The 57,671-nt window shown below is 50.6% G+C and carries 35 protein-coding genes, 2 tRNA genes and 4 pseudogenes (2 of these 41 running past the window's edge); 23 read left to right on the forward strand and 18 right to left on the reverse strand.

Going from position 1 to position 57,671, the window contains the following annotated elements; all coding sequences use genetic code 11:
• Positions 1-41 carry the 3' end of an NAD(P)-dependent oxidoreductase gene (locus LDN30_RS13410; protein ID WP_223929811.1) on the forward strand. 1,315 nt of this gene lie to the left of the window's left edge, so only the last 41 of its 1,356 coding nucleotides appear in the window; its start codon lies off the left edge, out of view; the stop codon is at positions 39-41.
• Positions 42-753: 712 nt separating this feature from the next.
• Here the strand turns inward: LDN30_RS13410 and LDN30_RS13415 are convergent.
• The gene (locus LDN30_RS13415) at positions 754-4,839 is read right to left on the reverse strand and encodes an ATP-binding protein (protein WP_223929813.1); all 4,086 of its coding nucleotides are present in this window, start codon (positions 4,837-4,839) and stop codon (positions 754-756) included.
• A gap of 362 nt (positions 4,840-5,201) precedes the next feature.
• Between LDN30_RS13415 and LDN30_RS13420 the strand changes: the two genes are divergently transcribed.
• The 4 genes and pseudogenes from LDN30_RS13420 (at position 5,202) to LDN30_RS13430 (ending at position 10,934) form a co-directional block, all read left to right on the forward strand.
• Positions 5,202-6,479: a DUF2264 domain-containing protein gene (locus LDN30_RS13420; RefSeq protein WP_223929815.1), complete on the forward strand. Its 1,278-nt coding sequence runs from the start codon at positions 5,202-5,204 to the stop codon at positions 6,477-6,479.
• Between the two features lie 163 nt (positions 6,480-6,642).
• Positions 6,643-7,755 (forward strand): annotated as a pseudogene (locus LDN30_RS16470) (glycoside hydrolase family 88/105 protein); the annotation flags it as partial.
• Positions 7,756-7,803: 48 nt separating this feature from the next.
• A pseudogene (locus tag LDN30_RS16475) lies at positions 7,804-8,985 on the forward strand (BT3233 family polysaccharide utilization protein); the annotation flags it as partial.
• A 32-nt stretch (positions 8,986-9,017) separates the two neighbouring features.
• Positions 9,018-10,934: a hypothetical protein gene (locus LDN30_RS13430; protein WP_223929818.1), complete on the forward strand. Its 1,917-nt coding sequence runs from the start codon at positions 9,018-9,020 to the stop codon at positions 10,932-10,934.
• Between the two features lie 979 nt (positions 10,935-11,913).
• Here LDN30_RS13430 and LDN30_RS13435 read toward each other — a convergent pair.
• Both LDN30_RS13435 and LDN30_RS13440 read right to left on the reverse strand, forming a co-directional pair.
• Positions 11,914-12,288, reverse strand: a complete 375-nt coding sequence (locus tag LDN30_RS13435) for a hypothetical protein (RefSeq protein WP_223929820.1) — start codon at positions 12,286-12,288, stop codon at positions 11,914-11,916.
• On the reverse strand, positions 12,272-12,529 hold the full coding sequence (locus LDN30_RS13440) for a prevent-host-death family protein (protein WP_223927325.1): 258 nt from the start codon (positions 12,527-12,529) through the stop codon (positions 12,272-12,274). The genes LDN30_RS13435 and LDN30_RS13440 overlap by 17 nt, the downstream gene beginning before the upstream one ends.
• Positions 12,530-13,589: 1,060 nt before the next feature.
• On the opposite strand from LDN30_RS13440, the gene LDN30_RS13445 reads away from it, so the two are divergent.
• From LDN30_RS13445 to LDN30_RS13455, 3 genes are all read left to right on the forward strand, one after another.
• Entirely contained in the window at positions 13,590-15,179 is a 1,590-nt protein-coding gene (locus LDN30_RS13445) for a PD-(D/E)XK nuclease domain-containing ATP-binding protein (RefSeq protein ID WP_223929821.1), read from the forward strand.
• Between the two features lie 365 nt (positions 15,180-15,544).
• The gene (locus LDN30_RS13450) at positions 15,545-17,134 is read left to right on the forward strand and encodes a PD-(D/E)XK nuclease domain-containing ATP-binding protein (RefSeq protein WP_223929823.1); all 1,590 of its coding nucleotides are present in this window, start codon (positions 15,545-15,547) and stop codon (positions 17,132-17,134) included.
• A gap of 559 nt (positions 17,135-17,693) precedes the next feature.
• Positions 17,694-19,280: a PD-(D/E)XK nuclease domain-containing ATP-binding protein gene (locus LDN30_RS13455; protein WP_223929825.1), complete on the forward strand. Its 1,587-nt coding sequence runs from the start codon at positions 17,694-17,696 to the stop codon at positions 19,278-19,280.
• A gap of 76 nt (positions 19,281-19,356) precedes the next feature.
• Here the strand turns inward: LDN30_RS13455 and LDN30_RS13460 are convergent, their stop codons facing one another.
• The 3 genes from LDN30_RS13460 to rfbC all read right to left on the reverse strand — a co-directional run bounded on the left by LDN30_RS13460 (position 19,357) and on the right by rfbC (position 22,933).
• Positions 19,357-21,102 (reverse strand): glycoside hydrolase family 43 protein, encoded by a 1,746-nt coding sequence (locus LDN30_RS13460; protein ID WP_223929827.1) that lies wholly within the window; start codon positions 21,100-21,102, stop codon positions 19,357-19,359.
• A gap of 444 nt (positions 21,103-21,546) precedes the next feature.
• Positions 21,547-22,341: a DUF4738 domain-containing protein gene (locus LDN30_RS13465; protein ID WP_223929828.1), complete on the reverse strand. Its 795-nt coding sequence runs from the start codon at positions 22,339-22,341 to the stop codon at positions 21,547-21,549.
• 37 nt (positions 22,342-22,378) lie between these two features.
• The gene (gene rfbC / locus LDN30_RS13470) at positions 22,379-22,933 is read right to left on the reverse strand and encodes a dTDP-4-dehydrorhamnose 3,5-epimerase (RefSeq protein WP_223927321.1); all 555 of its coding nucleotides are present in this window, start codon (positions 22,931-22,933) and stop codon (positions 22,379-22,381) included.
• 299 nt (positions 22,934-23,232) lie between these two features.
• Between rfbC and LDN30_RS13475 the strand changes: the two genes are divergently transcribed.
• The 4 genes from LDN30_RS13475 to LDN30_RS13490 all read left to right on the forward strand — a co-directional run bounded on the left by LDN30_RS13475 (position 23,233) and on the right by LDN30_RS13490 (position 27,231).
• Positions 23,233-24,330: an HU domain-containing protein gene (locus tag LDN30_RS13475; protein WP_223929830.1), complete on the forward strand. Its 1,098-nt coding sequence runs from the start codon at positions 23,233-23,235 to the stop codon at positions 24,328-24,330.
• A complete protein-coding gene (locus LDN30_RS13480; protein WP_223927323.1) occupies positions 24,327-24,854 on the forward strand; it encodes an FHA domain-containing protein in 528 nt (175 codons plus the stop codon). The genes LDN30_RS13475 and LDN30_RS13480 overlap by 4 nt, the downstream gene beginning before the upstream one ends.
• Positions 24,855-24,911: 57 nt before the next feature.
• Complete coding sequence (locus tag LDN30_RS13485) at positions 24,912-25,382, forward strand: hypothetical protein (RefSeq protein ID WP_223929833.1); 471 nt, start codon at positions 24,912-24,914, stop codon at positions 25,380-25,382.
• A gap of 634 nt (positions 25,383-26,016) precedes the next feature.
• Positions 26,017-27,231, forward strand: a complete 1,215-nt coding sequence (locus tag LDN30_RS13490) for an ISL3 family transposase (RefSeq protein WP_223926253.1) — start codon at positions 26,017-26,019, stop codon at positions 27,229-27,231.
• Positions 27,232-27,382: 151 nt separating this feature from the next.
• Here the strand turns inward: LDN30_RS13490 and LDN30_RS13495 are convergent, their stop codons facing one another.
• From LDN30_RS13495 to LDN30_RS13505, 3 genes are all read right to left on the reverse strand, one after another.
• Positions 27,383-28,471 (reverse strand): transposase, encoded by a 1,089-nt coding sequence (locus tag LDN30_RS13495; protein ID WP_223927145.1) that lies wholly within the window; start codon positions 28,469-28,471, stop codon positions 27,383-27,385.
• Entirely contained in the window at positions 28,461-28,859 is a 399-nt protein-coding gene (locus LDN30_RS13500; RefSeq protein ID WP_223926852.1) for an ISAon1 family transposase N-terminal region protein, read from the reverse strand. Before LDN30_RS13500 ends, LDN30_RS13495 begins: the two co-directional genes overlap by 11 nt.
• Before the next feature lie 226 nt (positions 28,860-29,085).
• Positions 29,086-31,164 (reverse strand): outer membrane beta-barrel protein, encoded by a 2,079-nt coding sequence (locus LDN30_RS13505; RefSeq protein WP_223927314.1) that lies wholly within the window; start codon positions 31,162-31,164, stop codon positions 29,086-29,088.
• Positions 31,165-31,335: 171 nt separating this feature from the next.
• Between LDN30_RS13505 and LDN30_RS13510 the strand changes: the two genes are divergently transcribed.
• The gene (locus LDN30_RS13510) at positions 31,336-32,778 is read left to right on the forward strand and encodes a sensor histidine kinase (protein ID WP_223927313.1); all 1,443 of its coding nucleotides are present in this window, start codon (positions 31,336-31,338) and stop codon (positions 32,776-32,778) included.
• The gene (locus LDN30_RS13515) at positions 32,771-33,469 is read left to right on the forward strand and encodes a response regulator transcription factor (protein ID WP_223927312.1); all 699 of its coding nucleotides are present in this window, start codon (positions 32,771-32,773) and stop codon (positions 33,467-33,469) included. Before LDN30_RS13510 ends, LDN30_RS13515 begins: the two co-directional genes overlap by 8 nt.
• Before the next feature lie 65 nt (positions 33,470-33,534).
• Here LDN30_RS13515 and LDN30_RS13520 read toward each other — a convergent pair whose 3' ends face one another.
• Positions 33,535-35,439, reverse strand: a complete 1,905-nt coding sequence (locus tag LDN30_RS13520; protein ID WP_223925324.1) for an IS1634 family transposase — start codon at positions 35,437-35,439, stop codon at positions 33,535-33,537.
• Positions 35,440-35,917: 478 nt separating this feature from the next.
• Between LDN30_RS13520 and LDN30_RS13525 the strand changes: the two genes are divergently transcribed.
• Positions 35,918-37,024 (forward strand): glycosyltransferase, encoded by a 1,107-nt coding sequence (locus LDN30_RS13525; RefSeq protein ID WP_223929835.1) that lies wholly within the window; start codon positions 35,918-35,920, stop codon positions 37,022-37,024.
• Positions 37,025-38,034: 1,010 nt separating this feature from the next.
• Here the strand turns inward: LDN30_RS13525 and LDN30_RS13530 are convergent.
• Positions 38,035-39,249 (reverse strand): ISL3 family transposase, encoded by a 1,215-nt coding sequence (locus tag LDN30_RS13530; protein ID WP_223926253.1) that lies wholly within the window; start codon positions 39,247-39,249, stop codon positions 38,035-38,037.
• Positions 39,250-40,188: 939 nt separating this feature from the next.
• Here LDN30_RS13530 and LDN30_RS13535 point away from each other — a divergent pair.
• The gene (locus LDN30_RS13535; protein ID WP_223929836.1) at positions 40,189-41,235 is read left to right on the forward strand and encodes an esterase-like activity of phytase family protein; all 1,047 of its coding nucleotides are present in this window, start codon (positions 40,189-40,191) and stop codon (positions 41,233-41,235) included.
• A 1,541-nt stretch (positions 41,236-42,776) separates the two neighbouring features.
• On the opposite strand, the gene LDN30_RS13540 is transcribed toward LDN30_RS13535, so the two are convergent.
• Genes LDN30_RS13540 through LDN30_RS13555 form a run of 4 tightly spaced genes read right to left on the reverse strand, consistent with a single transcriptional unit; the run spans position 42,777 to position 46,759 of the window.
• Positions 42,777-43,742, reverse strand: coding sequence for an SDR family NAD(P)-dependent oxidoreductase (locus LDN30_RS13540; RefSeq protein WP_223927280.1), 966 nt, complete (start codon positions 43,740-43,742; stop codon positions 42,777-42,779).
• Complete coding sequence (locus LDN30_RS13545; protein ID WP_223927281.1) at positions 43,739-44,374, reverse strand: lipid-A-disaccharide synthase N-terminal domain-containing protein; 636 nt, start codon at positions 44,372-44,374, stop codon at positions 43,739-43,741. The genes LDN30_RS13540 and LDN30_RS13545 overlap by 4 nt, the downstream gene beginning before the upstream one ends.
• Before the next feature lies 1 nt (position 44,375).
• Positions 44,376-45,107, reverse strand: a complete 732-nt coding sequence (locus tag LDN30_RS13550) for a glycosyltransferase family 2 protein (protein WP_223927282.1) — start codon at positions 45,105-45,107, stop codon at positions 44,376-44,378.
• Positions 45,104-46,759 (reverse strand): ArnT family glycosyltransferase, encoded by a 1,656-nt coding sequence (locus LDN30_RS13555; RefSeq protein WP_223927283.1) that lies wholly within the window; start codon positions 46,757-46,759, stop codon positions 45,104-45,106. The genes LDN30_RS13550 and LDN30_RS13555 overlap by 4 nt, the downstream gene beginning before the upstream one ends.
• Positions 46,760-47,659: 900 nt before the next feature.
• On the opposite strand from LDN30_RS13555, the gene LDN30_RS13560 reads away from it, so the two are divergent.
• The 3 genes from LDN30_RS13560 (at position 47,660) to LDN30_RS13570 (ending at position 48,810) form a co-directional block, all read left to right on the forward strand.
• Positions 47,660-47,751: transfer RNA gene (locus LDN30_RS13560), tRNA-Ser, on the forward strand.
• A 20-nt stretch (positions 47,752-47,771) separates the two neighbouring features.
• Positions 47,772-47,846 (forward strand) — tRNA-Glu (locus LDN30_RS13565).
• Between the two features lie 70 nt (positions 47,847-47,916).
• Positions 47,917-48,810, forward strand: a complete 894-nt coding sequence (locus LDN30_RS13570; protein ID WP_223927284.1) for a DMT family transporter — start codon at positions 47,917-47,919, stop codon at positions 48,808-48,810.
• A gap of 196 nt (positions 48,811-49,006) precedes the next feature.
• Here LDN30_RS13570 and LDN30_RS13575 read toward each other — a convergent pair whose 3' ends face one another.
• The 3 genes from LDN30_RS13575 to LDN30_RS16425 all read right to left on the reverse strand — a co-directional run bounded on the left by LDN30_RS13575 (position 49,007) and on the right by LDN30_RS16425 (position 51,677).
• Positions 49,007-49,396, reverse strand: a complete 390-nt coding sequence (locus LDN30_RS13575) for a hypothetical protein (RefSeq protein ID WP_223929838.1) — start codon at positions 49,394-49,396, stop codon at positions 49,007-49,009.
• 874 nt (positions 49,397-50,270) lie between these two features.
• Complete coding sequence (locus LDN30_RS13580; RefSeq protein ID WP_223929840.1) at positions 50,271-50,525, reverse strand: hypothetical protein; 255 nt, start codon at positions 50,523-50,525, stop codon at positions 50,271-50,273.
• Between the two features lie 1,017 nt (positions 50,526-51,542).
• A complete protein-coding gene (locus LDN30_RS16425) occupies positions 51,543-51,677 on the reverse strand; it encodes a hypothetical protein (protein ID WP_262901945.1) in 135 nt (44 codons plus the stop codon).
• 1,266 nt (positions 51,678-52,943) lie between these two features.
• On the opposite strand from LDN30_RS16425, the pseudogene LDN30_RS13585 reads away from it, so the two are divergent.
• The 4 genes and pseudogenes from LDN30_RS13585 to LDN30_RS13600 form a co-directional block, all read left to right on the forward strand.
• Positions 52,944-53,978, forward strand: a pseudogene (locus LDN30_RS13585) (IS1634 family transposase); the annotation flags it as partial.
• Positions 53,979-54,197: 219 nt separating this feature from the next.
• On the forward strand, positions 54,198-55,616 hold the full coding sequence (locus LDN30_RS13590; RefSeq protein ID WP_223929844.1) for a transposase: 1,419 nt from the start codon (positions 54,198-54,200) through the stop codon (positions 55,614-55,616).
• A gap of 23 nt (positions 55,617-55,639) precedes the next feature.
• Positions 55,640-56,134: pseudogene (locus LDN30_RS13595) on the forward strand (IS1634 family transposase); the annotation flags it as partial.
• Positions 56,135-57,572: 1,438 nt separating this feature from the next.
• Positions 57,573-57,671 carry the 5' end (the start) of a hypothetical protein gene (locus LDN30_RS13600; protein ID WP_223927288.1) on the forward strand. 612 nt of this gene lie beyond the right edge of the window, so only the first 99 of its 711 coding nucleotides appear in the window; the start codon lies at positions 57,573-57,575; its stop codon lies off the right edge, out of view.

Genomic DNA, 57,671 nt, shown 5'->3' on the forward strand with positions numbered 1-57,671 from the left:
CCATAAAGCTGCTGAGAGATATTGGGATGAAGGAGATATAGGAGGCTATAGGGAGCTATAGGAAGCTATAGGGGCTATAGGATCGAGGCCGGATGTAAAGAAAAATCAGAACCGGAAGACCGAGGGAAACGAGGCCGTAAGTGGCTGGGGGACTGAGGGATAGCAAAAGGGGCTGAATTGGATTGCAAAACGGTAGATATTAAAAGGCAAAACGGTGCTTTTCGCAAGACGAAAAGCACCGTTTTGCATTGTAAAAAGGACGGGAAGGGAGAGATGTAAAGAAAAACTCAAGACAGGAGGGGCGAAGGAGGGGCACGGGAGGCCGAGAGAGGGGAGCGGGAGGCGGAGAGAGGGGAGCGGCGGGTTGTAACCCGCCGAACACGACAGCACAGACCAGAGAGAGGGGAAACGCAGCCAAACGAAACGCAACGGGGGCCAAACGAGGGACAACAGGCGGCCAACCGGTAGAAAACAGGGGCAGCCAACCGAGGGAAACAGCCAGCTAACCGCAGCGCAGCACGGGGGCAGCCAACCGATGGGAAACGCAGCCAAACGCAGCGCAACGGGGGCCAAGCGAGGGACAGCGGGGGGCCAACCGAGGGGAACAACGGGGACCAAGCGGGGGCCAAACGAGGGACAACGGGGGCCAACCAAGGGGCAGCGGGCGCCAAGCGAGGGGCAGCAGGCGGCCAACCGAGGGAACCAGCGAGCCAAACGCAGCAGCGGGCAAGCGGCCACAGCGGGCCGCCCCCCTCACTCTCCGCAGCGCCTTTCCTTGCGGACCTTCTCGAGGAACTCGGTGGGGGTGATGCCGAACTGCTGCTTGAAGAGGCGGCGGAAGTAGGTGGGAGAGGCGTAGCCGACACGCACGTAGAGGTCGTTGACGGCGATGGAGGGGTTGGCGCGCATGATGCGGCAGGCCTCCTTGAGGCGGATGTCGTTGATGAAGGCCATGACGCCGAGGCCGGTGAGGGCGTGGAGCTTCTTGTAGAGCGAGCTTCCCGACATGCACATATCACGGGCGAAGCGCTCGCGGTCGTAGTTCTCCTCGGCAATGTTCTCCTTTACCTTCTCTATGCATCGCTGTACGAACTGCTCGTCGGGGTTGCTGTAGTGGGTGCCGGCAGTATCGTCGTCGACCATCTTCTTGAATTTCAGGCGTATACGCTCGCGGTTGGCGATGAAATTCTCGATGCGCAGGTGGAGGGTTTCGAGACTGAACGGCTTGGCGAGGTAGGCATCGGCACCGACCTTATATCCCTCGTCGCGGTCGTCGTCGCGCACCTTCGCCGTGAGCATGATGACGGGCATCATGGCATAGTCGGCGTTGGCCTTGATTTTCTTGGTGAGTTCGATACCGCCCATGACGGGCATCATCACGTCGGTGACGACGATGTCGACGGCGTTGCGCTCGAGGACCGTCAGCGCCTGACGGCCGTTGTTGGCCCGGAGGATGTTGTACCACTGTCCGAGGAATGTTGCCGTAATGTCGAGCAGGTCGATATTGTCCTCGACGAGGAGGATGGTGTAGGCCGACCGCTGTTCGCCTTCGGTTGTTGCCACGGCGGCATCAGCGGTATCAGCGGCCACGGCAGAATCGGCAGCAGCCACGGCAGAACCATCAGCGGGCTCGGCAGCATTGCCATCGGCCACCGGCTGTGCTCCGGCCTCACCGCCATCGGTGGTCACCGTCTCCTTGACCGCCGCTTTGGCGACGTCCACCGCCGATGCCCCTTTGACACCCGCCTCCCGGCTGATGGGCAGGACGACGGTGAACGTAGTGCCCTCACCCTCAGTGCTTTCGACGGAGATGGTACCTTTGAGCTTTCGTACGAGATCGCGCGTCAGCGACAGTCCGATGCCCGTTCCGGTAGAGCCGATGGAACGGTAGTCGCCGTCCATAAAGCGCGAAAAGAGCTGTTTCATTCGTGCCTTCGATATTCCCGTTCCGTTGTCGGCTACGGTGATGGTGGCAAATCCCTTGTCGTAGGCCACACCGACGACGACATGTCCGCCGACGGCGGTATGCTTGATGGCGTTGGAGATGAGATTGTAAACAATCTTGTCGAGTTTATCGGTATCGAAAAGACAGTGTATCGGCATGCGGCCGCGTGTCGTAAACGTCAGACTCACACCGCGTTGCATGGCCAACGGCCGCATATTGTCAGTCTCCTGCCGCAGGAATTCGTTCATGTCGTTGTCGGATAATTCGATGACGAGGCGTCCCGCGTTGAGCTTGTCGATTTCGAGAATCTGACGTATGAGCCTTGTCAGTCGCGTCATATTATTTCGGATAATCGTGTAGGCCCCGGCGTCGATATTCTTCTTTTGTGCGTCAATAGAAGCCTGCACTACCGATATTGGCGTGAGCAGCTCATGGGTGATATTAGTGAAGACCTGCGCCATGCGGAGCCGGTTCTGCGTGCGCACGCGCTGACGGTACCACACGATGATGCCCCATCCGGCAGCCACAGCCATGAGTATATATATAATGTATGCCCACCACGACCGCCACCATGGCGGCAGCACGCGGATGGTGATGGTGTATGGCATCTCGACCCACCGGCCGTTAGTGTCGGTGGCGCGGAGGTGGAAGATGTATTTTCCGGCTGGCAGATTCTCGAATGTCGCCGTATGGCCTCCCTCAGCCGACATTGTCCATTCGTCGTTGTACCCGTCGAGGCGGTATTCGTAGCGCACTGCCGTCACATTGGCAAAGTCGAGGTTGGAGAATCCGAGTTTGACCACCCTCACTCCGTACGGCACCGTTATCTCCTTTGTGTATGACGGCACACTCTTCGTCAGTTTCGCCTGCATAGCACTGTCGAGAACGGCAAATTCCCTTCCGTCGATGGTCAGCGTCGATATCGACAGCTTCATTCCCATCGGGCTCGTGCTGCCGAGCCGCCGTGTGTCGATAGCGACGATTTTGTTTGAAGCCCCGAAGTAGAGCATCGCCCCACGGCGGAACACCGCGTTCTCCATGAGGTTCAGCCGCGAGTTCTGGGCAGGGATGCAGAACCTCTGAATGACGAGGCGGCGGCGGCTGTCGCGACTTGTCCTGACGATGCTGTTGGTGCCTCCGAACCATATATTCCCGTCGATATCGGTTATGGCCGAGTAGTAGCGCACGTCGTCGTTGTCGGTTTCGGCCACTGTGTTCGAGCAGTCGTGGGCGTTGTCCCAAAGGAGGACCTCGCCCGCAGAGGTTAAGAATACTATCTGACCGTATTTATCCTCGGCGCAGGTGATGGCTCCAGCTGCCGCGTATTTCATTGTGTGGCAGACAGTTCCGGGCATGAGCCACGGTTGGTCCTTGGCTTTCCGCCCCGGTGAAGGGTCGACGCGCAGAACCCCGTTATCGCGTGTGCATATCCACACCCGTCCGCGGTGGTCCTGCATGATGTGGGTCACCTCGCCGCGCCCGATATTTGGGATGTATTTCGCCAGCGGAATATTATATGTACGGCCGTTGCGGGCGAGGATTACGACATTCGTCATCTGTCCGAACCAAATATTGCCGTCGCGGTCCTCCATCATCGTGCAGACGGCGTTCTCGTGAGTGTAGGACCGGCTGGTGAGGTCGAGGGCTGTGGCGCTACCGTCGGGGTGGACGGCGACGGCACCTGAATACATATTCCCTATCCACACGTTGCCGTGGCTGTCGGTAATCATGCTCTTGCACGACGACGTGACGAGCTCAGGGGCAATGGCCCGCAGCTGCGGCACCGCTGTGGCGTGGGGCGAGACGGTGGCTCCCATCTCGAAGGTCGACACGCCGGATATCTGCGATCCGAGCCAGAAGAGGCGTTCGTCGGTGGTGACGAGCTTGCTGATGGCTCCGCGGAGGAGTCCGTCGCCGTAGGGTGCCACGGGGATGATGTTCAGGGCCGTGGAGAAGGTGGAGAAGAACTCCACCGCCTCCGATTTCTTCACCAGAGCCACGGTGCCTACACCGTTTTCTACAGCGACGGCGTTCATCTCGTCAGATGTGGCAGGGATAACCTCAATGTGCTGGGCGGGATCGAAACGGAATACCTTGCTGCGCGCGCAGGCTAAGACGTTGTCGCCGGTAATCGCCACAATATTATATACCGGTTCGCCGGCGGTGCCACTGAAGGCCTTCACCGTAGGGTGCGGTGCCGTGGGGTTGTCGATGAGGCGCACGCCGTCGCGCCAGCTGCCGGCCCAGAGGCGTCCGTGGCTGTCGAAGGTGAGGCAGTAATAGTTGTCGCCGTCGACGGCCACGCGGTGCATCCTCCGGCTCCGTTTGTCGTACATCCACAGTCCATGCGACCACGTTCCGATGAACAAGTGGCCGCTGCCGTCGTTGACGATAGCCTTGACACAGAGGTGTTCCGTGCCCCTCATGAGGCGGAAGCTGTCGGTGTGGCGGTCGTAGACAACCATTCCGCCGTCGGTACCGCCATAGACGCTGCCGTCGGCATCGGGATAGATGCAGTAGACGAGGCTCTGCCGCGGTGTCGGCATGCGGTAGACATGTGAGCCTAAAGAGGCGAGCTCAAGACACGTGATGCCGTTGTCGGTGGCTATCCACAGCGATCCGTGGTTGTCGGCGGCAAGGCCCTCGATGCCGTTGTCGGAGAGTTTCGAGGGGCTTTTGAGCGTATTCCGAACCTGTACGAAATTATAACCGTCGTAGCGCATCAGGCCGGCGGTGGTGCCTATCCACAGAAATCCCTTGGCGTCGAAGGTGGCCGCCTTGACCATGTCGGACACGGGCAGTTCCACCCTGTGGCCCACAAGCTGCGCTCCCGTCGGCACGGCACTGAGCAGCAGCGACAGAGCGGATATTATGAGTATAGAAATACGTTTCATAGATGTCATACTGCAAAGTTAAGGATAATTTCCGATTTTCACTATTTGTTTCCATTAAAAAACGATATTTTACCTATATATGTCGGTATTTATAGTAATTTTGCACTTGAAAAAACCAAGCTACCGTCGGCAGCATTATTTGCAGCCGTGCAAAGGCATTCAATCTCAGCAAATAACCCTGACCGGGGACCTGTCGATGGCAGGCCCCCGGATAGTCGTGTTTGTAGCTGATGCTTTGGCGTTTTGCGGCAGCTGAGCAGGGCGACGAGCCCCGCGCATGCCCCCTCACATTCACCCCATCCACCCTGTCTACCCCATCAAATCAATAAAATCGATCAACTAATAAAAACTAATCGACTCCAATGCAACGAACAACTCTCCTCCTTCTCCTCCTTCTCCTGAGCCTGTCGCTCCCCGCGAAGACTAAAAAGCCGGTGCAGGGCGACCGCGAATACTGGGCTTCGCTGGCCTATAAGATGGCACAGCCGGTGCTCGAGAACATGGCCCACGGCACCCTCCAGAAGAACATGATGACCGAATTCAGCCCTTCGTTCGACAACCGCAACCGCAAGGTGCTCTATATGGAGTGCTTCGGCCGACTGATGGCGGGCATAGCACCATGGCTCGCCCTCCCCGACGACGACACTGCCGAGGGCATCAAGCGCCACCAACTGCGCACGTGGGCCCTGCAGGCCTATAAGAACGCCGTCGACAAGCAGTCGGCCGACTATCTCTGCTGGGGCATCGGCGGACAGAATCTCGTCGACGCGGCGTATATAGCCGAGAGCTTCGTCAGGGCCTACGACGCTCTCTGGAAACCCCTCGACCACACGACTAAGAAACGCTATCTCAAGGAGTTTGCCGGTCTGCGCGCCATCGACCCGCCATACACCAACTGGCTGCTGTTCTCGTCGACGATAGAGAGTTTCATTGCCAAGGCCACAGCCGACGACCCGTCGCTCCACGTGGCTTACGACCAGTACCGCGTCAATTCGGCATGCCGGAAGATGGAAGAATGGTATGTCGGCGACGGATGGTATTCGGACGGACCGGCCTTTGCATTCGACTACTACAGCTCCTACGTCTTCCACCCCATGTACCTCGAGACGCTGAAGTCGATGATCGACGCCAAGGCCAATACGCGCCTCGACTACCAGCGCTATTACGACCGCGAGCTCCTGCGCTGTCAGAGGTTTGCCATCATCCTCGAACGCCTCATCTCGCCCGAGGGCACCTTCCCCGTCTTCGGCCGCAGCATCCCCTACCGCATGGCGGCAATGCAGCCCCTGGCTCTCATGGCCTGGCAGCACACACTGCCCAAGGAGATCAGCAACGGTCAGGTGAGGGCGGCACTGACGAAGGTCATGCACCGGATGTTCGACAAGGAAAATAATTTCAACGCCGGCGGATACCTCACCATCGGTTTCTGCGGCCATCAGCCCGCCGTCGCCGACTGGTACACGAACAACGGATCGCTGTATATGACGACTTTAGCCTTCATGCCCCTCGGTCTCCCCGCCGACGATCCTTTCTGGACCGACCCCGCCGAGCCCTGGACGCAGGTGAAAGCCTGGAACGGACAGGACTTCCCCAAGGACCACCGCTGGCAGGACAAAATCACTACGAAGGATAAGTGGTAAGCGGCAGCAACAGCTCCTATAGCCACAATAGCCACTATAGTATCTATAGTATCTATAGTATCTATAGCCCCTATAGTATCTATAGCCTCTATAGCTCCTATAGCCCCTATAGCTCCTATAGCTCCTATAGCCCCCTATAGCTCCCTAAAAAAAACTATAAAAGATGAAACGGACCATACTTCTTCTTGCCCTTCTGCTGACGATGACCGTGGGCAGGGCCGGCAACATCAACTACCGCGACACGGTGGCGAAGACCATCGCCGTCGTCAACGACTACTGGCAGGCGCACCACAGCGCCGACAGCCCGGCATTCTGGAACTGGGCCGCCTACCACACCGGAAACATGGAGGCCTACCGGCTCCTCGGCTGTCAGCGTTGGCTCGACTACTCGGAGCAGTGGGCCGACCACAACGCCTGGAGCGGGGCCACCGAGAAGGACCCCGCACGCTGGACCTACCGCAAATACGGCGAGGACCAACAGCACGTGCTCTTCGCCGACTGGCAGATTTGCTTCCAGACCTACATAGACCTATATAATATACGCCACGCCCGAAAGCGAATAGCCCGCGCACGTGAGGTGATGGGCTACATGGCCGACCACCCCGCCACCGACTACTGGTGGTGGGCCGACGCCCTGTATATGGCCATGCCGGTGATGACGAAGATGTACCGGCTGACGGGCCAGGAGAAATATCTCGACAAGATGTACGCTTGTCTGCTCCACACCGACAGCATCATGCTCGACAGCGCCACGGGGCTCTACTTCCGCGATGCCCGCTACGTCTATCCAGCCCATAAGACTGCCACGGGGAAGAAGGACTTCTGGGCCCGCGGATGCGGATGGGTGCTCGCCGGACTGGCCAAGGTCCTCCAGGACATGCCGCCGACGTACCGCCACTATCCGTTCTTCGTCGAGAAATACCGCCGTTTAGCCGCAGCCGTAGCGAGCTGTCAGCAGCCGGAGGGCTACTGGACCCGGTCGATGCTCGACGCCGCCCAGGCTCCTGGACCGGAGACGAGCGGCACGGCGTTCTTCACCTATGGTCTGCTCTGGGGCATAAACAACGGACTGCTGTCCGAAACCGACTATATGCCGGTGGTGTCGAGGGCATGGACCTATCTGTCGCACACGGCCCTGCAGCGTGACGGCAGCATCGGCTACGTGCAGCCCATCGGCGACAGGGCCATTCCGGGACAGACCCTACGCCCGTCGTCGCAGGCCGACTTCGGGGTGGGAGCGTTCCTCCTCGCCGCCTGCGAGTATGTGCGGTTCCTCGACCGGAAAGCCGCCGTCAGGCAGGTGCCGCTGACGGTCGTCAACGATGGCGACAGCCAGTGGCAGGGTATCGTCGAGAGCGATGCCGCCGCGGTGAGGAAGGCCCTGAGCATCGCCGACGGAGCGCCTCTGCTGCTGCGCAATGCCGCCGGTCAGGAAATCGACGCTCAGGAGACCTACGACGGTCACCTGCTCATCGACGCGAGCGTGCAGCCCCACTCGTCGTGGACGTGCTTTGCCGAGGCCGGACAACCGCGGAAGCCACGGCGGTGGACGGCGGGAGCGGTATATAAGATACGTAAGGACGACATTGCATGGGAGAACGACCGCTGCGCTTACCGCGCCTACGGGCCGGCACTGCAGCGGACAGGCGAGCGGTCGTATGGCATCGACGTGTGGGTGAAGAACACCCCCGACCTCGTCCTCGACGAACGCTATACCACTGACCGTCAGAGCAATATCGACGCATGGCCGATAGAACGCGAGGGGCGCACAGCCGAAGGACGCATCTTCCACAACGAGGGCACATTCCACCTCGACCACGGCAACGGCTTCGACGGATATGCCGTGGGACCGACCCTCGGCTGCGGCACACCGGCGATAATCGCGTCGGGACGACTCATCATACCCTACTGCTACACCGGATGCACCATCCTCGACAACGGACCGCTGAGGTTCACCGTCCGACTCGACTACAGCCGTAATGCCGACGGCATCGACCTCGGCGAGCACCGCATCATCAGTCTCGACAAGGGCAGCCATTTCAACCGGATAACGGTGTGGTACGACAGTCTCGGCAACGCCACCGCAGCCGATAAAGCCGAAGGCGCGGCTGCCGCAAATGGCTCTAAGTCAGTGGAAAAAGCCGCCGGTGCGTCGTTAGCTGCGGGTATCGTCATCAACGGCCACGGCCAACTCGGCGAGGGCAAAGACTACATCGTCTACGCCGACCCCACCGACCGCCCCGATGTCAGCGGGTCGACAATCTATGTGGCAGCACTCTTCCCCGATGACAAGGCCACTATCGGCCGAACACCCGACAACCGCAATGCCGTAGGCATCATCACCGACTACCACGGCGAACCCGTAACTTACTATGCCGGAGCGGGTTGGAGCCGTTACGATGTTCCCGACATGACGGTCTGGTGCCATATCGTCGAGACGTTCATCGACAGCGCAAAGCACAGACCCGCGGTCAGCATCGGCACCGCAAAAACGACGGCTGAATAACCGGCACAGCAAAAAAAAACTATAGCTGAATAATGACCTCCATCCTCATCACCATAGTGTCGGCACTGCAGATGTTAGCATCGTTCACCAACTATATCGTCGGCGACTACCAGTACATCAGCCCCGAATATGCCTGTTTCCGTGGCGAGAACACCATGGGCAGCGACGAACGCGGCGTGCGCACCAACGCCGACCTGTCGATGGTCAGCGCGTTTATGTGCCGCTATGCCGCCGACAGCGTAGCCCTGCCTACTGGCATCACATACGATCAGCTCGACACGATGGCGATGAAGACACTTGCCTACGCCGTAGCCACGCATAAGGCGGTGAGGAAGAGAACCTGCCGCGACGGCCGCTACTGGGGCTCGACGGGTCGCAACGACAAGCAGTGGGAGAGCAGTCTATGGGCACTGTCGGTGGCCTATTCGGCTCTGTTTCAGTGGGATAAGCTCTCGCCGACGATGAAAGCCGACATCCACCGTCTGCTCAGGGCCGAATGCAACTACGAGCTGGAACGCGACATTCCCACCGGATACCGCTACGATACGAAAGCCGAGGAGAACGGATGGGAGGTCGGCGTGCTCGCGGCGGCTGTCGCCCTCTTCCCCGACGACAGCCTCGCCACGGGGTGGTACAGCCGGATGAGGGATTTTGTCGTTAACAGCTACTCGCATCCCTCCGATGCCACCGACACGACGGCCGTCACGCCGTGGATCGACAAAGCCACCGTGGCCGATCTCTACCGTGGGCCTAACCTCTTCAGCGACTGGACATTACAGAACCACGGGTTCTTCCACACGTCGTATCAGAATGTCGTCATCCAGGAACTCGGCGAGGCCGCACTCATCATCCCCTTAGCCGAGATGGAGCGCCGTAGGCTATCGTCAGCCAAAAAACGCAGGAAGCGCCGCCACACTCAGGCACCGGACTCCGTCCACGCCGACACGCGGTGGATGCTCCACAATTGCGGGGCCGTGGAGCGAAACGTGCTGAACTGGCTGACGCTGGCCGACGGCGAGCAGGCCATGCCCAACGGCAACGACTGGAGTCTGTTTCTCTACGACCAGGTGACGAGCTATTCGACGATGGCGTGTATGCTCGGCGACGACGACGCACTGCTCTTCGAGCGACTGGCTCTCAACCAGATAGCGCGCCGACAGCGCACGACGGCAGACGGTTCGTGGCTCCTCAACCCCGATGTGGGGGCACGGCGTATGGGCGTCGAGGGTCACCGTGTGATGATGACGTGGCTCATGCACCATGTTTTTCCCACCACCGGACGGCGCCCGACGGCGTGGGCCGACTTCCTAAGCCGCTACCGTGCAGCCCGCTATTTTCCCTGTCAGCGCATCGTCAGAACGCTCACACCAGACTACTTCGCCTGCTTCTCCTTCGCCACCGGAAAGCACAGCTACACGGGTTATATTGCACCGACGGACAGCACGAACAACAACCTCGTAGTGCCCTACCGGAAATATAATACGGGAAACATCATAGGATATTACACCGTCGAGGGCCGCCACACCAACGCGCGCCTCGTCGGCGAACCCCTCGTCAGCGTCGACGGGCCATACTTCACCATCAGGGCTACAACGGCGGAGAACGATTCGACACTGATCCGCCATTTCACCATCACGACAACGGTCGACGGCTTGGAATACTCTGACACCGTGGAGGTTATCGACCCCGAGGCGAAGATCACCGCCGACCGCACGGGTCTCCTCGCCGTCAGCGACGACCCCTTCACAGCTACCGACCGACACTACGTTCTCCGTCCCGGCACAACGGTCATCGACGGCCTCCTTTCAATCATCTCCGACAGCCCCTCGCCCGCCGTCGTCACCGACCGGTCAACGGATAACTCAATCACCACCCTGAAGGTCTATCCCTTTCTCACCGCTCCCCAGCTCCACCACCACATAATCTACCGGGTGGCAGCAAAGCATTGAGCAGCAAGGACCGAGCAGCCGTCGCACCAGCTGCTCTGAACCAACACGAAACAAACGAATGCGGCCAACACATTAATTATCAGAGGATTGCCAACGTGGCACATTGGCAGGAGCGGATAAGTAGGGTTAAGGGCCGTCCGCAAACTTCACCATCATACTCGTCCGTCGCTGCGGGGGATATGATACCCCACCCTACTGCCATAAAAGAATTATGCCGTTGCCGCTACCAGCCCCGGCGGGGCTGAATCATCAATAACACTAAGTTTGCAGTGAGAAAAGAGAGTGAATAAAAGCTCTTTAAGAAGAAAGCGTCGGAAAAACCGAATGTAAACTTCTTTTCTTGGTTAATCTCTGTACCTTTGTTGTAAAAAGGAAGAGATCGACCCCTGCGCCAGTAAACTCCTTAAATAACCCCGGACTAAGCGAGTGATAACGAGCGCAGTCCGGGGAATCAAAGATGCAGACATCCATACATTCAGTGCCTCGAAGACGCACAATAGCACGAAGTGCGCAAAAGCAAATATGTTTCTGCGCGTTCCGCTATTCAACCTCTTCGAGGCTGGTCGTGGATTTCTTGCGTCCACGTTCTACCCCAGACTGCGGTCGCTGCGCTCCCTTAGTCTGGGGTTATTGAGAATTAAGCCCCGTCGGGGCTTTGCGTTGGCAGCGAAAATTACCCTCGCCAAGCCGCTAAGTGCGCAAAGATTCCGCAAAGATTGTTCTTGTCTTTGGTTGCGTGTAGCCTTTGCGTCCTTTGCGGCTTGGCGAGAAAGAATCATCCACGTGGCAATAGGATGGCCCCCCCCTATCTGCAGTGTATTCTCTTTGCATCTCGCCCGCTGTCGGTAGGATGGGGATAAACCCCATTCCCTACTGTATGAATGCAGCAATATGTTAATTATCAGTGTGTTGCAGGGGCGGATATGCATTAATAGTGACCACCACGACCACCTTGCCCGTCAGCATCCAATGCCCATTTCTACTTTGTTTTTCCTTCGTCCTGAAGGTCATCAACATCATACCCAAGCCTTTGGGCGACAATCTTGACCATCTTCCGGTCGACAGTATCGGCTTGATTATGGTCGTAGATGAGCAGTAAAACTACTTTAGCTTTTTCCTCATCGACAGCAAATGTCAGCGTTATGATGCGGGCACCTTTCGACTTACCGCCACCTTTCGACTTGATGGCCATCCTTATCTTACGAATGCCCGGCTGGAGAACAACACCTTGAAAGGGATCATCTGTCAAGGATTTTCTGAATTCATCAAGGTCGTCCATCAGACTCCTGTATCTCTTCCACAACGGTTTTGCCATGCGAAGAAATTCCTTGGTGAATTCAACGTTCCATTTCATTTTTGAATTCCTCCCAATCCATCAGATTACCCTTACCTTCTCTTGCGCCCTTCACTTCGAGCAACGCCCTATAAAGATTCTCCGACAAATCATCCTTGCCAATGACAATATCATCGTTTTTGATGGGAACAATACGGAAACTACCCGCACGCGACTTCACAACCACATCCTCACCACTCTGGGCAACACCAACGTACTTAGCCTGGTTTGCCCTGAACTCCCTTCCTGTAAGTACTATCATAATTTCCGGTTTTAATGTTTACGCCACAAAGATACAACAAATTTATTATATCGTACCATTTTGGTACACAAATTTTTATCGCAACGCTTCATCGTAAAAAAATAACACGTCCGATGTAGAATCAACCTGCGCCATCTGCGGCATCTGCGTGCGAATACCTCCTCCCGCTGATTACGCTATTTATTTTTTCTCTCGCAGATTTATCTCTGAGATTATCCTCTCGCATATTCCGCTTATCTCGCAGATTCTTCACATTTTATCCTCTTACAGATTCTATACAAATTATTTTCTCACGGATTACACGGATTCTTTACAATTTTATTCTCTCACAGATCACACAGATTACACAGATTACACAGAATCTTTGCTATTTTATCCTCTCACGGATTACACGGATCTCACAGATTCTTTGCAATTTATCAACTCAAAGTTTCTTTGCAATTTATCAACTCACAGAATCTTTGCATTTTATTCTCTCACGGATTACCCAGATTACACAGATGTAGCTGAGGATTTTTTATATATCTCTAAGATTGAGGGTCTGTAGGTGAATTTTATGGTGACGAAGATTTATCAATAGCAGAGTACTCTCTTTATCATACTTACAGCCCGGAAGGGCAACGCAACGACAAGCCGACATCGAAATATCTTTACACCATTCCCAAACATATCATTTCGGCTTCCCAAACGGTCCGTTTCAGCTCGCGAAACGGGTCGTTTGGCGTGCTAAAGCGAATCGTTTTAGAACGCAAAACGGCATGTATTAGCAACACATTGATAATCAGTGCTGTGCACAGACGGCGCAACAGATGGAATAATACGAATAATCTTGACAACTTGTTGCCTGTATTCTATTGTTGCTCCGTGACCCTACTAAATGAAAAGAACCATGGCATGCAATGAGCATCTGCCGGAGGCAACCAATGCAACAACCATGCCATGAGAGTCAAAATTTAAATGAAAGGGCCGTAACTTGATGACAATTTCTTTTGCCCAATCCTATGTCATCTCAACTTTTTTTTGTAAGTTTGCCGACGGAAGAATATTAGCAGCAAAGACTATGGCAACAGAAAGACGATATCCGGTAGGAATACAGACCTTTGAGAGAATCATCAAGGATGGATATATCTATGTCGACAAGACCGACCTCGTATGGAAGTTGGCTCATTATGCCACGTTCATCTTTATGAGTCGTCCGCGACGTTTCGGTAAGTCGCTGCTCACGTCGACCCTGGATTCTTACTTCAAGGGCGACCGTGAATTGTTCGAAGGCCTGAAGATAATGTCGCTGGAGAAGGAATGGACACAGTATCCCGTGCTCCATCTCGACCTCAGCGTGGCCAAGGGACAGGATAATGCCAAAGAATTGCGTGAGACGCTAATGTGGATGATGGAGCCTCTGGCAAGTATATATGGCAGAAAGGAGACGGAGACCACTCCCGGCAAGCTCCTCACCGGCCTCATCCACCGTGCCAAGGAGAAGACCGGGCGGCAGGTGGCGGTCATCATCGACGAATACGACGCACCGCTGCTCGACGTACTCCACAGTCAGGAGACTCTCGATGCCATGCGGAAAGTCATGCAGGAGTTCTATGTGCCGCTGAAGGCCAATGAGGCTTACCTGAAGTTCTGTTTCATCACCGGCATCACGAAGTTCTCGCAGCTGAGTATCTTCTCCACCATCAACAATCTGTTGAATGTCTCTTTGGACGAGACCTTCGCCACCATCTGCGGCTTCACCGAGAAGGAACTGTGCACCACTCTGTGGCCCGACATTGAGCGGCTGGCCGCTGCACTAAAGATGACACCGGAGCAGATGCACGACAAACTCAAGTTGCAATACGACGGCTATCATTTTGCCGCCGGAGCTCCCGAGGTATACAATCCGTTCAGCCTGCTGAACTGCTTTGTGCGTCGCAAGGTATCGAACTACTGGTTCGCCTCCGGTACGCCGACATTCCTCATAAAGCAGATGCAGCACTTCCACACCGACATCACATCGCTGGACTCCCTCGACGTTCCCGAGTCGGCCTTCGACCAGCCCACAGAGAATATGAAGGACGCGCTGCCGCTGCTCTATCAGAGTGGCTATCTCACCATCAAGGACTATGACCCCGATACCGAGGCTTACGAGCTCTCCATCCCCAACCAGGAGGTGCGGGTAGGATATATCTATGGTCTGCTGCCCACCTACACGGGCTTGAACAGTGGCGACGTGCAGATTGGTTTTGCGGCAAAGTTCTGGAAGGCTCTCAGGCAGAACGACATAGACCTCGCCATGGAGCACATGCAGTCTTATCTTGCAGGCATACCATACGTCGAGGGCTTTAAGCAGAAGTTCGCCGAGGCCACGACGAAGGAGGGATTCTACGAATACACGTTCTATCTCATCTTCTCCATGCTCAACGTCTATGTTCGCACGCAGGTGAAGGTGGCTGGCGGTCGCACTGATATGGTTATCTTCATGCCCGACACGATATATGTCATGGAACTGAAAGTCGGCGACTCGGCCCGTCAAGCCCTCGACCAGATTAACGCACGTGGCTATGCCAAGCCCTATCTCTCCGACGGCCGCCGTGTTGTTAAGGTCGGTGTCCGTTTCGATACCGACAAGCACACCGTCAGCGAGTGGGAGACGGAAGAGGCGTAGGAGCAAGAGCTCGCGCAACGGGTTGAGGTGCGCAGGGGGCAGAGCACTCAGGGCTTATTGCCGGCCATAAAATGATGTCCCAACCACTTTTCCGCGTTTGCTTGACTCTAATAGCATTTCATGGTGTCAGCTCCAGGGAGGTCCGTTGCCCCCAGCGGACACCATGAAAGGCTCAACACATAGATAACTGTTTTGTCCGCTATGGGCAGCGGACCTCCCGGGGACGCGGCCATTGCTTGCCGAGACTCGTGCGGAGAATAATCTTCAGCCTAAGAACTTGATGACGATTTTCTTTTGCCCAATCCTATGTCATCTCAACTTTTTTTTGTAAGTTTGCCGACGGAAGAATATTAGCAGCAAAGACTATGGCAACAGAAAGACGATATCCGGTAGGAATACAGACCTTTGAGAGAATCATCAAGGATGGATATATCTATGTCGACAAGACCGACATTGTATGGAAGTTGGCTCACTATGCCACATTCATCTTTATGAGTCGACCGCGACGCTTTGGCAAGTCGCTGCTCACGTCGACCCTGGATTCTTATTTCAAGGGCGACCGTGAATTGTTCGAAGGACTGAAGATAATGTCGCTGGAGAAGGAATGGACACAGTATCCCGTGCTCCATCTCGACCTCAGTATTACCAAGGGACAGGACAATGCCAAAGAATTGCGCGAGACGCTGATGTGGATGATGAAACCTCTGACAGAGGTCTATGGCCGCACGAATGACGAGACGACTCCCGGCAAACTCCTCACCGGCCTCATCCACCGCGCCAAGGAGAAGACCGGGCGGCAGGTGGCGGTCATCATCGACGAATACGACGCACCGTTGCTCGACGTACTCCACAGTCAGGAGACTCTCGATGCCATGCGGAAGGTCATGCAGGAGTTCTATGTGCCGCTGAAGGCCAATGAGGCTTATCTGAAGTTCTGTTTCATCACCGGCATCCCGAAGTTCTCGCAGCTGAGCATCTTCTCCACCATCAACAACTTGGCCAATGTGTCTTTGGAGAAGGAGTTCTCTACCATCTGCGGCTTCACCGAGGAGGAGCTGTGCACCACCCTGTGGCCCGACGTGGAACTGTTGGCCGCTGCCCTACAGACGACGCCGGAGCAGATGCACGACAGACTGAAACAGCGCTACGACGGTTATCACTTCGCGGCAGATGCTCCTGAGGTCTATAATCCCTTCAGTCTGCTGAGTTGTTTTCTCCACCGCCGACTAAACAATTACTGGTTCGCCTCCGGTACGCCGACATTCCTCATAAAGCAGATGCAGCACTTCCACACCGACATCACATCGCTGGACTCCCTCGACGTTCCCGAGTCGGCCTTCGACCAGCCCACAGAGAATATGAAGGACGCGCTGCCGCTGCTCTATCAGAGTGGCTATCTCACCATCAAGGACTACGACCCCGAGGGCGAGACGTACCTCCTATCTATCCCCAACCAGGAGGTGCGGGTAGGCTATGTCAACGGACTGCTGCCCACCTACACTGGCTTGAACAATGCTGATGTGCAGGTGGGATTTGCCCTGAAGTTCTGGAAGGCTCTCAAGCAGAACGACATCGGCCTCGCCATGGAGCACATGCAGTCTTATCTTGCAGGCATACCATACGTCGAGGGTTTTAAGCAGAAACTCGCCGAGGCCACGACGAAGGAGGGATTCTACGAATACACGTTCTATCTCATCTTCTCCATGCTCAACGTCTATGTTCGCACGCAGGTGAAGGTGGCTGGCGGTCGTACTGATATGGTTATCTTCATGCCCGACACGATATATGTCATGGAACTGAAGGTCGGCGACTCGGCCCGCCAAGCCCTCGACCAGATTAACGCACGTGGCTATGCCAAGCCCTATCTCTCCGACGGCCGCCGTGTTGTTAAGGTCGGTGTCCGTTTCGATACCGACAAGCACACCGTCAGCGAGTGGGAGACGGAAGAAGCGTAGGAGCAAGAGCTCGCGCAACGGGTTGAGGAGCGCAGGGGACAGAGCACTCAGGGCTTATTGCCGGCCATAAAATGATGTCCCAACCACTTTTCCACATTTGCTTGACTCTAATAGCATCATGCTATCGCGGCAGCTACCGGGAGGTCCACAATAAAATTCATGGACCTGTTTCCGTCATTGGAACACCCAAATATTATCAGCGAGTGACAACGCTAACAATAGAAGTGAGGAAAATCATGAACAGGCTTTAACCCCGAAGGGGTGAGTCTCGGCCTACGGGATAGACGGCGAACTTGCTCGCAAGACTATCCCGTAGACTGAGACTCAGAGCTCCTTTGGGAGCTAAAGACTGTTCGTGGCTATTTTCCTTATACAAGATTATGTTGTTGTCCGCTGATGGGAGCGGACCTCCTGGGGACGCGGCCATTGCTTGCCGAGACTCGTGCGGAGAATAATCTTCAGCCTAAGAACTTGATGACGATTTTCTTTTACCCAATCCTATGTCATCTCAACTTTTTTTTGTAAGTTTGCCGACGGAAGAATATTAGCAGCAAAGACTATGGCAACAGAAAGACGATATCCGGTAGGAATACAGACATTTTCAGAAATCATACGAGAAGGCTACTTGTATGTTGACAAGACCGACCTCGTATGGAAGTTGGCTCATTATTCCAAGTTCATCTTTATGAGTCGTCCGCGACGCTTTGGCAAGTCGCTGCTCACGTCGACCTTGGATTCTTACTTCAAGGGCGACCGTGAATTGTTCGAAGGCCTGAAAATAATGTCGCTGGAGAAGGAATGGACACAGTATCCCGTGCTCCATCTCGACCTCAGCGTGGCCAAGGGAAAGTCGTCGCCACAGGAACTACAACGGTCGCTGATTCTGATACTAAAACGGATGGACTGTTATGAGGAAGCCCCCAACGAGGTTACTCCCGGTGAGAAACTCGACGGGTTGATAAGACGGCTTTATAAGAAGACCGGGCGGCAGGTGGCGGTCATCATCGACGAATACGACGCACCGCTGCTCGACGTACTCCACAGTCAGGAGACTCTCGATGCCATGCGGAAAGTCATGCAGGAGTTCTATGTGCCGCTGAAGGCCAATGAGGCTTACCTGAAGTTCTGTTTCATCACCGGCATCACGAAGTTCTCGCAGCTGAGCATCTTCTCCACCATCAACAACTTGGCCAATGTGTCTTTGGAGAAGGAGTTCTCTACCATCTGCGGCTTCACCGAGGAGGAGCTGTGCACCACCCTGTGGCCCGACGTGGAACTGTTGGCCGCTGCCCTACAGACGACGCCGGAGCAGATGCACGACAGACTGAAACAGCGCTACGACGGTTATCACTTCGCGGCAGATGCTCCTGAGGTCTATAATCCCTTCAGTCTGCTGAGTTGTTTTCTCCACCGCCGACTAAACAATTACTGGTTCGCCTCCGGTACGCCGACATTCCTCATAAAGCAGATGCAGCACTTCCACACCGACATCACATCGCTGGACTCCCTCGACGTTCCCGAGTCGGCCTTCGACCAGCCCACGGAGAATATGAAGGACGCGCTGCCGCTGCTCTATCAGAGTGGCTACCTCACCATCAAGGACTATGACCCCGAGGGCGAGACTTACCTCCTATCTATCCCCAACCAGGAGGTGCGGGTAGGCTATGTCAACGGACTGCTGCCCACCTACACTGGCTTGAACAATGCTGATGTGCAGGTGGGATTTGCCCTGAAGTTCTGGAAGGCTCTCAAGCAGAATGACATCGACCTCGCCATGGAGCACATGCAGTCTTATCTTGCAGGCATACCATACGTCGAGGGTTTTAAGCAGAAGCTCGCCGAGGCCACGACGAAGGAGGGATTCTACGAATACACGTTCTATCTCATCTTCTCCATGCTCAACGTCTATGTTCGCACGCAGGTGAAAGTGGCTGGCGGTCGTACTGATATGGTTATCTTCATGCCCGACACGATATATGTCATGGAACTGAAGGTCGGCGATTCTGCCCGCCAAGCCCTCGACCAGATTAACGCACGTGGCTATGCCAAGCCCTATCTCTCCGACGGCCGCCGTGTTGTTAAGGTCGTTGTCCGTTTCGATACCGACAAGCACACCGTCAGCGAGTGGGAGACGGAAGAGGCGTAGGAGCAAGATCGACCTGTCTCCAGGTTGCTAACGGGAGAAAACAGCGGGTGCGAGGCGGTGCTTCCCGTCTCACGCATTATTTATTTCCCGTGAAGTGGATCCAGTCGACATCGAAGAATGGCGAGTCGTTCTTCGTCGACGGCCGCATGCAGTAGAAGCCTATCTTCGCACCGATCCACTTGCCCTCCTTTATCTCGAAGGGCTGTCCGAGGTCGGTAAACTTCTTGCCGTCCTTACTGTAGGCAAACTGGGCGAAAGCCCTGATGGCGTTGCCCGTGCCCTCGCTGTGGACTTTCGCGCGGACGTACATCCACGGTGTGGCGCTGCGCGGCTGGGGAATATCGTCGACGGCATACTTCTGGGTGTATGGCTTCGGCATGGCCGTGAGCTTCACCGCCTGCTCGGCGACAGTCTGCTCGGCGGCCCCTTTCTGGGCATCCTTGCAGACGACATAGCGCATGGCGCAGCCGTCCTTTGTCGAGACAAATTTTATTCCGGCATAGTCGAGGCCCATGATGACGAAACCGCCCTCCTCACCCTTGGGTTTGAAGTCGGGGTTCGGGATGAAGCGCACGCGCGCCGTGGCCGTGAAGTTCTCAGTCGGCAGCTTCTGCAGCAGTGCGTTCTGTAAGTCGCTGACGTTGCGGTAGTTGTCGGGAGCCTGCGGTCCATAGAGACGCAGCCGGCTCTTCTTGGCGTCGCAGAAATACCAGTACTGGCTGAACGGTCCCTCAAACTGCCACTGCGGTCCGAGCTCGGTGCTGTTGAAGTCGTCGTCCTCACTGGGCTGCAGATTCTTGCCCGCGGGCAGGTTCGGTTTCTTCCATACGCTCACCGGGTCGCCACAGCCGTCGCCGTCGGCATCATTGCCAATGACGAGCCAGTCGTTGACCCACCGTGCGGGTTGCAGATGGATGACGCGGCCATAGGCGTGCTTGTCCTGGAAGTGGATGAACCAGTCCTCGCCGTTCTGCGTGTCGACCCACGCGCCCTGATGAGGGCCGTTGACCTTCGACTTGCCCTGGGCCATCCCGACATACTCGTCGTAGGGGCCGAAGGGGTTCTTCGACCGCAGCTCGACCTGCCATCCGTACTTCACGCCACCTGCCGGTGACATTATATAATAGTAGCCGTTGCGTTTGTAGAATTTCGTTCCCTCGATGGTGGGCTGGTCCTCATGGCCGTCGTAGACCATCCGCGAGGGTCCCGTGACATGTGTGCCGTCGGGCGACATCGGGGCTACGAAGAGCACCGATTTCACCCCTGCCCTCGACCCGGCGCATCCGTGGGAGAGGTAGGCGCGGCCGTCGTCGTCCCACAGCGGGCAACAGTCGATAAGGCCCTTTGCCTCCTTGACGAGGACGGGCTTCTCCCACGGTCCGCGCACGTCGCGGGCTTTCGTCATGAACAGTCCCTGGTCGGGGTCGCCCCAGTAGATGTAGAACCAGCCGTCGTGATAGCGTATCGACGGAGCCCACACGTAGTTGCCGTGCTGCGACCGGCGGTGCCAGTCGAGGTCGGTGCCACGGTACTTCTCGAGGACGGGATAGTCGTCGGTGAGCGCCGTACCGACTATCTGCCAGTTGACGAGGTCGGTGGAGTGCAGGATTTGCAGCCCGGGGAAGCAGGCGAACGACGATGCCGTCATATAGTAGTCGTTGCCCACGCGGCACACGTCGGGATCGCTGTAGTCGGCATCGATGATAGGATTGCGGTATTTGTTTCCCGCAACGTTAGGATTCCATGTCTTCGACGGTTCCTGCGCCGGGGCCGCAGCCGTGAGCGTGAGGGCCGTCAGGAAGATGATGTTTCTTAATTTCATTGTTTCTGAATTGGTTTAGTATTTAGTGGTGTCCACCCAAGAAAGTCCTTTTTACGGAAATCAGCATTGATTATCAGTGAATTTCAGGAGTTTATCGAGCGAACTGTTAAGTAAGATTTTCAGGACTTTATCGAGCGAACTGTTAAGTAAGATTTGTCATGTGGCAGTAGGACGGGGATAAACCCCGCCCCTACGGCGGATGAGTGCAGCAAGTTCGTTATCAACGGATTGCCAACGCGATTGTCACGATGGATGCGTGCAATTGTCCACAGATTGCGGAAGGTCCTAACCCTGCAAACGTTCTTTGCGGCATATTCGTTAATCGCCCATTTAAACGTTTGTCCATTACCACGAAGGATTGGACGGCACGGCATGGCCCCACCCCGCCGCAGCAAGAAGAAAAAACGGCTTCGGCGAAGGTCGCTCACCGGAACCGTTTTTCCTTTATTTCACTCTCATTGACGTCTTTCCGTCGCGCTGTATTCGTGTTTCGATGACATACGACGACGAAGCATCGGGAATGCCCACGGTGGCATCGAGATACACGCTTGTGGAGTCGGCACCGAAGAGGTCCATATACCTGAGCATCGACTTGCTGACCATATCCTTCGGCATGTAGCGCTCAAACTCGCCCTTGACGAAATCATGGTTGTAGACCACCACACCGTCGAAGAGCACGGTGACGTGGGCCTGGTTGTCGAGATAGAGGTTGTCGACCTCTATTCCGACATCGTTATAATCGGTTTTTATCACCGGGTCGGTCGTGGGCTCCACCTTAACCTTCACCTCCCACCGGCTGCCTTCGGCATGGAAGAGGGTGTCGGAACTGTAGTGGCGCAGCACGTTGATGGCGTAGGGACGGTAGACATTGAACTGTCCGCGCAGTGTCTCGCCGCTGTCCTTGGTGAGTTTCACCTCGTCGCCCATCTCGTTGATGAACTTAAAGAGGTGGGGAGCCTGCTTGGTAATCTTGTAGTGGCGGAGCTCGGTGTGGCCCTGGATATACAGACTGTCGCCGTAGACCCAGAATTTCGCCGGCTGACTGGTGGAGTCGGGATAGAAGATGCTGTCGCCCCTGACCCAGAAGACGGCATTCTCGTTCTCGTCGTCCATCCATATTCCCTGAAGCATCTGCTTGGCCTGACGGTCCTCGTTGGCGGCGGTATCAGTGCCGCGGCGGCATCCGGCCATGGCGAGCAGCGCTGCTAAGGCAATGAGAATTATTGTTGAGTGTTTCATATTTCGCCTTGTCATGCCCGTGGCATGATTGTCAGTATTATTCGAAGACCTCTGCATCGGCGAGAGCCACCCCGCGCTGCATGTCCTTCTCCGAGCGGACGACATCCTTCGGATCGATAGGCCACTCGATGTTGATCGTCGGGTCGTCCCAGCGGATACTGGCCTCGCTCTGAGGAGCATAGATATTGTCGACCTTATAAGTGAAGATGGCCTCATCGCTGAGGACGAGGAATCCATGGGCAAAGCCGCGGGGGATGAAGAACTGGCGCTTGTTCTCGCCCGAGAGCTCCACAGCTACATACTTGCCGAAGGTGGGACTCGACTTGCGGATGTCGACAGCCACGTCGACGACGCGCCCGCTGATGACGCGGACGAGCTTGGCCTGCGAGAACTCGCCTTTCTGATAGTGAAGGCCGCGAAGAACACCATAGGAACTCTTCGACTCGTTGTCCTGGACAAACTCGACATGACGGCCGATATGCTCGTCGAAGTCGCTCTGGCGGTAGGACTCAAAGAAGTAACCGCGGTTGTCGTTGAACACTTTGGGCTCGAGCACCCATACTCCCTCAATAGCTGTTTTCTTAAACTCCATTTTGTTTCCTTGTTGAAATACAGTGGTTGCGACACAATAGCCCGCCGCCGCTCACAACAATGTGGCTCGACAGTGCTGCCGCTCCCAGTTCAATATATTATCAGTTTGTTTTGATGCGAATTTTTCTTTCTTAGTATACTATATAGAATATGTGTGCAAAGATACACTTTTTCGGGCAAAGAACAAAGCCTTGACAGCTTTTTAATGATTAATTTAATTAAAATCCGCGGCACTCGCTTGGTAATTACAGAATTAAATCGTAATTTTGCAACTTGAAATAAAACGATTATTAATCACCCGTGATACGACTCGCAAGACATATAGAGATATTGCTGTTGGGCAATGAGTGCGTTATCGTCCCCAATCTCGGGGGCTTTGTGGCGCATCGCGTTGTGGCCCGCTACGACGGCGACGAGGAGCTCTTCCTGCCGCCCTACCGTACGTTGGGGTTCAACCCGATGCTGAAGATGAACGACTCACTGCTCGCACAGTCGTATGTCGAGGCCTACGACCTCAGCTATCCCGAGGCCGTGAGTGCCATCGAGGATGAGGTGCGCGAGATGCTGCGTATCATGGGTAATACGGGCAGCTACGAACTGGAGAACCTCGGGCGGCTCTTCTACGACCACGACGGCAAGATGAACTTCGAGCCGTGTGAGGCGGGAATCCTCACCCCGCAGTTCTATGCTTTCAGCTCCTTCGAGATGCCCCTTCTGCCGGCCGACAAGGAGGTACCGGCTACCGTCGAGGCCGAAGTCGCTGAGGAGAAGCCCCGCGCCATATATATCGCCAAGGAGGGCGGTCGCCGCACGCTGAATATCAGCCTCAAGGCCGTCCGCAATACCGCCGTGGCCGCTGTCGTGGTGGCCACCGTAGGCCTTATAGCCTTCCCCATAGCCCACCGCCATGGTGCGATGACGACGGGGAATATCGAGAGCGGATTCTACGAGATGCTCATCCCCCACAGCAGCGACAGTCATACGAAGACGGCGGCTTTCAGTGCCCGTGGCACCGGAAGCAAGACTGCCGCCCCAACCAACGCTGAAACCACCGCTGCAAAGACCGATCAGGCACAAGCCAGCGAGGCCACGGCAACGGAGAAGAACACCGAGGCAGCAGCAACGGCCAGCGACGACGGCACTGACGCGACGGCACCGGCATCAGCCGGCAGCCACTGGAGTATCGTGGTGTGCTCGCATGTGCCACGCGCCAACGCCGAGGCATTGGCTGCAAAGCTCCGCAAGGAGGGCCGCAGCGACGTTATCGTCAGTACGACGGGGGCCGTAAAAGTGCTCTACGGACATTTCAAGACAAAGGACGAGGCCCACAAACGCCTCAACGATCTCGTCGGCGACGACACATTCAAGGACTCATGGCTATTGGAGGTTAAGGAATGAAAAAGGTGAGATGCCCGCAATGCGGTGAGCCCCTGACCTTCGACGAGACGAGGTTTGTGGCCGGACAGAAGGTGATGTTCGTATGCGAAAAATGCGGAAAGAAGTTCGGAATACGCTTCGGACTCTCGAAACTCAAGGATAATCCCACCGACGCCGAGGAGGAGACGCGCGCCGGCAACGCTCCCTATGGCATGATTGTGGCCATAGAGAATAAATACTCTTTCCGACAGGAGATTCCCCTCCAGACGGGCGACAACAGCATCGGCCGGATGATGCGGGGCAACAAGGTGCGGTGCCCCATCGATACGGGCGACCTCACCATGGACCTCAACCACTGTGTCATTACCGTGAGCCGCACGAAGAAAGGAGCTCTGCAATACGTTCTCCGCGACGGACCGAGCAACAACGGCACCTTCCTCAACGGCGAGCGCATCGACCCGCAGGAGCGCCGCATAATCGAGCCGGGGGCAATGATAAATATCGGGGCCACAACCATAATCCTCAGCGACGGCAGCGAGGACTGACAACGGCACGCTGCGGCAAGCAGGATTCAATTTTCAGGACAACAAAACGACGGCATCATGAGGACGATTATCACCACACTCTTTTTTCTTGGCATAGCCATCGTGACAATGGCCCAGAAGCGTGGGGTCATCGTCAATATGGCCGACGGGGTGCCCGTGCGCGACGTGAAAATTTATACCAACCGCAACGCTGTCGTAACAACAAACTGGCGCGGTGAGTTCGTCCTCGACAAACCGTGTACAAGTGTCACCATCACGCATCCCAACTATCTCTCGCTGACCCTCAACCTCTACGAGATGACCGACACCATAGAGCTTATTCCGAAATATCACTCCCTCGACGAGGTAGTCATCTACGGCCGCCGGAAGATGATGTTCGACGTCAAGGAGGCCACCAAGGATGCCCGCGACTACTATACGCCAAAGATGTCGGGCGGTTTCTCCTTCGACCTCTTCTCGCTCTTCAAGCGCCGTGGCCTCAGTAAGGAGCAGCGCAAGAAGCACGACCAGATAATCCAGAATTACTAATCAGCCGGAGGAGAGCAAAGAATAATTTTTAGCCTCGCGGTCACAGCATTGATAATGTGATACACGTGCTGGGCGGCCCTCGTGGCCATCAGCGGATATGCGGCACAGCGCGGTTGCAGCACACAGCCTCCTCATGCAAAAATAATACATGCAACCACTGATAATTAACACGTTGCTGCATTTAGCTACCGTGTTCACCTCATACAAAAATAGAACATGCAATACACTGATAATTAACACGTTGCTACATTCAGCCACCGTAGGTGTGGGGTTTATCCCCATCCTACTGACAGCGGGCGAGATGAAAAGGGAATTACACCGCAGATGGTGGGGTTTTTCACCATCCTATTGCCACGTGGATGATTCTTTCTCGCAAAGGACGCAAAGGCTGCGCACAGCAAATCACGGACAACGCGTATTCCTTTTTGACAAAAACAAGAAAAACCCTTGCTGTGATGCAAGGGCTGCGCCCTCTGTTTCTTTCTGGTACCGTCGTGCTTCGAAGCAAGCTTCGGCCCGCCGGCACCAGAAAGAAACAGGTTCATCCGACAAATCGTGTGATAAAGTGTGGATGATGTAAAGAAAATAGCTGGAAATCCATTACCTTTGTAAGTGATTAAAAAAAACAAGACAAATGGACACCAGCTATATCTATTATGCATACGGAATCAGGGACTTCGAATGCACTAAGACTGAGTACAAAGGTAATACTATTATTCATCATATCCAAAAAAGAGATGTAAAAACTCGATGTGAATGTTGCCATAGTCACGTTGTCGTACGCAACGGGTTCAAGATTCGTAAAATCCGCAGTGTCAACATTGGTACCAAGCAATCAATCTTACATGTAAAGGTGCGTCGTCTAAAGTGTAAGACATGTGGTGCTGATGTCTATGAGGATCTTCATTTCGTTACCGGCAAGCAGCGCTATACACATCGTTTGGCAAGGCTCGTGATAGAACTGCTTCATAGAATGACGATAAAAGATGTAGCCCACTATCTCGGTCTGAGTTGGGATACGGTGAAGGATATCCACAAGAACTATCTCAATCATAAGTTTTCTCATATAGATATCAAGGATGTCAAGCACATTGGTATTGATGAGTTCGCTTTGAGGAAGGGACACGTCTATCTGACTATTGTGGTCGACATGTTGAGTGGTGCCATTATACATGTCGGAGATGGCAAAGGAATCGATTCTTTGAAGAAGTTCTGGCCCAAATTGAAGAGAAGCGGCGCGAAGATAGAGTCCGTGTCTTCAGACATGTCCGCTGCGTTCATCTCTGCGATTAAGAAAAACCTACCTGATGCCATTCACGTTTTCGATCACTTCCATGTGCAGAAACTGGCAGGCGAAGCCTTGGACAAAGTCAGAAGAGAGGTCTATAATCAAGAGAAGGACTTAGAAAAAAGAAAAGTCATAAAGGGAACGCGCTGGCTGTTGTTGCGCCATGATAAGGATATTTTTACAGAGGATGAAAAGAAGAGATTGGATAACGTAATCAAGATGAACGAACCTCTGAGCAAAGCCTACATTCTCAATGAATACTTGCAAGAAGTATGGAAGCAGGACTCATATAAAGAAGGAGAAGCTGTGCTGGATGACTGGATAAAACAGGCTCGGGAATCAAAAGTTCCCACCCTTGAAAAGCTGGGTAATTCCATCGCCGCTTACAGAACTGGAATCCTGGCTTATTACAAATGTAGGACAAGCAATGCAAAAGTAGAAGGGATCAACAATAAAATAAAAGTCTTGAAGAGAAACGCCTATGGCTACCGGGACATTGACTATTTTAAGTTAAGACTTTTCAATTTGCATAATGACAAAATCACACGATTTGTCGGATGAACCCATTTGACTTGGTAAGGTAACACTTAGATTGTTAGTTGTCAGAATTCTTGGCAACATCATGCATCCTAAAACTGCAATAGACAAAAAGTTGAATTTTTCCATAAAAGCGGCCCAAGGGGGATTGTCCGTGGCGGGCAGATGCCGCTGCCTAACCAAAGACAGTAACACATCTATAGAAAAAGAAGGGTATATCCCTTATCCCCTTCAGGCATGACCTGAAGGCTTTCATCTTGGAGTTGAGCGATTCTGCAGAAGCATTAGTGTCTCTGTTGATAAAGTAATTGAGTATCTCGTCCTCGTAGTGCTGGATAGACTGTTTTACGGATTTGATCTCTCTAAGGGTAGATTTGGTGACCTTCTTGTACCATCCTTCAAGCGCTTTCTTCGCAGTCGCCTTGGTGTTAGACTTCGTACGGAAGATTGCTCTGAGATCGTTTATCAGCCAATACGCCTCCTTCAGTTTCGGGAAGAGCCGGAACAGAATTCTTGCCCTCTTCTTCTGGTTTATGCTCCAGTCGCCATAGCTTCTGCCCAGTTGCTTCTTGCACCGGGTCAGAGCTTCTACCAAGGTCTCTCCATTGCTCAGCCTCTTGGGCTCAAACCTTGTATTCAGCCGCATTGGCTTGCGGCCTCGGCGCTTACCCTTGCATCGCTTCTTACCTTGCTTTTTCCTGCTGTTACGATAGTACTTGCGTTGCTTGGCGAGTTGTTCCAGGTGTTTCTTGAACTCTGCCTTCTGGCGGTTTACATCCTTGACAGCTTCCCGCTTGTATTTCATGCGCAGTTCCTCGATCCCTTCACCACCTCGTTTCATGACATGGAAGCAGTCGCGTACCACCATGGCATTAGGGAAGGCCATTCTCACGATAGAGCGCATGCTGTCGCTCAGGTCCATGGAGACCAGCCCTACCGCTTCCCGATCCTTTTGCGGCATCTTTCTCAGGGCTTTGGCAACTGTCTCGGGGTCGGTGCCCTTGACAATAGCAACGATGGCGCCCTTCTTGCCATGCGCATCCTTGTTGTGGAGAATCGTGTACACCTCATGCCCGAACTCAGACTCGTCAATACCGAGCCTCGGGCCGAGGTTCTTGGCGATAAGTATTCCATCATCGACATTCTCTTTCTTAACCCAAGTGGGAAAATCGCTCAAAGTATCCTTGTAGGCACGCGCAAAAGTGTTGCCCTGGATCATGTAAGTCCAGCTCAGGCTCTTGGCCGTCACTGGCTCATTGTCCATCCGCTCTCTTTAAAAAAAGCGCCAGCTCCTTGGAGTATGACGTACCTTCGCAGACTATCTTCGCTGCCTCTTCCAGAGGAAATGAGACACTCTTACCATCAGCTGTAAGCCAGCGCCGACGACGCACATGAAGTATCGTCTTACGGTTGCGAACAGGGAAGTCGTATATCATCCTCTCTTCACCGAAGCCGTTTGACTTGACGCCATCAAAGCCCTCTGGACGATTGTCCTTCTCATCAAGATATATGTGAAGCTCGGTCTTGTAAAGCTTCCCGTGATCTTTGGCTGGCTGCTCGTTGAAGTCCACCACGTCAAAGTAGTTAGTCACGCCCTCGGGGAGGATATATATCGCTAAACCTTTGTAGAAGTCTATCTTTTCTTGTTCCATGACCGCAAAGGTAAGCAAAAAAAATAGTTTTAGCACGCTATCATATCAAGTTCTTTGGTTAGGCAGCGGCATCCGCCTGCCACGGACAATCCCCCTTGGGCCATATTCTGTCCCCCTTACGAATTTTTTAGAGTCGATTAATCTATTAAACATGACTCTTACTTAAGAATCTCAGTGATAAACACATAGACCGTGTCTGTTGTGCTAGCAACATCACTTATTTTATTCATTTCTTGAACCGAGTAGTATCAACTTTTTTTCTTTCCTCTTCTTTATATCCCCCAAACTTATAAACTAGAGATAGTCCAAAAGTCCGATAACACGCAAATTTCATCTTTAAATTTTGATTTCCATAAGTAATTCGTGGATTAATAGATGAAGTTTGTAAAATGTCATTACAGAAAATCTTGCCTGATAATTTATTTTTTGCAAGCTTGATATTAGCACAAATATCTAAGTTTCCTGATGCAGGAAGATTATATATCGCTTGTATTGACTTGGTCCTTATCTTTCCTGTTATAGACAAGGACATGTGGCTAGATAATTTTATATCATTGCTCATCCTTATCATTCCCCAAGTAATGTCACGATTAAAAGGAATGTCATAGAATTGACTCGCCTTTTCGTTAACGTATACTCCCATTATAGTAAAATACGAATCAAGCCATTCCGTCCAAGTTAGGGGAATGTAAATTTGAATTCCACACTGCTGCTGAAAATCTATATTCTGATTTTGATAGCGTATGGTTAACCTATTGTGAAGCTGATAAGGCATCTGAATAAAATAATTGCTAGTGTAATTATACCATGTAGTAAACTGATACTTATTTTTAAAAAGATATACCAATTGCGTATGATAATCATCTGAGGGCTTTAAGTTAGGATTTCCTACAATCTCATTATAACCTCCATGACTGTAACTGATAAAATCTGTCATATCCCAATAGTCCGGATAATTTCTATTCGTCTCTAATGCAAATAGAATGGTATGACTAGAAGCAGGATGGTAGGTTATGTTTAACAAAGGATACAAATGCCATTCTTTCCACATAGGATTGTGAAAATAGTTTGCAGAGATCGAAGCATCTAGATTTATTTTTTCATTCAATTTCATACTTGCACCTATGTACGCATTGAATTCGTCCTCTCTTTGCCTGGTGTATGTTGATTCTGGATACTTGTTCAATACTAACGTTCCTTCCAAATAATCTTGTCCAGAGTGATTTATGGATGTCCTATAGTTTAGACCACTAAAGATTTCAACGTTATCATTGACTTCCATTTCTTGATCCATGTAAAATTTCCATATATTGAGTCGTTGCTTATTGTAGACTCTGTAATGAATGCTGTCGGATGACAATGAAGAATTTAGAAGTTGTCTCTCAGGTATATTGTAATAAGTCATCTCTGCTCCCGCAGTTAGGCCGAATGGAATTGTATAGTCAATTCGAAAGTCATGTAGCCAAGAATATTTTGAAGAGTTCATGTTACCTAAAATATTACCAGAGATATTGTACCTATTTCTGGATTTGGAATATCCACATTGATAGGCAATTTCTAGTTCGTGGTCTGTAGTGAATGTGTATTTACTGTCGAACCGGAAAAGATGAGAGAATGACTTACTTTTCATAATCTCTTCTGACTGGACATCTTTGTACTCTCCGTTCAAAAAATGTTTTGAATGCTCATTAGTAACAGTATAATTTTCTCCGTTTTTATTACTGTAGATAAAGTCTACCGTGAACTTCTTGTTACGATATAACAAGGATGAGCCCTCTCTAAATGCCGCATCATGACTTTGACTGTACAGGACATTGATTTCTCCTTCGATGGAGCTATGTTCACTATTATGCTTCTTTGTCTTTATGTTAATAACGGTTCCTCTTACATGCATTGTGGGTAAGGCATTGTAAGAAACTTCAACAGAAGCAATTCTGCTAGCAGGAATACTTTTGAGCAAAGCGGCGTAATCGTCAGAAGATAAGGAAGAAACCTTTCCATCTATGACTACCGTTGCATTCATTCCTGCTAACATGAAGTTACCATCTTGATAGTCGACGCCAGGAATCTCTCCCAAAGCACTATATATATTATCTATGTTCTTGACTTTTATTAACTGTGACATATCATATATGATGGTGCTCCCATGAATTTTACATATAGGCTTTTCACCCTTAACAAACACTTCTGGTAGACTATGAATAATACTATCCATTCGAGTAGAGTCATTCTGCTGTGCCAATGCAAAAGAAGGAGCAAAGGCAAATGAAAGTAATACGATGTTTTTAATGAAAATTGATGTCATATCAAATGTTTTTTTTGCAAAGTTAACTCAATAAGATATATGATGCAAGAAAAATTGCTTACCGTTTCTTATCAATATGCCTAATTATTCTTATTTGCTTAACATTTCTAATCAAACAGGGTCGTCGTAATGAAAATAAATCTATATCTTTGCACAACAAATAACGAAATTATGAAAGATTATAAATCGAGATATATTGTTCTAATTGTTTTGGTAATCCTTCTGGTTTACCAAGGATATTGGTTATACTCTTTATATAACAAAAGGAAACATGAAATTAAAGATGAAATTTATGGTGTCATTGAGTGTTCAGATTATCAAGAGATGGAAAAAAGAGCATCTTTATTAGGACATAGTTTAGGCGCATCGGTAACATTGGATGTAAGTCCCAACAACAAGAATGAAAAGTTAGCCTCTTTTAAAACATACATCAGGCATTTACATGATTCCAAAATCGTAACTATAGAGAAGGTTTATAAATGCGAGACAGTGAGGAATACTGGAGTTTCTGTCAATAGTAAAAAAGACAGTTTAGATAATCCTTATAAAATCATAGCGGAAGACACAAGGAATCAGTTGCATGTTGCTCTTGATTCTGTCAAAATGAATGACTTAAGATACTTTTATACTCTACTAAGGAAAAATCTTAAAAAAGTGCATCTGGACTGTCCACTTTGTATATTTTATTATTCTGATGGAAGACTTCGAGCAAAGTATATTGAAGGAGGTTGTCAAGCTAAATCATTATCAGAGACATTCATATACGGATTTGGCGACCACAAGGCATATTACACAATAGTATTGTCTTGTTTCCCTATCCTTGTCCTGCGAGATATGACAGGAATTATTATCTGTTCTCTATTGTTATGGGGATTGATTGCTTTTTCACTTTGGTATCTCCGAAAGAATATCCATAGTCTCCATGCTTTGGATGAAATGAAAACGGATTTTACCAATAATGTCTCACATGAGTTAAAAACTCCAATAGCCGTTGCTTATGCTGCAAACGATGCTTTGTTGAATTATGGTATTGCAAAAGATCCGGACAAACTAAAGAAATACTTAACAATATCACTTACGGAACTAAAGCAGTTGGAAAAGTTAGTAGAAGAAATTCTATCTATGAGTATGGAAAAGAGAGTCAATATGCAATTATCATATGTATATGTTAATATACACAATACAGTAATGAATATTGTTGAGATGGAGAAAATGAAGGCAAAGAAGCCTGTGTCCTTTACTATAAATGTAGATGCAGAGGAAATGTTATGGACGGACCAAAAACATTTTAGTCATATTCTTGAAAATATTATTGATAACGCTATAAAGTATTCAGCAGATAAAGCAGAAGTATCTATATCATTGAAGAGGGATGAGAATTTCATTGTTATTGCTATTTCAGATAAAGGTATTGGAATTGAAAGAAAAAATCTTCATTCAATATTTGATAAGTTCTATCGTGTTCCGCATGAAAACTTGCATGATGTCAAAGGTTATGGATTGGGGCTTTATTACGTCAAATGCATGATGCAGAAACTTGATGGGACAATCGATATTGAAAGTGAACCAAACGTAGGTACAACTGTAAAATTGATATTTGAAAGGCATGAATAAGAAGAAAATATTGTTGGTTGAAGATGAAGAGAACCTTGCACTGATTCTAAAAGATACATTAGAAGCACAAGGGTATGAAATCATTGTGGCTCCTGATGGGGAGGATGGACTCAATCTATATTATCAATTTGCCCCTGATGTCGTTGTTACTGATGTTATGATGCCAAAGTTGAATGGATTTGAGATGGTCAAGCGAATAAGACAATCGGATAAAAATACGCCAGTCCTTTTCCTAACGGCAAAAATTGCTGTGTCTGATGTTGTCGAAGGATTTAGTATCGGAGCTAATGATTATCTTCGAAAGCCTTTCAGCATACAGGAACTAATGGCTCGTATAAAGTCACTTGTGAAAATATCATCGATGTTTAATAATGGTCAAGGAGACCATTCGCAGAAGAATGTGATTTCCATTGGCGAATATAAACTTAATTACAACAAACAGATATTATATTATCATGACAAAGAAATCTCAATCTCTAATCGAGAAGCAGAACTTTTGAAGATTCTCGCTGAAAATGCTTTTGAGAATGTCGATTATAAGGATATTCTTCTCAAGCTTTGGGGAAATGATGGTATATATGCTTCAAAAAGCCTTCAGGTGTTTATAACAAAATTGCGCCATAAATTAGCTAATGATGAAGCTATAAATATAATAAATGTAAGAGGGGAGGGCTATAAACTTGTGTATTAACCCAACTTTGACATCGTATTTTGCTTAGTTGTTCTGTATCAGCAATTTAGTGTTTTTAAAAAGTCCTACTGTGTTCTACAGATTTTTATTTTTTTAAATGGCACTTTACTGATTTTCAACAACTCGTAGATTTCAGCTGCACTATCTGTAGGCACACTGCACAGTCTGGTCTCGACAGCCTCTCCAAGCGCATTTACTGCTGTGGTAGTAACTGCTTTTTGAGTCTTCATGATCCGCATGATCTCCGACCAGTACGGTGTCGAACGCTCCCGCCCATGCTCATCCTTGCCTTGCTTTCGCCGGGCAACCTTCATCTGATGGCGCACGGTGTTTACTATCCAGTAAGCCAGCAGCCCTAAGAAAAGGTGTGCGTCTGCCCTATTGTCAGTCTGGTGGTATATGGGCCTGAGGCTGAGGTCGGTTTTGAGCTGCCGGTTGGAGCATTCTATTTCACGTATAAGATTATAGTAGTTCCAGGTCGTTTCCTCATCTAATTTCTTCACATTGGTTCTGAGGAAGTATGTTCCGTATTCCACCTTGTCCGGGATGTTGACCTCCCATGTCATAGAAGCGACTTTGTCGTGTCCGTCATCCTCAACTTTTATATTGTAATATCGGCTTATAGAGGGATATTTTCCTTGCAGGGCACCGATCCTGTTTTGTACCTTGCCGTAGTTTTTTATCCCGTGTTTTGATTGGGTACTCTTTCTGATTTTTTTCAACCCTTCCTCAAAACGCTCACGGAATTTGCGGTTCATGGATTCTTCCTTCAACGCTTTTGCAGGAGAGTCTATTTTGAGGTAACAGTCGTCATTCTTGGCCGTTGTTACGCGTTGAAGCGTTATCTCGCGCTTCAAGCAATCGCAAACTGTGACTTTGGGAGCATTCTCGGGGGTGGTGTATTCGGTAAGAGCTTTGCGGGATACACAAAGATAGTTGTATCCTTTGTCCCTTATAGTCTTGAGGTTATCTTCAGTTGAGATACCTGCGTCAATGACTACAAGCACTCCCTCGTTATCGGGACATTTGGCCGGATTCTCAGCAATAAGCTCGTCCACCATGTTGGGAAGTGACTTTGGATCGGCGGTATTGCCTTCCAGTACCGCACTGTAACGTATGAAGCCGTCAGTATTGATGCATAGCGCGAGGACAAGCAGCTTGCAGTCGCTGCGTTTCTCCTTTGAACGGCCAAAGGCAGCCTTCTTGCTGCCGGTCTTGCGTCCCTCAAAATAAAAGTTGGTGAGATCGAAGAGCATAATGCGGTTGGTCGGTTTGAAGAGGTCGTCGGTCTTGTGGCAAAGATACTTCTCAAGCTTATCCTTTATGGAATAAAGGTCATCGGCAACTCGATATATCCTCCTTGGAGTTATTTTGGCCATAGGAAGGTCAAGGAGTTCGCACACTGCAGAGTTCTCTTTTATAATGGATATTGACTTTAATTCGGACGGAGTATAGGCCGCCCTCGTAATAAGATGGGCCAAAGTGACCTTCACCTTGTCCTCAGACCATCCCAAAGAACGGAGAAATGTATCCAGACCAAGTTTACGAATCGTTTGCAGGCATAGCCATTCGCAGCCGACTTCCCTTGCGTCTGTATGCCTCATAGTGTCAACATCTATCCGTTTCCTGGCCTTGGACTTGCTTCTCTCGTAGGCGTTGCCCACAATATCAAGTTTTTCCTCCTCGACAAGTCTGGCCCAGTACGCATGCACTCTGTCACGAACCACTTCCGAGTAACCTTGCAGTTTCTCATCCCAAAGTTGGACATCCTTCTGGTGATTGTACAGATACGTCAGTCCACGCGCAACATCTCTTATCTGCTCTGGGGATAGGTCATGTATAAACCCGACATTGAGCAATATCAAAGTACATACCCTACCGCTGGCATCGCGATAGGACTCCTTCAGACGGTAATACTTCTCGTCTTTACACGTCTGTGGGTTGTAACGTATTTGGGACGTAAAATTCATGCCGCAAAGATAAGCAATCCCTACGACATTGCTGTGTTCTACATTGCGATTTTGAGCAGTTTGACCACGCAAACCCCTATAAACACTGGAAAAAATTCTGAAAAAAAACATTAGAGCGTCAAACTTGGGTTAATAACACATTGCGGGCAGTGTTTATGGGGCACTCATTTTATGGAAAATATTGCATATTGTTTTGGAAAGTGAAAAAGAATATTTATTTTTGCAAGCATGAAAAGGGTTGTCATCCTTATTGTTATTTTTGTCATGACTACTTTCCAGGCATGTCTTGGCAAAGAGAAGGCGGCTGATTTATATGGTCGTCTCAACCGTCTGTCTATGGCAAGATGGCAATGGAAAAGAGTCCTGCCGACTGACAGCCAGACCTCACGCATAGGCGTTCCGTCTCAGCAATATTGACAGATGTTCCCCCGCCCCGGACTTTACCGGCATTGGTTCATTCTCAAGCGTAACGAAAAAAATGAAGATACTTCAAGTAATAACATCTCTACACACCGGCGGGGCCGAGACCCTCGTCGTCAACCTCGTGCCACGGCTGCGCGCCATGGGCAACACCGTCGACGTGTGCTTGTTCAACGGTGAGGAAACGGCCCTGATGCGGCGGCTGAGGAACGAGAACCCAGGCATACACGTCTGGACTCTCGGTCACGGCTATTACAACCCACTGTATATCATTAAGTTGGCACGTATCATGCGCCACTACGATATCGTCCACACCCACAACTCGTCGCCGCAGCTCTTCGTGGCCATCGCCTCGCTGTTCAGCCGCACCCGTCTCTGCACCACCGAGCACACCACGTCGAACCGCAAACGGCAGTGGAAGTGGTACGCACCGATAGAGAGCTGGATGTACGGCCGTTACGGACATATCATCTGTATTTCCAAGATTGCCGAAGAGAAGCTCCGCGAGTATATGGGTGGCGCGTGGACGGACCGGCGGTCGCGCCGTTACTCGAAGATTACGACCGTCAACAACGGTGTCGATGTTGAGGCTGTACGCCATGCCACGCCCGACGATGTCCTCCTTCGGGCCAAGGCGGGGCGTACGGCCGTCGTCATGGTGGCGGGATTCCGTGAGGCCAAGGACCAGGACACCGTTGTCAGGGCGTTGTCGCTCCTCGGTGGCGACGACTTTGAGGTGTGGTTTGCCGGTGTCGGCGTCAGGCAGCCGGTGGTCAGCGAGATGGCCGTGAGTCTCGGCGTTGCCGACAGGGTGCGATTCCTCGGCATGCGCACCGATGTGCCACGGGTACTGAAAGCCGCCGACATCATCGTCATGTCGAGCCACTGGGAGGGTCTCTCGCTGTCGAATATCGAGGGTATGAGTGCCGGCAGGCCGTTCATCGCCTCCGATGTCAATGGTCTCCGTGAGGTGACGAAAGGCTACGGTCTGCTCTTCCCCGAGGGCGATGCCGCCGCCCTTGCCGCCCTCCTCACCCGTCTGCGCGCCGATGCCGCCTTCTACCAGTCGGTCGCCGAGAGCTGCTATGGCCGTGCCCGCCAGTACGACATCAAGGACACCGCCGCAAAGTACGATGCCGTCTACCGCGCCCTCATGGAGGAGTAGCCCAATATATAATAAAGTATGTTAGATTGCGGTGCGGGCATCCAGCTGATCACACAGAGCCACGGATATAAAGTGACGGACGTTTGCATGGCGCGGATAGGTGGGTGCGGAGAACAACCAGCGGGCACGCGGCACAGTGCGTTTGCAGGGGCGGCCTTTATGGCCGTCCGCTTGCCTCGAAGAGGCAAATAAATATGTTTTTATTCGGTCTGTCGACCGACCGGACGGCCCCTAACCCTACCTATCCGCCCCTGCAAGTGGATCACGTTAACAACATGTTGGTTATCAATGTGTTGCACCTATCCACCGTAGGGGCTGGGGTTATCCCAGCCCTACTAACTACAAAGGGTTAATGTTAACAACGCATTGGTTATCAATGTGTTGCACCTATCCACCGTAGGGGCTGGGTTTATCCCAGCCCTACTAACTGCGAGAAAGAATTAAGGTAGATACTCTGCAGCAATGGATGAAAAATAAAGTAGCTGCCCCGCAGCTGCGAGGATGGGGATAAACCCCACCCCTGCGCGCGGCAGAGTGATGCAAACGTCTTAGTATCAGCGGTTTGCATGAGATATTGAGCGGGTTAGAGGCCGCCAAGCTATGAAATGGCATCTTGTTCCGACAAAAACCGAAAAAACCCTTGCCGTGATGCAAGGGCTTCGCCCTCTGTTTCTTTCTGGTGCCGTCGTGCTTCGAAGCAAGCTTCGGCCCACCGGCACCAGAAAGAAACAGCCTTCGTTCCTCAGGCTTGCATCACGGCAAGGAAAACCAGGAAAACCGCTGTCGCCGCGGGGATTGCCACACCTGCATGGAATATACTTGCAGCGCACAGCCACATCATGCTAAATAATCATGCAACACACTGATAATTAACACGTTGCTGCATTCAGCCACCGTAGGGGTGGGGTTTATCCCCATCCTACCGACAGCGGGCGAGATGCAAAGAGAATACACTGCAGATAGGGTAGGGTTTTTCACCATCCTATTGCCACGTGGATGATTCTTTCGGTTCATCCGACAAATCGTGTGATTTTGTCATTATGCAAATTGAAAAGTCTTAACTTAAAATAGTCAATGTCCCGGTAGCCATAGGCGTTTCTCTTCAAGACTTTTATTTTATTGTTGATCCCTTCTACTTTTGCATTGCTTGTCCTACATTTGTAATAAGCCAGGATTCCAGTTCTGTAAGCGGCGATGGAATTACCCAGCTTTTCAAGGGTGGGAACTTTTGATTCCCGAGCCTGTTTTATCCAGTCATCCAGCACAGCTTCTCCTTCTTTATATGAGTCCTGCTTCCATACTTCTTGCAAGTATTCATTGAGAATGTAGGCTTTGCTCAGAGGTTCGTTCATCTTGATTACGTTATCCAATCTCTTCTTTTCATCCTCTGTAAAAATATCCTTATCATGGCGCAACAACAGCCAGCGCGTTCCCTTTATGACTTTTCTTTTTTCTAAGTCCTTCTCTTGATTATAGACCTCTCTTCTGACTTTGTCCAAGGCTTCGCCTGCCAGTTTCTGCACATGGAAGTGATCGAAAACGTGAATGGCATCAGGTAGGTTTTTCTTAATCGCAGAGATGAACGCAGCGGACATGTCTGAAGACACGGACTCTATCTTCGCGCCGCTTCTCTTCAATTTGGGCCAGAACTTCTTCAAAGAATCGATTCCTTTGCCATCTCCGACATGTATAATGGCACCACTCAACATGTCGACCACAATAGTCAGATAGACGTGTCCCTTCCTCAAAGCGAACTCATCAATACCAATGTGCTTGACATCCTTGATATCTATATGAGAAAACTTATGATTGAGATAGTTCTTGTGGATATCCTTCACCGTATCCCAACTCAGACCGAGATAGTGGGCTACATCTTTTATCGTCATTCTATGAAGCAGTTCTATCACGAGCCTTGCCAAACGATGTGTATAGCGCTGCTTGCCGGTAACGAAATGAAGATCCTCATAGACATCAGCACCACATGTCTTACACTTTAGACGACGCACCTTTACATGTAAGATTGATTGCTTGGTACCAATGTTGACACTGCGGATTTTACGAATCTTGAACCCGTTGCGTACGACAACGTGACTATGGCAACATTCACATCGAGTTTTTACATCTCTTTTTTGGATATGATGAATAATAGTATTACCTTTGTACTCAGTCTTAGTGCATTCGAAGTCCCTGATTCCGTATGCATAATAGATATAGCTGGTGTCCATTTGTCTTGTTTTTTTTAATCACTTACAAAGGTAATGGATTTCCAGCTATTTTCTTTACATCATCCACACTTTATCACACGATTTGTCGGATGAACCGAGATTCGGTCTTCCGACCAACCGGACGTCCACAAGGGCCGCCCCTGCAAGAGGATAGGTGCAGCACCTGTAATGACGACCACGAAGGCCGCCCTAAAAGGGATCATTAACGCACACCCAATATACAGAACAACGGACATAAACGATGGACGTTTACAGTAGCAGCCCGCAAAGGGACCAATAACTCACACCCAATATACAGAACAACGGGAAAGACAATCGCATCGCGATAGCCTGTTTTTATGGTTTTTCTTTGTGTCAGCGCCAAGATCCGACGGAGGAGGATCTGCCATTCGGGGTACTGAGGGCCGTGAGAGGTCCAGCCTCTCACAAGTCCTCAGTACCCCGAATGGCAAAGGGCGAAAGCCCTTGGCGCTGACAACAGGGTTTTTCCGGTTTTGGTCTACCAATCACTGGCACTGAATGAATTAGGGGCCAATTGCGCTGATACAATGGAGTTCATTGGTTTTGGTCTACCAATCAACAGACTGGCACTGAATGAATTAGGGGCCAATTGCGCTGATACAATGGAGTTCATTGGTTTTGGTCTACCAATCACTGGCACTGAATGAATTAGGGGCCAACTGCGCTGACACTAAGGGTTTTATTCGTTTTGGTCTATCTATCACTGGCACTGAATGAAATAGGGGGTGATTGCGTTGCCACAAAGGGTTTTATTCGTTTTGGTCTATCTATCACTGGCACTGAATGAAATAGGAGTTAATTGCGCTGACACAAAGGGTTTCCCCTCCCCATCGCCCCAATCAAAAATTTCTTTCCCTTTTCTCATCTAATTCCCTAAAAATCACTACCTTTGCAGCCCAATCTCAATTACGCGAACACATGACTTTCAGGAACAAGGAATTTATTCTGCCCATATCGGCAGCGACAATCATTATCATCGGCGTGATGATCTTCAGCTATTTCCACGCACCGGCAGAGAATCAGCCCGACACCGCCAAGCACCCATACATCCTACTCACGGGATCATCGATGCTCGCCGGCGACGTGTCGGATTATATCTGGGTGAGCGCACAATACAACGCCACAAAGGTGCCGCCGGGGAACTACAGCGGACTCGTCCGACTCGTAGGAAACAGGTATGCCGTCATCTCCGACTTCGGAACGCCAAAGGGATATTACAATTTCACCATCGAGATAAACAAAAAAGGCGAAATCACCGACATACGCAACAACGGATTCCGAAATTTAGGAAAGGATAACGAGGACGAGGAGGCCGTAGCCTTCGACCACAACCGTCATCATATTTATATCGGCAACGAGGACACGTCGACGATAGAGGAGTTCGACGCCCTCAACGGCCAACGCCTTAACCGCCACGCTATCAGCGAGTTCGTACGACGTGGCATCAGCAACAGAACGATAGAGAGCCTCACCTACGACCCCTCGGCCGACTGCCTCTACACCTGCGACGAGGGACCGCTGCGGGGCGACCCCGGACAGATGGTGACGATAGTGAAACTCTCGCCATCGCTCGACGAACAGGCTTATTATACCTATGTTATGGACGACCCGCTGTCGGAGGTGAAAATCGGCGACAACCACCATGCCTTCGGCGTGGCAGAGCTTCTGGCCCTCGGCGACGGCACCCTCCTCGTCCTCGAGCGCGAATTCCTCGTGGCACCGGCAGGCATCGGCTCGTGGGTGGTAAACAAAATCTTCAGGTTCAAACCAGGATCGCAGGACAAGCAGTTCATAACCGGATGGCGCACGCAACTGAACGTCGACGACTTCACCTTAGCCAATTACGAGGGTATGGCCCTCGGCCCTAAGCTCGACGACGGCCGTCAGGTCGTCATCCTCTGCGCCGACAGCCAGAACCGCTACCACGGACTCCTCCGCGACTGGTTCAGAACTATAATCATCTGAGCAAAAGGCAGAGATGCACAATCTCTTCTGACAAAAAGGGATGCATACCCTCTTCAGACAAAAAGAATGCGGACTCTCTTCTGACGAAGGGATGCACAATCTCTTCTGACAAAAAAGGATGCATACCCTCTTCTGACAAAAAGAATGCGGACTCTCTTCTGACAAAAGGATGCACAATCTCTTCTGACAAAAAAGGATGCATACCCTCTTCTGACAAAAAGAATGCGGACTCTCTTCTGACGAAAGGATGCACAATCTCTTCTGACAAAAAAGGGATGCATACCCTCTTCTGATAAAAAGAATGCGGACTCTCTTCTAACGAAGGGATGCACAATCTCTTCTGACAAAAACCAAAAAAACCTCTTGCGATTGCAAGTAAAACCAACAAAACCGCTGATGCCGCAGAATGTCATACACCCATACGATTAAATTGAGTCTATGGCAGTCCGAGCCCACTAACAAGCGGCACAGTGCGGGTAGGTAAGGTTATGGACTGTCGGCAAACAACGGATAAACAGCACAGCGCGGTTGCAGGGGCGGCCCTCGTGGCCGTCCGCAAACAACGGACAAGCAGCATAGGGCGATTGCAGGGTGCGGATAGGTAGGGTTAGGGGCCGTCCGGTCGGTCGTCAGACCGAATCTCTGCAATCAACCACTAAACCCGTTTACTAACGCCTGGCAAATAGACGCATGCAACACATTGATAATTAGCATGTTGCAGCATTCAACCGCCGTAGGGGTGGGGTTTATCCCCACCCTAGCTGAGGCGGACGAGAATTAAGGTAATTGCCCCGTAGCTGGTAGGGTGGGGATAAACCCCACCCCTACTTTATGCAACTCATTAGTTATCAGCGGATTGCCAGCGTGACCCATTGGCAGGGCGGATAGCAGAGTTAGGGGCCGTAGAGGGCAAAGGGCAAGCTGCACAGGGCGGTTGCAGGGTGCGGATAGGTGCAGCACCTGTAATGACGGCCACAAGGGCCGCCCTGCAAAGGAATCATTAACGCACACCCAATATACAGAACAACGGACATAAACGATGGACGTTTACAGTAGCAGCCCGCAAAGGGATCATTAACTCACACCCGATATACAGAATAACGGGAAAGACAATCGCATCGCGATAGCCTGTTTTGATGGTTTTCCTTTGTGTCAGCGCCAAGATCCGACGGAGGAGGATCTGCCATTCGGGGGACTGATGGCGGTGAGAGGCCCAGCCTCTCACAAGTCCTCAGTACCCCGAATGGCAAAGGGCGAAAGCCCTTGGCGCTGACGCAAAGGGTTTTTCCGGTTTTGGTCTACCAATCACTGGCACTGAATGAATTAGGGGCCAATTGCGCTGATACAATGGAGTTCATTGGTTTTGGTCTATCAATCAACAGACTGGCACTGAATGAATTAGGGGCCAACTGCGCTGACACAAAGGGTTTTCCCGGTTTTGGTCTATCAATCAACAGACTGACACTGGGCCAATTGCGCTGCCACAAAGGCTTTTATTGTTTTTTTCCTAATTTATAAGTAGCCTCGACACTGCCAATGCGTCAAATGGCCCCATACCCCCTTATCCACTCATAGAGCCTCTCGAGACCCTCGCGTATCGGTGTCGAGGGCTTATAGCTGAAGTCGTGCTCGAGGAGCGACGTGTCGGCATAGGTGCGCACAACATCGCCGGCCTGCATCGGCAGCATGCGCATCCGGGCCTTACAGCCCGTAACGTCCTCGATGGCACGGATAAAGTCGAGGAGGCGCACGGGCTCGCTGTTGCCGATATTATATATCTTATACGGCACCGCACGATCGTCGGTGGCATGGAGCACACGCCGCACACCCTCGGCGATATCGTCGATATAGGTGAAGTCGCGAAGCATGTCGCCATTATTATATACGTCGATTGTCCGACCTTCCATGATGGCTTTCATGAATTTCATCGGAGCCATATCGGGACGGCCCCACGGACCATAGACGGTGAAGAAGCGCAGACCGACGGTCTGGATGCCGAAGAGCTTGCTGTAGGCGTAGGCCATCTCCTCGGAGCTCTTCTTCGTTGCTGCATAGAGACTTACGGGTGCATCGGTGCGGTCGCTCTCGCTGAACGGCACGTGAGGGTCCATACCGTAGACGCTGCTCGAGCTCGCATAGACGAGCCGCGGCCGACCACCGTGGCGGCAGCCCTCGAGGATATTCAGGAAGCCCACGATATTCGACTCGATATACGTATATGGATTCTCTATCGAATAGCGCACACCGGCCTGACCACCGAGGTTCAGCACGTGGGTGAAATGCTCCTCGGCAAAGAGACGGGCGATGGCCTCACGGTCGGCGAGGTCCATCTTCACAAAACGAAAACGGGGCAGCGGCGCCAGGTCGCGAAGTCGGGCCTCCTTGAGCGCAGGACTGTAGTAGTCGTTGATATTGTCGATGCCAATAATTTCGGCACCCTCGGCGGCAAGAACCTTAACCATCTTGTGACCGATAAAGCCGGCCGCGCCGGTAATAAGAATCTTCATTGTTTGCCTTTATTTTTTTTGTATATCACTATATTCCGCGAGTAGGTGAAAAATCCCACCGACTGACCCACGATGAGCACGGGGTCGAGGCGGAAAGCACCATAGCTCACGATGATCGCACTGCCCACGAGACTGATAATCCAGAACCACACCGGCAGGATAGACTCGTGGCGGCGGTAGCTGTAGTACCACTGGTAGACGAAGCGGAGGGTGAAGATGACCTGTCCCGCCGACCCCCACACGAGCAGCGGCAGCGATACCGACTCGTTATGGAAGAAGCTGTCGACAAAGGCGGGAATATCGTGGAGCATCATCCCGAAAGCCAGGAACGGCAGCGATGTCACGCCGACGCGCAGTGCCAACGGCACCCGGTGCCACACGCCTTTGATGTCGAGGTTCCATATATATATGTAGTAGGAGATTACCTGTCCGAAGATGATGGCGAAGTCGTCGCGCAGCCACCCGTAGACGAACAGCAGGATGCTGCCCACGAGACTGCACAGCCAGTAGGCATTGGGCGACACCACGCGGCGGGCACGCTCCGAGAGTATCCACTGGATGAGCATGCGCGCCGAGAAGAAGCCCTGGGCCACAAAGCCGATAGCATAGACGTAGAACGATGATACCTGCATCTCAACCGATATTTGACTCGTCGACGTGATACCTTATGTACCGCTTCTTCATCCACCGATAGGCGAAGCAGTCGAGGAAAGGCCCCTTCAGACGGTTCCACAGGTGGTATTTCGACACTCCCGCGGTGCGGGGGTAGTGGCGAACGGGCAGCTCCTTGAACCGTCCCTCCTCGAGCATCATCAGCGCGGGAAGGAAACGGTGCATGCCGTCGAAAAACGGCAACCGCTTGGCGTAGCTGCTCCACATCACCTTCAGCGGACAGCCGGTGTCGGTGGCCGTGTCGCCGGTCATAGAACGACGGAAACCATTGGCAATCTTCGACTGCAGGCGCTTGAAGAACGTGTCCTTGCGCTTGGCACGGATTCCGGCAACAAGCTGATAGTCAGCAGCATACTCGAGCAGTAGGTTGAAGTCCTCGGGATTCGTCTGGAGGTCGGAGTCGATATATCCTGTCAGCCGACTCTCGATGGCATCGATGCCGGCCTTCATAGCGGTGCTCAAGCCGTGGTTGGCCGTTGAGCTGATATAGAAGAAGTCGTCGTGACGCGAGCAGATGGCCTTGATGCGGTCAAGACTCGTATCGCGGCTGCCGTCGTTGACGAAGAGCACACAGCTCCTGACCAGCGCGTGGGGCAGAAAGGCCGACAGCTCCTTTTCCACTCTGTCGAGATTATCCTCCTCGTTGTATACGGGGATGATTATCGACAGCTCGTAATCTTTCGTTTTGTTCATTTTCGCTTCAATATTGTTACATGATTGATGAAGTCGGAGGTATAGTGGCGGTCCGACTTGGGATGCTTATTGTCGTCGTAGGTGCCCACGGCCACGGTGTCGACCCTCTGCAGCAGCCACGCAGGCAGCTCCTCGCGCGCCCACCGTTTCGTCACGAGGGCACAGGGCAGGGCACGAGCCACAGCCGTGCTGTCGTCGATGTCGAGGGGCAGGATTTTCCGTTCGGCCTCATAGACGAGCTCTATGCGGATGGCCTCCTTCGCGGGGTGGTAGAACGGCAGGGTGTTCACACGCTTGTCGCTGCACACGGCATTGATGCTCCTGGCATCGGGATTGGTGAACGCGGCTCCGACGGCGCCAAGGAGGAATATCTCGACAAAGGCAAAGAGGACGGCAATGCCGGAGGCCATAGCCACAGGGCGGTTCCACGTCGTCGACCATGCCAGCCATACGGCAATGATCAGCATCACAATGGCCACAAGCATCTCATCGGCCATATCCATCGTCCCACGGCGCACACCGAAGAAATATACCACCACGGGCAGGGCGGCCACGACGACAGCCAAGAACCAACCGTTGACCTTGAACAGCCAGCGGCTGAAAGCATCGAGACCGCGACCCTCCTTGAAGTGGACTATCAGACAAGCCACGGCATAGGAGCAGGGAGCCAACGACGGCAGCAGGTAGCGGGTCTTCTTCTCGGGCATCAGCGACAGCAGCACTATCGACGCCACAGCCCACGTGATGGCTATGAGGTAGTCGCGCTTAACGGTGATATGGCGTTTCCAGTAGGGAATGGCCAGCGAGGCGAGCATCAGCAGGCTCCACGCGCCCATCTCGAGGAAGAAACGCCAGTAGTACCACACCGGCCGCACATTATGGTTCGACCAAGCCCCCGACTCCTTATGGAATACGCTCTGAGCCTCGACGGGATGGAGCACAAGCAGGTAGACATACCACCAGCCGCCGACAACGACCATCAGCGCCACCATCAGCGCCACACCACCCCAGCGGCCACGCAGCGACGGACGCGCAACGGCCGCAAGGGCTATAATATAAGGTAGCAGAAGGGCATAGAACGACACCGGTCCCTTGCTCAGGAACGACAGACCCATGAACACGCCGGCCAAGGCGAAGAACGGCAACGACCGGCGCCGGTCATAGTACACGGCCCGCGTGAGGTAGTATATGCCGCCCATCATAAAGGCGTGACAGTAGATGTCCCACGTCGCAGAACGGCCCATAAGCACGAGGTTGTAGCACGTGATGAACACTAAGACGGTGGCCTCGGCAAGGTCGCTGCGGCGAGATATATACCTTATCAGCAGAAACAGATACAGCGTCAACAACGTACCCATCACACCGGCGGCCGCACGCTGAGCCGACAGACTGTCGGGGAAGAACTCCTCCACAACGCCGGCAACCCAGGTCGGCAACGGGGGCTTCTCCAGTCTGAGCTCGCCGTTCATCGTAGGTATCAGCCAGTTGCCGTCGCTGACCATCTCGCGCGCCGTAACGATATTCCGCGACTCCATGATGTCCGTGGGCAACGCTCCGCGGTTGGCGAAAAAGGTGATCAGACAGAACACCACAAGCATCAGCCATCGCACGTGAGGACGCACAGCAGCATCCCTCTGTTTAAGTTCAATCATATATTTTCATTTCTGACATCTCCATTAGTTTGCAAAATTACAAAATAATTCTGTAGAAAATCTGTTTTCTTCTTCTTTCTTTATCTCCAAAATGGAAAACCATCAGTCAGAATGTAATTTCTTGTCGACCGTCAGCATCTTTTCCTCCCCGCCGCTTGCCGCCCGTTGCCCTCTCTCCCCTCTCCTGCCCGCTGCCGCTGCCCTCTCCTTCTGCCTCCCTCTGCCCTCTCCTTCCCCTCTCCTTCCCCCCTCTCTCTCGCCTCCGCTGTCCTCTCCTTCCCCTCTCTCTCGCCTCCGCTGTCCTCTCCTTCCCCCCTCTCTCGCCTCTGCTGTCCTCTCCTTCCCCTCTCTCTCGCCTCTGCTGTCCTCTCCTTCCCCTCTCTCTCGCCTCCGCTGTCCTCTCCTTCCCCTCTCTCTCGCCTCCGCTGTCGTGTTCGGCGGGTTACAACCCGCCGCCCGCCTCTCTCTGCCTCTCTCTGCCCTTCCCCCCTCTGTATTTTTCTTTACATTTCCTCCCTTTTCTCCCTCCTCCTCTTTCTTTTCTCCCTTCTTTTAACTATTTTTTACACTTTTTTGTCGCCGTTCTCCCCTTTTCCTCCGCCGTCTGCGCTTTCCCTGCGACAAATGTGGAATTTTCCCATCCTCCCCTCCGCGACAAATTAGTAGCCTCTCCGATTCCTTTACATTTCCCCTCCCTATCCCCCTGCTCGCTCCATCTGCCCCTATCTGCCTCCCTCCGCCCTCTCATTCACCCCATCCTCCGCCCTCCCCCCCCTTAAACTCCCCCCTCAAAAAAAATCTCAAAAAAAATCCCAAAAAATTTGCAGGAACAAAAAAAACCTCGTACCTTTGCACCGCGTTTGACGAAAACGTCTGGTCAGGAAGGCCGCAAGGTCCCAAGGAAGGATGGGTGAGTGGCTGAAACCAGCAGTTTGCTAAACTGCCGTGCGCATTTACGCGTACCGGGGGTTCGAATCCCCCTCCTTCCGCCAGGGATTCGCAAACAACTAACGGTCGGTTCATCTAACGGTTAGGATACAAGATTCTCAATCTTGGCATAAGAGTTCGATTCTCTTACCGACTACCAAAAGCGTCACAGACATCTGTCAGTGGCGCTTTTTTTATTGCCCACCAACGACAACAACACTAAAATAACAATGACGACAAACAACAGCAACTCATTGAAAATCAAAGGTTTCGCGGCAGGTATCCTCGCCGCAATGTTCTATGGCACCAACCCCCTCGGATCTCTGCCTCTCTACGCCGACGGATTCAACTCGGCATCAGTGCTCTTCTACCGATACGCACTCGCAGTGGCCATGTTCGCCATCTTCATGGTCGTCAAAAAGGTACCCTTCACCGTAAAACGCGGACACCTCATCCGACTGGCATGCCTCGGAACAATATTCGCCATGTCGTCGACTGCACTCTACGTCGCCTTCCTGTTCATGGACGCCGGAATAGCTTCCACAATACTCTTCTCCTATCCTATCATGGTCGCCGTACTCATGGTCGTATTCTTCCACGAACGGGCATCATGGCTCACTGCCCTGTCCATAGCCCTCGCCACAACAGGCATCGCCCTACTCTACCGAGGCGACGGAACAGCCAAACTGTCGGCCGCCGGACTCACCCTCGTCATCGTCTCATCACTCCTCTACGCCATATACATCATCGCCGTACAGCGCTGGCACCATCCCTACTCATCCGTAACCTTCACCTTCTGGATAGTCCTCTTCGGACTCGCCGCCATCATCATCTTCTCTCTCCTCGCCGGCCAGAGCATCCAACTCCTCCATACCCCACGACAGTGGACATGCGCCATCCAACTCGCCCTACTGCCCACCGTCCTATCCCTCTTCCTCATGAATATCGCCATCAAGAATATCGGATCCACACCATCAGCAATCCTCGGCGCCCTCGAACCCGTCACCGCCGTCGTCATCGGCGTCACCGTCTTCGACGAAGCCTTCTCCCTACGCCTCGCCATCGGCATAGCACTCATCCTCTCCGCCGTCATCATCATCGTCGCCAAAACAACCCACCACTAACCACAGCTCCCGCCATGCTCCATCTCCCCGCCCTATGTCCTCCTTTCCCCTCCCTCTCGCCCCGCCTCTTGCCTATCCTCGTCTCCTGCTTCGCTCGTCCCTCCTTTCCCCTCTCTCTCGTCTGTGCTGTCGTGTTCGGCGGGTTACAACCCGCCGCTCCCCTCTCTCTGCCCTCCCGCTCGCCTCTCTCTGCCCTCTATTTCCCTCTCCCCCTGCCCTCCTTTCCCCTCTCTCTCGTCTCTGCTGTCGTGTTCGGCGGGTTACAACCCGCCGCCCGCCTCTCGCTGCCCTCCCGCTCGCCTCTCTCTGCCCTCTCTTTCCCTCTCCCCCTGCCCTCCTTTCCCCTCTCTCTCGTCTCTGCTGTCGTGTTCGGCGGGTTACAACCCGCCGCCCGCCTCTCGCTGCCCTCCCGCTCGCCTCTCTCTGCCCTCTTTTTCCCTCTCCCCCTGCCCTCCTTTCCCCTCTCTCTCGTCTGTGCTGTCGTGTTCGGCGGGTTACAACCCGCCGCTCCCCTCTCTCTGCCCTCCTCTCCGGAGCGTTTTGTCCTCTTTCCGGAGCAATTTCCTTTTTTGTCGTTCTTCCTCATTTTCCCCTGCGACAACTTCCATCCCTATTTGTCGCCCTTTTTCTAATCCACTCATCCTCAGCTCTTTATCCGCCGACACATAGGGAGCATCCTTTCTTTTTCCTCCTCCTCATCATCCACCCCATTAACCCCATCCACCCCATTAACCTCATCTTTTGTAAACATCTTTCCCTCAAAACCCCTCCTTCTTCCCCATCCGTCGCTCCAAAACTACCAATTTGTCGCACATCCCCTCTTTTTCCTTACCAATCTGTCGCCTCTACCCTACCAATCTGTCGCACCGTTTTACTAATCTGTCGCCGCTACCTTACTAATCTGTCGCCCGTCAACCTCCTATCACACTCTCCCTCAACCACTTACAGCCCCCTAAATAAATTCTAACTAATGACTCTTTTAAAGATATTCTAACTCTCTGAAGGTTTTTGTTTTTATTTTTTTTATTTTCTTGATTTTGATTTCTCACCGTTTTATCGCCCCCTCGCACTGCTGACCACCGCGCCTTTGTTTTCTACAGCAAACTTGCCCTCCCTGTGCTCTTTCCCCTCGTTCTGGTGCCCCCCTCCATCGCTTTTCTTTTGCCTTGCTGCCCTTAGTCCCTTTTCTCTTTCTTTAGCCGCCGTGTGAGCACCTATGCTTGCCTATGCCCCCTATGTTTGCCTATCCCTCCCCATGAGCCTCTATCCCTCCCTATGAGCCTAAGCTCCCTATGGCTCCCTCTACCCTCTCTGCTTCCTTCCCTCCCCCACCTTTGTCCTCTTTTTTCTTCTTTTCCTTCTTTCCTCCTATCTCCTTGATATTCAGCCACTTCCCATCTCACCCGTTTTGCCATCCCATTCGGTTCATTTCATCGCCCAAAACCTACCTTTTTGTCGCCTCAAACGGCCCGTTTCGCAACTCCATCTCTATTACTCCCCCTTTTATTCCCTATTATGTAAATATCTTTCATAATCGATAAAAACCTCCCTATCTGTCTCACTATCTCAAAACTCCACCTTCCCTTTCTGTCGCTACCCACAAATTCTCCATCCTCCCTTTCTGTCGTCACCCCTTCAAAAACTACCCTCCCTTTTTGTCGCACCCCACTGATAATCCACCCTCCCAATATGTCGCCACCATTCAGAAAATCCACCCTCCCTTTTTGTCGCATCTCCTTGAAAATCCACCTTCCCTTTTTGTCGCCATCTGCCTTTTCTATCTTCTTCCCTATTTGTCGCCAACAGCTTTTTCCTTATATTCCCAATCTGTCGCTACCTGATTCTTCCCTATTTTCCTACTTTATAGTATCTTTTCGTCAGAAAAATGCTCCTTTTTTGTCGCAACGAACCTCCCAATCTGTCGCAACCAATTTTATCAGCTCTTTTCGTCTATCTTCCTTTTTTGTCGCACAGACCTTCCCTATCTGTCGCTTTAACCCCACCAAAACATGTTCCTTTTTTGTCGCCAAACGGATTTCTCCCTCTCTTTCCTGCCCCAATCCTCTTCACATCCTACCGCGACGTATTGGGAGCTTTCTCCCTTCACATCACTTTTACTTTTTCTGCATCTTTCTGTCTATCAGCCATTTAATACCTTTATTTTCTACCAATTCTTCATTTTAACCCTATTTTTCACTTTTTTGTCGCCGAACTACTTTAATTTAGGCCTTAACTACCCAATCAATCAGCCACTTACAGACCATTCTACAACCTCCACTCCCCTACCCTACTCTCTCGTTTTCTCCTAAACAACTTCCTTTTTTGTCGCACCACCGTTTTTCTTCCCTTCTCCCTATCCGCCCACCCTTTTCTTATCTTTCCCCTTTACGATTCTTTGCACCATGAGTGATATTATTTTCTCTTCTTTGTAACCTCTTCCTCCATTTCATCATCTACACTTTTTCTACGTTCAGTTCCGTTTTTCCATTTTCTCCGATTTTCACCCCCTTATTTTTTCTCGTCTATTTTTCCGACTTTTTTAATCTATTTTTAATTTCACCCGTTTTTTCGCCTTTTCTCAATTTTGACCTTTTTCTCTCCATTTTTTTGTCTTTTTTTCACCCTTTTTCTACATGTCTATTCTCCGTTTTCTTTACTTTTTTCTTCCTCCTTTTTTCCTTTTTCTGTCTCTGTTTATCCATCGCTCCCCTCCTTACTCCATCGGCGACAAATCAATGAATTGTTTCTTCCTGATACCTATTACTACTTCCTTTCACTCGTTCCCTGTTCCCCCTTTTCCAGTCCCTCTTCTCCTTACGTAATTCGTCTCGTTTTGTCTCTTTTTCTTTCCCTCTTCTCTTCTCCATTCTTATTTCTTTTGTTTTATGTAAATATATTTCATAATCTCTACCTTATTCCTTTCAGTTTCTAACTTTATGTTATTTCCATTCCTTACCTTTTATTTCTTACTTATCACTTTTATTAAAACTTAGATCTCTATTTTGATTTTCAGCTCATTATGGTTTATCTATCATGTTTTTTGTTTCCCCATTTTCAGTTTAACCACCCTTTAACAAAGAACGGTTCCTTCATTAAGACCAAAACCAACAAAACCCTTTGTTTCAGCGCCAAAGGCTTTCGCCCTTTGCCATTTTGGCTTTGAGTCCTTTGAGAGGCTGGCCTCTCACCGCCCTCAAATCCCAAATGGCAAATCCGCCTCTGTCGGATCTTGGTGCTGACATAAAGCAAAACCTTCAACACAGCCTAACGACAGTCATCCGGTTTTTCGACCTACCGGACGGCTTCTAACCCTGCCTACCCGCCCCTGCAAAGGAATCATTAACGCCCAAGGGATAATATTAACATCATATTGATAATCAATGTGTTGCATTCATCCACCGTAGGGGCTGGGTTTATCCCAGCCCTACCAACTTCGGCCGAGAATTTAGGTAGCAACCACGCAGCTGCGAGGATGGGGATAAACCCCACCCCTGCTGCGGCAGAGTGCTGCAAACTTTCATTATTTATGTCCTATTGATTTTTCGTTCTTCCTGCCTCTTTCTACACCGTCTTATTTGGATTTTCAATGCATTTATTACTTTATTACTGTGTTCCTTATTGATTTATGATTTACTCTCTGCGGCGTCAGCTGTTTTCTTGGTTTTCTTGAAGTGATTCAAGCCTGAGGAACGAAGGCTGTTTCTTTCTGGTGCCGGTTTGCCGAAGCTTGCTTCGTAGCAAACTGGCACCAGAAAGAAACATAGGGTACGCCCTTGAATCACGCAATGGTTTTTCCTGGTTTTTGTTAGAATTGGTAATTCCGTTCTCATTTGTGGCAGACCAAGATCTTTTTCGTTCTTCTTAGCTTTATAAATCCGTGTAATCTGTGAAATCCGCGTGAATAAAATCTCCCTGCGAATAATTCTCACAGATTTCCCTGATTGCCCAGATTAATGTTGCTCATTAAATCCGTGTAATCTGTGAAATCCGTGTGAATAAAATCTCCCTGCGTATAATTCTCCTGACTTTAGCGCAAAAAATATTTACATTTTTAACTACTTGATAATGAAGTAGTTATAAAATTACCCTTGAATTTAGGGTGACGCAAACTCGATTTTGATTACCTTTGCGTCATGTTTATACGCAAAAAGAAGAATAGGTCAGGCACCATTAGTGTGATTGTAGTGGACAAGAGCCGCGGCAAGTTCCGTGAAGTAAAGAAGTTTGGTGTGGCATCTACTGATGAGGAAGCTGATGCGCTGGTTAAGGACGCACAGTTGTGGCTCCGCCGTTATGGAGGTATGCAGTACTTGGACTTTGACGGGACGGACAAGACAGAGGCCGATATTGACTATGCCTTGTCGCACATAAGCAAATTCCTATTGAACGCTCCTCAAACTATACTTGGACGTGTCTATGACAGCATAGGCTTTGACAAGGTGGGAGATGACATTCTCAGGCATCTTGTTATAGCCAGATGTTGCGAGCCGCAAAGCAAGCTTGCTACTTCTGCCTACCTGAAGTCTTACTTCGACGAAGACATAAGCCATTTCCAAATATACAGGTATATGGACAAGCTCTACAACACCCGACAGGAACTTGTACAACAGATAAGCGTCGAACATACGAAGAAGATTCTCGGTGGAAAGATAGAGATAATGTTCTACGACGTAACCACCCTTTACTTCGAGGCATCGCCAGGCCCAGAGGCAGACATGCGGCAGGCAGGATTCTCCAAGGACGGTAAGAGTAAGGAGGCACAAATTGTACTGGGTCTGCTTGTTAGTGAAGATGGCTACCCCTTGTCATATTCCATATTCAACGGAAGCCAGTATGAAGGATTCACCATGATACCTGTAATAGACGATTTTGTCAGGAAGTTCTCCCTGAAGGATTTTGTTGTCGTTGCAGACGCTGGTCTGATGAGCTCAAAAAACATTGAACTGCTTAAATCAGCCCAATACAAATATGTCATCGGTGCGAGAATAAAGAATGAGAATGTGAAAATACGCGATTGGGTTTTGGCCTTGGAAAAGGAGGACAAGAAGGTATACGAGACATCTCACGGCGATGGCGAGAGACTGGTTGTCAGTTATTCCGAAAAGCGCGCCAAGAAAGATGCTTACAACCGCAACAAAGGAGTTGAAAGACTGCGCAAGTCATTCAAATAAAGAAACCTCCATTTGAGACACTATACAATTTGGCCCTTGCTTTGCCGTTTCTGGCTTAGCAAGGGCTTTCTTTCGTAGAAAGCCCGTTTAAACTTCCCCTTGTTTTAGTCTCTGCATAATTATTTTTGCCAATATTATTGGTAATTTCTTGCAGATATGGCCATTTATTTGTACCTTTGTATAGTTCTTTTAATTATATAGATACTATACATATTTATGGCTATTCCAGAAGAGATAAAGTCAGTCGCCCGCCCCAAAAGTACGATAGTCCGACAGAGAGGCAGTCGTTTTGTCGTCATAAAAAGGACGAGCAAAAGAATTAACGGGAAGCCTGTCCCCGTAGACAAAGGAACGGTAGGAGAAATTGTAAACGGAAAGTTTGTCGAGGGCTCGTATATGCGCAAGAAAAATCGAGTGGATATAAAAGATTATGGAGAGGTGGCTCTCTGTGACAAGTACGGCAGTGGACTTCTTCAAGAACTCGCCAAGGTTTGGAATCTCGACGATGCGAAGCGCCTCTATATCATAGCCTTGCTCCGTGCTTCATATGGAGACATCATGAACCGTGACTTGCAGGTACAGTATCTTTGCTCATTTGCATCAGAGATGTATCCGGGAGTGCATTTGTCTGAGACGGCAGTGTCCGGGTTTCTTGTGAAGATAGGCAAGGCGTACTCCCTTATCTGTGAGTTCATGCGCAATAGAGTGAATACATTTACCGGCGGTAACATGGTCATTGACGGCATGCTCAAGGACTACAATGCCAAGACGGGGAACCTCTCGGAGTTCTCGCGCAAGGGGGCTAAGAAGGGCTCCAAGGACATCAGCCTGCTGTATGCCTTCAACCCATTGACGCGTGAGCCCATCGCGGCAAAACCTTACGCAGGCAACATGCTGGATCAGACGGCGATAGACGACTTTGTAGCGGAGTATGAGATTAAGAACGGTCTGATGGTCTTCGACAAGGGCTTCTACAACGACAAGTTGTTTGAGAAAGTCGATAAGATGGAAGGACTGGCATACCTGATACCGTTGAAGCAGAACTCGGCGTTCATAAAGAATTACAAGATGGATGAGCCGACAATGCCATTGAAAGACTATAAGGACGGCACGATTCTCTACAAGAAGCAAAAAATGTCAAATGGCAAGTACCTCTACTCTTTCCGCGACCCGAAAGCTGCTTCCGAACAGGAGATCGGATATGTGCAGAATGCCAACAAGAAAGATAATTTCAAGGCAGAAAGCTATGCCGAGAAGAAAGGCCTTTTCGGCCTGATTGTCTTCAAGTCAAAAGCTGACCTTGACCCATTGACCGTCTATTTAGCCTATTCCCAGCGATGGTCTGTGGAGACTCTGTTCTGGCTATACAAGAATATCGTTGACCGTGACACGGTAAACGTGCATTCCGACTACAGCGTATATGCCACTGAACTTATAAATTTCCTTTCCGTCGTCATAACGACAAGGGTTAAGAATGAGTTTGTCAAGCTGGGACCAAACAAGAAATATTCTTACAAGGCTATATTCAGATACCTTTCAAAATACAAGAAGGTGAGAACCAAAGATGGTGGAAAATGGGGTACGGCAACCATGCTTAAATATATAGAAGAGCTAGTTGCTATGCTTGGTGTATAGTGTCTCAAATGGAGGTTTCTTTATTCAAAAGTGGAAAAATCACAAAAGACAAGATTAACAAGCGTGGCTACAATAAATTCCTTGAAATAAGCAAGGGCGTGGAAGTCACTATTAATCAAGAGAAAATTGACGAGGATGCAAAGTGGGATGGCCTGAAAGGCTACATAACCAACACAGACTTAAGCGGTGAGGATGTCATAAAACAGTATACCGGGTTGTGGGTGGTTGAACGTGCCTTTAGAATCAGCAAGGGCAATTTGGAGATGAGACCTATGTTCCATTTTACCGAAAGACGTATCGAAGCGCATGTCTGCATTTGCTTCATTGCTTACAAAGTATATAAGGAATTACAGAGGCTGCTGCCATCATATGGCATACACATGAGTGTAGACAAGGTTCTAAAGATTGCCAAGACGATTCCAACTGTATATGTAAAGCTGCCCAATGGTAAAATCATCAATAAAACCTTATTTCTGACCGACGAGCAGGGGCAGATCAAGCCTTTATTTGACATGTAGGAGATTTTGGGTGACGCAACGCTAAAGTCAGGCGTCAGCTGTTTTCTTGGTTTTCTTGAAGTGATTCAAGCCTGAGGAACGAAGGCTGTTTCTTTCTGGTGCCGGTTTGCCGAAGCTCGCTTCGTAGCAAACTGGCACCAGAAAGAAACATAGGGTACGCCCTTGAATCACGCAATGGTTTTTCCTGGTTTTTGTTAGAATTGGTAATTCCGTTCTCATTTGTGGCAGACCAAGATCTTTTTCGTTCTTCTTAGCTTTATAAATCCGTGTAATCTGTGAAATCCGCGTGAATAAAATCTCCCTGCGAATAATTCTCACAGATTTCCCTGATTGCCCAGATTAATGTTGCTCATTAAATCCGTGTAATCTGTGAAATCCGTGTGAATAAAATCTCCCTGCGTATAATTCTCACAGATTTCACAGATTCCCACAGATTTATCGAGTAGAAGAAATCCTTGCAGAAAAATCAGTGTAATCTGTGAATTCCGTGCGAATAAGAACTCCGTGTGAATTAATAGCCCCGATTCTACGGATTTTGATTTGGGGTGGGGTAGGGGAGAAGCTTCCTCAAATCTTTACCAACTCATTAATCCATTATGCAATATTGTCTCCTCATTCCTCTTGTCTATATTTATTTTTTCCTTTATATACATACCTACCTATAAAATTATTAAAATATCTATATACCCATATACATAAGTATCTTTATCTACCTTTATATTCATATACTTATATATAACTATTTTTTCTTTTACTTCTGCCGTCTTTCTTCTTCACTTATCTACTTATTACTCGTTCAGTTTCTTTGCCTCCGTATTGATTTGCACCTGCATATACTTGATTTTATATATCCATATATCCCTATATATAATAATATATTCCTTTCTATTTATCCATATCTATATATAAACATACTTATTTATCTAATATTTTTTTCTATATATAAATATATACCCACTTATTTCTATACACGTACCTATACCTTTATATTTATAAACATTTACACCCCTATATATTTTTGTCTATGTAATCAACTATATATTTATTGAAATCTATTTATCTGCACTGTCAACTTTTATATATTTCTTTATTTATTGAGTCTTGTCAGTATTTTTATCTTGATATATTTGAATATCTAAATATATAAACATCTTTTTATTTTATAATAGCTACATCTATACATTTATATGGTCTTATATTTATATCCTTATTTCTTCATTCTTCTATATAAATATATACTAAAATAAACCTTTATTTATTTACCGCCAATCTTATTTTTATATATATTAAAATAAAAGATTATTTGTTTGTTTCACTAATTATTTGTATATTTGCATCCGAAAAGGGTCCGATATAGGGACTAATAAATGAATATGTAGATAAAGATATTTATAATTAAATATATATCTAATTCAAATATACTGATACTCAATAAGTTATGGCAACAGATAAATATAGTCATTTCGAAATATCCAGGCAGTCGGGCCGGATAACGACGGGAGTCTTAGCTGCGTACCTGCTCTTGGAGCTCCTCGTG

This window comes from Prevotella lacticifex (genome assembly GCF_019973375.1).
GTDB lineage: Bacteria > Bacteroidota > Bacteroidia > Bacteroidales > Bacteroidaceae > Prevotella > Prevotella lacticifex.

Bases quoted from the DNA above. Each gene is read 5' to 3' on its own strand.
- LDN30_RS13415 (WP_223929813.1), bottom strand. From the start codon at position 4,839: ATGAAACGTATTTCTATACTCATAATATCCGCTCTGTCGCTGCTGCTC.
- LDN30_RS13420 (WP_223929815.1), top strand. From the start codon at position 5,202: ATGCAACGAACAACTCTCCTCCTTCTCCTCCTTCTCCTGAGCCTGTCG.
- LDN30_RS13430 (WP_223929818.1), top strand. From the start codon at position 9,018: ATGACCTCCATCCTCATCACCATAGTGTCGGCACTGCAGATGTTAGCA.
- LDN30_RS13435 (WP_223929820.1), bottom strand. From the start codon at position 12,288: ATGAAATGGAACGTTGAATTCACCAAGGAATTTCTTCGCATGGCAAAA.
- LDN30_RS13440 (WP_223927325.1), bottom strand. From the start codon at position 12,529: ATGATAGTACTTACAGGAAGGGAGTTCAGGGCAAACCAGGCTAAGTAC.
- LDN30_RS13445 (WP_223929821.1), top strand. From the start codon at position 13,590: ATGGCAACAGAAAGACGATATCCGGTAGGAATACAGACCTTTGAGAGA.
- LDN30_RS13450 (WP_223929823.1), top strand. From the start codon at position 15,545: ATGGCAACAGAAAGACGATATCCGGTAGGAATACAGACCTTTGAGAGA.
- LDN30_RS13455 (WP_223929825.1), top strand. From the start codon at position 17,694: ATGGCAACAGAAAGACGATATCCGGTAGGAATACAGACATTTTCAGAA.
- LDN30_RS13460 (WP_223929827.1), bottom strand. From the start codon at position 21,102: ATGAAATTAAGAAACATCATCTTCCTGACGGCCCTCACGCTCACGGCT.
- LDN30_RS13465 (WP_223929828.1), bottom strand. From the start codon at position 22,341: ATGAAACACTCAACAATAATTCTCATTGCCTTAGCAGCGCTGCTCGCC.
- rfbC (WP_223927321.1), bottom strand. From the start codon at position 22,933: ATGGAGTTTAAGAAAACAGCTATTGAGGGAGTATGGGTGCTCGAGCCC.
- LDN30_RS13480 (WP_223927323.1), top strand. From the start codon at position 24,327: ATGAAAAAGGTGAGATGCCCGCAATGCGGTGAGCCCCTGACCTTCGAC.
- LDN30_RS13485 (WP_223929833.1), top strand. From the start codon at position 24,912: ATGAGGACGATTATCACCACACTCTTTTTTCTTGGCATAGCCATCGTG.
- LDN30_RS13490 (WP_223926253.1), top strand. From the start codon at position 26,017: ATGGACACCAGCTATATCTATTATGCATACGGAATCAGGGACTTCGAA.
- LDN30_RS13495 (WP_223927145.1), bottom strand. From the start codon at position 28,471: ATGGACAATGAGCCAGTGACGGCCAAGAGCCTGAGCTGGACTTACATG.
- LDN30_RS13500 (WP_223926852.1), bottom strand. From the start codon at position 28,859: ATGGAACAAGAAAAGATAGACTTCTACAAAGGTTTAGCGATATATATC.
- LDN30_RS13505 (WP_223927314.1), bottom strand. From the start codon at position 31,164: ATGACATCAATTTTCATTAAAAACATCGTATTACTTTCATTTGCCTTT.
- LDN30_RS13510 (WP_223927313.1), top strand. From the start codon at position 31,336: ATGAAAGATTATAAATCGAGATATATTGTTCTAATTGTTTTGGTAATC.
- LDN30_RS13515 (WP_223927312.1), top strand. From the start codon at position 32,771: ATGAATAAGAAGAAAATATTGTTGGTTGAAGATGAAGAGAACCTTGCA.
- LDN30_RS13520 (WP_223925324.1), bottom strand. From the start codon at position 35,439: ATGAATTTTACGTCCCAAATACGTTACAACCCACAGACGTGTAAAGAC.
- LDN30_RS13525 (WP_223929835.1), top strand. From the start codon at position 35,918: ATGAAGATACTTCAAGTAATAACATCTCTACACACCGGCGGGGCCGAG.
- LDN30_RS13530 (WP_223926253.1), bottom strand. From the start codon at position 39,249: ATGGACACCAGCTATATCTATTATGCATACGGAATCAGGGACTTCGAA.
- LDN30_RS13535 (WP_223929836.1), top strand. From the start codon at position 40,189: ATGACTTTCAGGAACAAGGAATTTATTCTGCCCATATCGGCAGCGACA.
- LDN30_RS13540 (WP_223927280.1), bottom strand. From the start codon at position 43,742: ATGAAGATTCTTATTACCGGCGCGGCCGGCTTTATCGGTCACAAGATG.
- LDN30_RS13545 (WP_223927281.1), bottom strand. From the start codon at position 44,374: ATGCAGGTATCATCGTTCTACGTCTATGCTATCGGCTTTGTGGCCCAG.
- LDN30_RS13550 (WP_223927282.1), bottom strand. From the start codon at position 45,107: ATGAACAAAACGAAAGATTACGAGCTGTCGATAATCATCCCCGTATAC.
- LDN30_RS13555 (WP_223927283.1), bottom strand. From the start codon at position 46,759: ATGATTGAACTTAAACAGAGGGATGCTGCTGTGCGTCCTCACGTGCGA.
- LDN30_RS13570 (WP_223927284.1), top strand. From the start codon at position 47,917: ATGACGACAAACAACAGCAACTCATTGAAAATCAAAGGTTTCGCGGCA.
- LDN30_RS13575 (WP_223929838.1), bottom strand. From the start codon at position 49,396: ATGAGGAAGAACGACAAAAAAGGAAATTGCTCCGGAAAGAGGACAAAA.
- LDN30_RS16425 (WP_262901945.1), bottom strand. From the start codon at position 51,677: ATGGAGAAGAGAAGAGGGAAAGAAAAAGAGACAAAACGAGACGAATTA.
- LDN30_RS13590 (WP_223929844.1), top strand. From the start codon at position 54,198: ATGGCTATTCCAGAAGAGATAAAGTCAGTCGCCCGCCCCAAAAGTACG.